The organism is Pedobacter sp. CFBP9032 (genome assembly GCF_034045265.1).
In the GTDB taxonomy this organism is placed as follows: domain Bacteria; phylum Bacteroidota; class Bacteroidia; order Sphingobacteriales; family Sphingobacteriaceae; genus Pedobacter.
Genome location: NZ_JAXCWE010000001.1, coordinates 288,358 through 346,028 on the forward strand (window position 1 = coordinate 288,358; position 57,671 = coordinate 346,028).

A 57,671-nucleotide genomic window follows, 5' to 3' on the forward strand; every position below is an offset into this window, starting at 1 on the left:
GATCACTTTCCTGTTAGAAGTGACTTAAAATTTATCTCTAAAACTACAGAAGCAAAATAATCTGCCTTCAATCCTTTACCAATTCATGGCAGATTAATTATTAACATAAATCAATAATTACAGCTGATTTAATTTCGATCTTCAGCTGCAAAAAATCGAAAAACTATGAGCACAATAGATGCACTAAACTGGCGCTACGCCGTTAAAAAAATGAACGGCGAACCGGTAGAACAAGAAAAGGTTGATAAAATTATAGCAGCTGCGCACCTGGCTCCAACATCTTCGGGTTTGCAACCTTTTAGGGTAATTGTAATCACTAACCAGGATTTAAAAGAAAAAATCGCACCTATTGCTTATAACCAATCGCAGGTGCTGGATTCTTCTCACTTATTGGTTTTTGCAGCTCAGGAAAATTATACAGGTGAAGGCATTGATAAAGTATTTGATAGAATGAATACCGAACGTGGTTTGCCATTAGATACAACTGATGCTTATAAAAACCAGTTAAAAACAACTTTATTATCAAAATCTGCAGAAGAAAACTTCCATCATGCTGCTAAACAAGCTTACCTGGCTTTCGGAGCAGCCATTGTTGAAGCCGCAGTATTAAAGGTAGATGCTACTCCAATGGAAGGTTTTGATGCGCCTGCACTGGATGAACTTTTAGGCTTAAAGGAAAAAGGTTTAAAAAGCGTAACCCTATTACCACTTGGCCACAGAGATGAAAATGGCGATTGGTTGGCTAACCTTAAAAAGGTTCGTACCCCGAAAGATGAATTTTTAATTGAGATAAAATAAGATATTCAACATCAATTTAGAGTGGTCAACTTTAATAGCAATCTGGCTAAAAAGTTGACCACTCTTTCTACACGATGCAACTGTATTTTATGTAAAAAAGTGTTAAACATGATGACAATTTAGGCGCTCTATTTTTAATTGGATATATTTACAACCTAAGTATTTAATTTCCAATTCATGAAAATTTTTAGACTATCCCTTTTAATACTCTCCTTTCTCTTCACTATAAACTTCTCTTCTTCGGCACAAACCGATACTGTTAGCATCAATACCCTGATCAGCAAAACCAGTAAAGCCCTGAATGATTATCCATCAGAGAAAATTTACCTTCACTTTGATAAACCTTATTACGCCATAGCAGATACCGTTTGGTTCAAGGCTTATGTTACAGAGAATCAAAACCTACTTTCTGGGATCAGTAAAATTATATACGTTGATGTAATTAATCAGAAAGATTCGCTGATTCAAACCATCAAATTGCCCATTACAGGTGGCGTGGCAAATGGAAATTTCCCGCTGGATCAGGTAAACTATAGACAAGGAAATTATCATGTGAGGGCCTATACCATGTGGATGCTTAATTTTGATAGTCCGGCGTATTTTAATAAAACTTTTTTTGTTGGTGAGGCGATTGATAAAGAAGTAAAAACACATATCACTTATAAAAATACATCAACCGATAAACTGGAAAAAATTGATGCCCGTGTGCAGTTCAAAGACCCTAATAATAAACCTTATGCCAATAGAAATGTGAGCTGGCAGGTGGTTACCAGTTACACCGTTATTGCAAAAGGAAGAGGTACAACAGATGCAAATGGTTATTTAACCATCGCGATGAGTGCCAATCAAAAAGCAGAGTATCAGTTAAAAAAAGGCGAGCTGATTACCAGCATCAACACCACAGATAAAGATGTGGCAAACAATAGCTTTACTTTGGCTAATGCCATTTTAAGTAAAGATTTTCAATTCTTCCCGGAGGGAGGAAACCTGATTACAGGTTTAACCAATAAAGTTGCAGTTAAAGCAATTAAGAGTGATGGTTTAGGGATTAATGCAAAAGGAACGATTACGGATAATACCGGCAAGCAAGTGGCTACATTTAATGCACAACATGTAGGAATGGGAAGCTTCGATTTATTGCCTGAAAGTGGAAAGACTTATAAGGCTAATGTAACTTATGATGATGGAACAACTGCTAATTATGATCTGCCTGCATTAAGTGAAAAAGGGATAAAAGTAACTGTTGATAACAGCGACGCAGAAAATATTCAGGTAAAAATTCTTGCTAACGATGGTTTTTTTGAAGAAAACAAAGGGAAAAAATTCTACCTGGTTGCTCAAAGTAAAGGAGTAATTTGTTATGGTGCACAAACTGCTTTATCCAATAAAGAATATAGTTCAACCATCTTAAAATCAAAATTCCCATCAGGCATTGCACAGTTTACCTTATTTACTGATGCGGGCAAACCACTAAGCGAACGTCTGGCTTTTATTCAACATAAAAATAATATGGCAGTAGCTTTAACTACCGCAACACCATCATACGGTGTAAAAAAGAAGGTAAAGGTGAACGTTGCTGCTAAAAAAGATGGTGCACCAGTGGAAGGAAATTTCTCTGTAACGGTGGTTGATGAAACCAAAGTTCCGGCGAATGAGGATGCCGCCAGCACCATTTTAACAGGTTTACTATTGAGTAGCGATCTTAAAGGTTATGTAGAAAAGGCCAATTATTACTTTAATACACCAGACGCAAAGAAGAATACAGACCTTGATAATTTGTTACTTACGCAAGGTTACCGCACCTTTAATTACAGTAATATCCTTGCTGGCAGCCTACCAAAAATCAGCTTCTTGCCAGAGCAGGGAATTGAAGTTTCGGGGATATTGAGAATGAATAATGGGATTCCGGTTAGGAAAGGTCAGTTGTTATTAACCATTCCTGATAAACGTTTCAATTTGGAAGGCACTACCGATCCGGTGGGAAATTTCAAGTTCCAGAATTTAGTTTTAAACGACTCATCTAAAGTAACCATTACGGCAAAATATAATGTTAACTTCAGGGCAATGGCCATTAGCTTAAACGGCTCTCCGGTACCAAGCTTAACCCGTAATTTCAGCGCAGCTGAAGAAGTTTTAAATATTGATAGCGCACTTACGACCTATTTAGATAATAGTAAAAAACAATATTCCTACCTCCATACCTTAAAGGACGTTACCATTAAGGGTGCTGTTATTCCTAAGGTTACCCATAAAGATTATCCTGCACTAACAGGCTTAAGTCAGATGGCGGATCACGAAGTTACCGGCGACCGTTTACAGGGTTGTGCTTTATTAATTAACTGTTTACAAGGTATGCTGGCGGGTGTAACCTTTCAGGATAATAATTTTTACGTAACCAGAGATTTTAACGCAGGAAAACGCATTCCGATGGGAATTTTCATCAATGGTATGAGCGTAGACGTGAATCAGATCAACACTTTAAATCCAAATAATATCGAATCGATTGAAGTGTTTTTAAGAGATGAACTGGGATTGGTAAACCGTGCAAATAATGTGAATGGTGTTATTGTTTTCAACCAGAAGAAAGCGCCAAAAGGAACTAAAATTTCTAAAGCGCAATTGCTGGATATGATTCCTAAAAATTACGAAGTAACTTTCTCTCCGCAAGGTTATAACAAAGAAAAACAATTTTATTCCCCTAAATATGATGTACCGGCAAATATGAATAGAAATGATTTGCGTACCACTATTTACTGGAATCCGAAAGTGATTACCGATGCGACCGGAAATTCATCCTTTGAATTTTATAATGCAGATGGTAAAGGGCAATATAAAGTAATTATCGAAGGGATTGATACCAATGGAAACTTAGGTAGATCGGTATTACGTTATACGGTTAAATAGATTAATCTCCGTGTATTTGATCCCCTTAAATCTGTGTGGGGATATTTTAACCATATAATCTAAAGGGTTTCCAGCTGATTACGGAGATTTAGGAGATTTTTATTAAAAAGATGATGATTTGGTTAAGGCACTTTCTGGAAAAAGTGCTTTGACTAAATCACTATGCTAATGTTAATAAGAAAATCATAACTCCAATATTGAACTTCGCTATTGCCGCCCTACTATCCGGCTTAGGGTTTAAAAGGATCTTATCGCGTCCTGGCCGGACGGGCCTTTTTTCTTTTGACAGCAAAAGAAACAAAACTGCCGGCTCGCAATTTTTTTATCCAAGTCAGTAGCTGGGCTTGGTCAGTGCCATCCCAAAAAATTGACCATGCCGGTCTAAGACCAGAACGAAGAAACAGTGGTTTGGCCTTGTTGGATAGTGATAGCGATCGACATTCTTCTTGTTATAAATCTAAGTCTGCATCCTAATTCTCCTCATGCTATGGCCACCCTGCTATCCGGCATAGGAAATGATGGAAGGAGAAAACGTTAAAGCTTCAACCACAATCTTTCATACCCCCACAACCCAAGGCAGCGCGTTCTCTCCCGATTCTTCATCGGGTGCTTGTGCTGCCGAAATAAAGCTTTAACGAATTTATCCGACATCAGGTCCAAGCCTTGGGTTATTCATAAGTTGTTTATGTTTTCATAGGCATTCATGAGCTCGCAGAAAAGCTCGGTTTTGCTTCTTTTTGTTAAGAAAAAGAAGAGAGCCCTTCGGCGGCTAGCCGAGGCAAGCCAGAGTAGTGGAAATAAGTTTTCGGCAGGTGATGACACCAGCCGATAGATGATTACTCCAACTAAAATGTCTTTACGCTTCGTGTTAAAAGAATTCTATGTTGTCCTGGCCGGACGGGCTTCTTTTCTTTTGACAGCAAAAGAAACAAAACTGCCGACTCGCAATTTTTTTATCCAAGTCAGTAGCTAGGCTTAGTCAGTGCCATCCCAAAAAATTGACCATGCCGGTCTAATAGCAGAACGAAGAAACGGTGGTTTGGCCTTGCTAGGTAGTGATAGCGATCGCCATTCTTTATAAATCTAAGTCTGCATCATACTTTATCATCGTGCTATGGCCACCATGCTATCCGGCCTAGGAAATGACGGAAGGAGAAAACGTTTAAAGCTTCAAACACAATCTTTCAACCCACCACAACCCAAGGCAGCGCGTCCTCTCCCGATTCTTCATCGGGTGCTTGTGCTGCCGAAATAAAGTTTTAACGAATTTATCCAACATCAGGTCCAAGCCTTGAGTTATTCATAAGTTATTTATGTTTTTATAGGTATTCATGAGCTCGCAGAAAAGCTCGGTTTTTGTTACTTTTTTGATCAAGCAAAAAAGTAAAAGCCCTTCGGCGGCTAGCCGAGGCAAGCCAGAGTAGTGGAAATAAGTTTTCGGCAGGTGATGACACCAGCCGATAGATGATTACTACAAAAAAATGTCTTTTACGCTTCGGGTTTAAAAGGATATTATCGTGTCCTGGCCGGACGGGCCTTTTTTCTTTTGACAGCAAAAGAAACAAAACTGCCGGCTCGCAATTTTTCTGTTAAAGTTAGTGAGTAGGCTTGGACATTGCCACCCCAAAAAATTGACCATGCCGGTCTAAGAGCAGAACGAAGAAACGGTGGTCTGGCCTTGCTGGGTAGTGATAGCGATCGCCATTCTTGTTATAAATCTAAGTCTGCATCATAATTCTCCCCATGCTATGGCCACCCTGCTATCCGGCCTAGGAAATGATGGAAGGAGAAAACGTTTAAAGCTTCGAACACAATCTTTCAACCCACCACAACCCAAGGCAGCGCGTCCTCTCCCGATTCTTCATCGGGTGCTTGTGCTGCCGAAACAAAGCTTTAACGAATTTATCCGACATCAGGTCCAAGCCTTGATTTTTGGCTACCTTTTTATCAAGAAAAAGGTAGAAGCCCTTCGGCGGCCAGCCGAGGCAAGGCTGCGCAGCGGAAAAAAGCTTTCGGCAGATGATGACACCAGCCGATAGGTGAAAAACTTATAAATCTAATGAAGCACCTCGCTACGACCACCCTACTATCCGTCTTAAAGATTTCCGCAGGCGCGACTAATAAATTCTGCGGTGATGATTTGAATCTGCGTTTTTAATCTGAGGGAAATTTAATCCTGTCTCATTACCAAATAGGATACGGTAATTTCTTCCCATCCAATCCGGCAATGATATTTTCAGCAATCAGATTAGCCATTGCATCCCTTGTTTCTTCTGTTGCAGAGCCTATATGAGGTAAAACCGCTACACTATCCATATTTAACAGTGGATTATCTTTTTTCATTGGCTCCGGATTGGTCACATCCAGGCCAGCCCCCCAAATAATTTTTTCTTCTAAAGCCTGAATCAGGTCTTTTTCGTTATGAATTCCACCTCTTGCAGTATTAATGAAAATCGCCTTCGGTTTCATCTTTTTGAAAGCCTCCATTGAGAATTTGCCTTTGGTTTCATCTGTTAATGCTGTGTGTACAGAAATCACGTCGCTCTGTTCCAGTAGTTCATCAAAAGAAACATATTTAGCATTAACTTCCCGCTCTGCATCTTCATTACGAGATCGGTTATGGTAAATCACCGGCATTTGAAAAGCCCCTGCACATTTTTTTGCCATTTCTAAACCAATTTTCCCTAGACCGAGAACACCTAAAGTTTTGCCATTCAGCTCTATTCCAAGTTCTGGTGTGGGTTCATAATTGTGCCAGTCGCCGTTAATAATTTTCTTATGCAGGTAAAAAGCTTTTCTCGAAACTGCCAGCATTAGTAAAAAAGCCGTATCAGCCGTGGCGCCACTAAGTACACCCGGCGTATTGCCAACAGGAATGTTTAACTTTTTGGCCTCCTCTACATCAACCTGATCAAAGCCTACGGAGTGGAGCGCAATTACCTTTAAATGTTTACAGGCATTTAGAAATTTAGCATCAATTTTATTGGGGCCAACACTCACCAGGGCATCTTGATCCTGGCAGGCTTCCACCAACTCGTCAGCAGAAATTTGTCTGTCTTCTTCCCACCGGGTGATTTCAAATCCATGTTCTTCGAGCTGCGTAAAACCAACCTGTGCAATATTACCACTTACAAATACTTTCATACTTTAAAAACAAGGAACCTTTTCAGGAGTTTTAATATTCTAAAATCATTGTTACTTTACCGTGGCATTCATCCTTTGGAAAGTATTCGCACTAAAATAGCCTAATGCACCATTTGAAATGTTAGATGTTGGATTTGAAGGCGTTGTACCCTGATTTGGTCCTCTGCCATCCTGCTGACTTAGCGCAAACCAATAATTAAAGATGTTTGAATCAATTCCTTCCATCTCAATACTGAAATTGTCTCCACTTTTTAAACCATCATCGTCGTCATTGGCTTGGTAAAACAGTTGGACACGAAGGTTATTTCCATTGGTTAAACGATCATTTTCAACAAAAATCCGATCAGCAAAAACCCCGTTTATATACAGATTAAAATGATAAGCATTACTTTCTTTTGCAGGATCAACAAAAAAAGCGGCAGCCGTTTTACGTTCCTCTCCAAAAAAAGAATTACTAACTACACCAATCGAATCCAACTTAACGGAATTGGGCATTTTAGAACTGGCCTGGTAGTTTTTACCCTCAGCCGTTACGTCCATGGTATAGGTTACACCATAAACACCCCTCATTCTACTCACGTAGATACCAGGTGATTTTTCCGTAAAAGCATAATTATTTCCCCGGCTGTCTGTTACCCTAACGGTGGCTCCGGTTACTTTCGGATAAACCCCTACTTCATCATAACCAACCGTTTTAGTGATCAGGATTTGTTGCTCCATTAATCTATCAACGATTTTTCCTTCGATCACGAGTTGAGGTTCGGCATTTTTAGTATCGATTTCTATGATTTTGGTACAAGACGTAAGCCCGGCAGTAACAATCAACAGATATAAAAAAAGTTTTTTCATATTTTAAAATTTAAAATTCCAGGTAACAGAAGGAATGATGCCAAAAAGAGAAGTTTGTTCCGCAGCCGTTCTACCAGGGTTTGCCGGATCGTTTATAAATTCTATTGAATACGGGTTCTTTCTGGCCAAAGCATTATAGACCCCAAAGTTCCAGCTCGACTGGAATCTGCCTTTCCGTTTTCCCTCAAGCGTTGCGCTCAAATCCAGTCGCATGTTATAAGGCATTCTGCCCGCATTCCTTTCGGTATAATAGTAAATAGTTTGGCCACCAACAATATATTTACCTGCCGGAAAAGTAACCGCATTTCCGGTGCTGTAAATGAAACTGGAAGAGAATGTCCACCGTTTATTGAGATTATAAATACCCACAACAGATAAATCGTGTGTACGATCCTGCCTTGCCGGAAAGTAGTTTCCATTATTTAGCTGCGCAAATTTCCGCTCAGTTTTAGATAGGGTATAGCCTACCCAACCATTCAGTTTTCCAAATTTCTTTTTAAAAAATAATTCCAAACCATAAGCCCGACCGATACCGTAAAGCAATTCTGATTCTACATTGGAATTGGCAAGCAATTGCGCTGCATTTTTATAGTCAATCTGGTTTTGCAACCATTTATAGTAGACTTCTCCTGAGAGTTCATAATTATTTTCATCGAGGTTTTTAAAATAACCCACCGCTACCTGATCTGCAATTTCAGGTTTGATGTTATTACTGCTCAACACATATTGATCGGTAGGTGAACTTGATGTGGCATTGGTTAAAATGTGTATATTTTGCGTATTCCGGTTATAAGATGCTTTTACAGAGTTTTGCTCATTAAATAAATAACTAACGGAGAAGCGAGGCTCCAGATTGAAATAGTTTTTATGGAACTTCCCGCTGCCTACGGTTTCTGTGCTGAGGATGTTGCCACTTGCATCGTATTGGCTAAAGTTACCCGGACCTAAAAGTGAAAAAGCAGCTAACCGAAGGCCATACAGGAAGTTCAGCTTTTCACTCGCCGCCCATTCGTCTGACACATAAGCAGCGCTTTCCAAACCATACCGTTTTTCTTGCGTAAGTGGATTTACCTGAGATGCCTGACTGGTCGTGATATCAATTGGAGAAATGCGATGATGCGTGGCATTTAGTCCAAACCTTAGCGTATGCTTATTGCTGAAATATTGAAAATCTTCTTTAAAATTGAAATCCCGAACCAGTGACGTTGCCTTAAAGTTAGTTACATCGTTCAGCAACCGCACCGTATAATTGTAGTTGTTATAAATGAGGGAAGTATTGGAGAACAAGCGATCATTAAAAATGTGATTTAAGCGAATAGTTGTAGTTACATTACCCCAGTTGTTTTCGAAAAGATCCTTAATCCCAATATTATCTTTACCGAAATAACCGGAAAGATAAATGGTATTTTTATCATTGATCTTGTAGTTCGCTTTGGCATTGATATCGTAGAAATTTAATGTACTTCCGTTAATGGAAGAATCTGGAGAGGCCCTTAAAAACAGATCAATATAAGTTCTCCTAAAACTCACCATAAAAGATCCTTTATCTTTAACAATCGGTCCTTCTGCTTTTAGCCGGGACGCAATCAGGCCGATTCCACCTTGAAATTTAAATTCTTTGTTATTGCCGTCGTCCATTTTCACATCCAAAACAGAAGATAAACGCCCGCCATATTGTGCAGGCATTCCGCCTTTATAAAGACTTACATCTTTGATGGCATCTGCATTAAAAGTAGAAAAGAAACCTAACAGGTGTGATGAATTATAAACCACCGCTTCATCCAGAATAATCAAATTCTGATCGGCAGCGCCACCACGAACGTAAAAACCTGTGTTTCCCTCGCCACCAGATTTTACACCGGGCAGTAATTGAATAGTTTTTAAAACATCTTTCTCACCAAGTAAAACGGGGATAGAATTGAGAGATTCCATATCAATTCTTTCCAATCCCATCTGCGCACTTTTAACGTTTTCATTTTTACGGTTATTGGCACTTACCGTTACTTCGGCAAGGTCATTTGCCGTTTTCAGTTCTTCGTTCAGCTTAATGTCTTTATTTAAATCGATGTTTTTGGTAACAGGAACATAACCCGTGTAACTTATGGTAACCGTGTAAGTTCCCTGAACTTGGGTCAAAGCAAAATAACCATATCCATTGGTTAAGGTGCCAGCACTTGCCGAACCCGTAATTTTAACGGTTGCACCAATGAGCGTTTCGCCAGAGCCCGCATCGCGAATGGTACCGCTTAACGTGAATTTATTTTGCGCAAAAACGGATGAACTGAGTAAAAGCAATGAAAGAACAGAAAGGTAAAATTTTATCAGCATATAAGCGCAACTTTTGAGATGAAGCCCCAAATGTACGAAATACAAAATGATGTAGACGTGACGAATCTGTTAACTAAAGTGTGTCTTGAAACTTGATAAAAAACTACTTAAAACAACGTGTGATTACTTTTTCACAAGGTATGGCGCTACAGCTTTCCTCCAAATGGCATAACCTGCAGCATTCATGTGCAACATATCTTCTACAAAGAGTTCAGGACGTAACTTTCCATCTCTTGTTAGCATCAAGCTATACACATCAACATACTTCGTATTGGCCTCTTTAGAAAGAAAGGTTTTGATCAGGGCATTCGAAGCGATTGCTTTTTCTTTAAAAGCATTTCTGCTTGGACTCGGTTTAATTGAAATATAAACGATAGGAACATTTGGCAATTTAGCCCGAATGGCTTTGTAAAGATTAACCGTTCTATTCAACACTGAATCTGGCGTGGTTTGGGCATCTGGCAAATCATTCTCCCCAACGTAAAGTACAATTTGACGGGGTTGATAAGGAAAAACGATATCATTTAGATAGAAAGTAATATCGTTGGTTACGGCACCGCCGATTCCGCGGTTTAAGGCGTTGTATTTTGCAAAAACCTGTGTTAAATCATCCCATTTACGAATGGAAGAACTGCCTACAAACAAAACCGGATGTACAGGCGGCTTGTACATTTGGTCATATTTTTTAATGGTTTGCACATCATCCCAAAAAGCAGGTTTATTTTGTGCAAAAGTAGCTATGAATAAAAATGGAGAAAGAATTAGCGTGAAGAGTATTTTTTTCATGGTTTCAAAATTTCGAATTGCGCAAGATAGCAATCGTATATATGATTTCCAGAAATCTGATGTAACAGATTTAGTGAACCTGGTTTTGTGCCTGCGCTCGTTTCTAACGCGTGCATAATCGTTATACGATTGTATAACGTCAGCAGGTTTTTATATAGTTTTTAGAGTTGCTGATAAGATATTAGTGGCTCAATACAAACCATAGCTTGTTTACATGTAATAGTCTCCATGCCATAGATACGGCCTTCTATTTACACACTTCATTATAAATAATCATGCGCAAAAAAAGGATTAGCGAAGTACAAACACAGCGCAAAAAAGCTGCTTTAACGATTGCTAAAGCAGCTTCAAAATTTTAAAAGAAGATTATTTCACATCAAACCATAACCTCGTGGTAAGCAAATCTGTTCCCTGACTGGCTACTGCATTTCTGTAGCTCTGCCCGTTTAAAGATTGTTCCGTTCCCGGATAAATAAACCGGACAGGAATTTGTCCGTTTAATACAGTATTTGCCGATGCCGTAAGTTCTGGATAATCCAATCTGCGTCTTTCTGCCCAGGCTTCTAACCCCTGACCAAAAAGTGCCAGCCATTTTTGTTCGCCTATTGATTTTTTATAATTAGATGCATCATATTGAACAGCTCCCTGAGCCGTATAGTTAGCAACTAATGCATCAGCAACGCCAAATTGTTTTAAGGAAGCCACGATGCCCTGATTGTATAAATCAGCAGCATTTTCTGTTGTTAAACCACGAGCCGCTGCTTCTGCCCGATCAAACAATAATTCAGCATAGCTAAAAATTACAGCTGGTGATTGAGGAGTCAGGAAGTAAGCGCCTGGTCTGGATGTTCTGGCAAAGCCCAAATTACTGGCTTCCGAATTGGTTAACCCATTTGGTAAACCCACATATTCTGCTGGTGTAGCGGTTTGGGTTTTACTTGCATAAATTGGTAAACGAGGATCGTTCAAACTGAATAACTTATCTACAATAGTTTTACTAATCCGGTAGTCATCCCGGGTATCAAACTGTGCACTCACCGGGTTTTGCTGTGGTGAAACCTGGTAAATCAGCTGAGCAATCTCTGCGTTTGAACTGATATAGCTGCCACCTTCACTTTTTAGCTCATCCAAAACCTGTTGTGCTTTTGCTGGTTCCCGATCCGCAATGCGAAGCGCAACTCTTAAGCGCAGTGAATTCGCTAATTTTTTCCACTTGTTAATGTCACCACTGTAGATAATGTCGCCACTAATAGCTGTTCCGGCAGGGTTTAAAACGCTATTGGCAGTTTTTAAATCTTCCAGTATACCATAATAAACGTCTTTTTGTTTATCGTAAGCAGGCGTAATAAACTCATTAATTTTTCCGGCCTGGCTATAGGGAACATCACCATAAGCATCCGTTAGCAATAAAAAAGACCATGATCTTAACGTTAGCGCCACGCCCCTGTAATTTGGATTGTTCGTATTATTACCAATTTCAATTATTCTATTTAACCCGGTAATCGTAGTGGAGTATAGCGTAGACCAAAGGGAGGTAAAGCTGCTATTGGAATAGATAAAGCGATCTTCCTCGGTATACTGCACCTTAGCCCATTGCTGCACAAAAAGCAAACTGGAGTTCATGTTATTCGTGGTTCCCCAATAAGCATCGGCGGTGTTTTTAATTGCCGCAGTGAGCAAATAATCTGGCTGTGCATTCTCTGTAGCATTTGGATTAATATTGACATCATCCAGCTCTTTACGGCAAGAAGCGGTAAATAGCGAGAGTAAAATAAGCGTATATATGATATTATTTTTCATGGATTGAAGATTAAAATTTAATGTTCAGGTTGATTCCGTACGTACGTGTAGTAGGGTTTGATAAACTTTCCAAGCCTTGCCCGTTTCCGGTATTAAAGGCAACTTCCGGATCAATGTCTTCGGTATTGCGGTGTAAAATAGCCAGGTTTCTACCCACCAATGCCACCGAAACACCTTGTAAATTAAGCGAACGAATCCATTTAGTTGGTAAATTATAGGTAAGTTTAATCTCACGAAGTTTTACATAAGAAGCATCGAAAATATTGGCCTCATCTATGGTACGGAAAGACTTATAATACGTTTGTGCAGACAGAACCTTTTCATTTCGTTTGCCATCTGCAGTTACACCATCGAAAACCATTCCATCATCATAAACTGTCGCTCCAGTTGGTGCATTTGCGCCATTGGCCAACCTAACCGTTCCGTTTTCCTTTTTGTTATCTGGATAATAATAAGGAATCCCGCCAAATTCGGCGCCCCTTCCAGGTAAAGTAGAAGCCAAAACACCTGTGTAAGTTCCGGTAGCATAAGTGCCATTGTAGATAGAACCACCAAAGCTGGCATCAACCAAAACACCAAGACTAAAGCCTTTATAATTAAAGGTATTATAAATTCCACCAATCCAATCTGGCGTATATTTTCCAAGTACTCTTTTGGTTGGATCGGTTTGTGGTGCGCCCGTTGCATTTACCACGATGTTTCCATTGCCATCTCTCAAAAATGCATTACCAAATAAGGTTCCATAAGGCTGCCCAACAGCTGCAATTACCTGAGCCGAATTCGTAGCGACTACGTAATTTTGCAGCAAACCTTCCTGATCTAATTCAATTACCTTGCTTCTGTTTGCTGCATAGTTTACATCAATATCCCAGCTGAATTGTTTTTTGATCGGCGTAATCCCTAATTGCACTTCAATTCCCTTATTATTAATTTTGCCTGCATTCAGCAATTTAGATCTGAAGCCTGTACTCTGACTCACATCAACACTCAGAATCTGATCGTAACTATTGGTATTGTAAACACTTAAATCAAAACGCAATCGCTTGTTAAACAATACGGCCTCTGCACCTAACTCTGATGAGGTAGTGGTTTCTGGTTTTAAATTTGGATTTAAATCTGTAGCAGATGGTGTAAGCTGAGGACTAGATCCAAATGGTGCGCCAGAAGTATAGGTGTTCAGCAAACGATATGGATCTGCATCTTTACCCACTTTAGACCAACCTCCGCGAATTTTCGCATAATCCAATACTTCACTTTTAATGTCAAATGCTTCTGTAAGCACCAAACTTCCATTAAATGAGGGATAGAAATATGACCGGTTTGCCGCTGGTAAGGTAGATGACCAATCATTACGCGCCGTGATGTTGGCGAACAAATAATTTCTAAAGCCAATTTGCGCAGATGCGTAACCACTATAAGATTTTAACTCGCTGTAATTATTCGAAGAAGTTAAAGGATCTCTTGAATTACTTAGCGTGTATAAACCAGCAACAGCAAGGCGTGGGGCACTCTGATCATTCTGCTCAATATATCTGGACCGAATGTTCCCTCCTAATAAAGCTTCTAAACTGAAGTCATCATTTAGCTGCTTGTTATAGCTTAAAGTCGCATCGGTATTGTTTTCATTTACGGTGAAAGCACTTTCAGTATAAGAGCCAAATGGTGTCCCATTTGTGCCATAGGCGATTTTAATCTTCCGGCGATCATTATAATAATCTGTTCCAGAACGGAAATTGAAGTTCAGGCCATCAATAATTTTATAGTTTAAGCCCACACTTCCGATAATCCTGTTTCTGTTTTGAGCCACTGTATTTTCATAAGCTACCCAATATGGATTGCTGTAATAGCTATTATTCCAATTAAAAGTATTTCCATTTTCATCCAAATAATCTTTCAGCCTGTTAATATCTACCTGTCTACCGAACCAGGCAAACTGTAACATGGTACTGGTTGACCTTGAACCACCAGTTCCCGGTAGGTTATCAGAAGCCAGTTTGCTATAATTTGCATTTGCAGTGATGGTTAATTTCGGTGTTAACCGCAACGTGGTATTTAAAGCAAAAGAGTTTTTACCCTGACCAGAGTTGGGCACAATGCCTACTTGTTTCAGGTTATTGTAGGATAAGCGGTAATCAAATTTATCGCTGGCATCTTCGATAGATAAACCGTTAGCCAAAGAATAACCTGTTTCAAAGAAATCTCTCACATTATCGGGATTTGCAACAAACGGAACGGCTACGCCTTTAGAAAAGAATTGAGGAATTAAACGCCCATCCATTCTAGGACCCCAACTTTCATCAACGCCGTCATTTATCCCGGCACCTTTTCCATCTACATAGCTGAATTTACCTTCAGAACCTTGTCCGAATACATCTTGGTATTTCGGTAAGGTTAACAAACTTTCAATTACAGCATTGGAGTTGAAAGAAATCCCTAAGCCCTTTTTAGATTTACCAGTTTTGGTTTTGATAATGATTACCCCCGCAGCAGCTCTCGAGCCATATAAAGCCGCAGCATTCGGACCTTTCAATACACTGATTGATTCAATATCATTAGGATTAATATCAGATATGGCATTGGCATAATCTCTCGCACCGGCAGAGTTAAGTTGTGAGTTATCTACCGGAATTCCATCCACTACAAATAATGGCTGGTTATTCCCTGAAATAGAAGTTTCGCCACGAATAACTACGCGTGAAGATCCCATATCGCCCTGGCTATTCGTTACCCTAACCCCGGCCACTTTACCAGCAAGTGCGTTTACCAGGTTAGATTCCCGAGCTTCAGTTAAGCTTTCGCCTTTTAATTCCTGAACCGCGTAACCCAGAGATTTCTTCTGTCTGGAGATTCCCAAGGCTGTTACCACCACTTCATCCAGTGCATTCTCACCATCGCTCAGCGTTACCACCAGCGTTTTTGTTGCTTCGGCTACTTCTACTTCGCGGCTAGCAAAACCAATATAAGAGAAAACCAAGGTGCTTTTTCCTGCCACTGAAATGCTGAAAGCACCATTATTATCAGTAGTTACGGCTTGCTTTGTTCCCTTTACAAATACCGAAACTCCCGGCAACGTTTCACCTGTGGCGGCTTTTACCGTTCCGGAAATTGCAATAGTTTGTGCCTGAACGAAGTTGGAAAGCAAGAGCAAAAATAGTATTGCCTGAAGCTTTATTTTATTAAACATAATTAGGTGTGATTAATGGTCATTAAAAAATGTTGACTGTAAAAAATCACGGCAAAGCAATTCCAGTTCGCCATCAGGCGATTTTTTAGCAGACATAAATAATTATTTAATTAATTGAATAGATTTGGTATGTATTAGCCACTACAGCAATATATACCCTTGCACATTCGGAGGCTTAATAAGGTACCTGAATTTACTTTTTGAATTGACTGTTTTTTGTTAGTTTTTTCCATCAAATTTACTTTAACGCTAAATCAATACTCATCAGGATTGCGAAACTGGCTTATAAAAAAAGCACGCCCGTAAAATCAGGAGTGCTCTCATATATTATTACATAATAATTTGCATTCAACTGACTTAACTCACCCAAATTGCTTTGGGATGGAATTAGCACCATCGCTTTTTAAAGCTGGTTGCTAAGGTTTCGTAGGGCCATTCCCTCCACCTTTCTTGATAAGTATTTTAAAATAACTGCCGCAAAGATAATATAAAAATCATAATGACTACAAATTCTATAGATTTTATTGAAAATATTTTTTCTCCATTAATTTCATGCTTACCTTTGTGGCATTATCATTAGATCGAAAACACACTATGAATATAAAATCTTCTTTATTTCTGCTATTTGCATTTACGCTTTCGCAAACTTTACAAGCACAAACACACACAAAAAATTCTCCTGCAAAAAAATTAACGACTGCTTTTGTTCCAAATGGCAAATGGCGTGGTGCTTTTGAAATTAAACCTGGCGTAGAAGTTCCATTTAATTTTGAAATAACCAAAGGCACAGATCAACCGCATTTGGTTTTCCTAAATGCTGAAGAACGTTTTGAAGGTGGCATTGTAAAGCAGACATCAGATTCTATTTTAGTTTCTTTAGATCAGTTTGACAACGAACTGGCATTTAAAATTTCCGGCGATTCACTCGTTGGAACATTAAGAAAACAGGATAAATCCGGAACACCTTTGGCAGTAAGCGCAACGAGAGGAAAAGATTATCGATTCAAAGCTAATGGTAAAGCAGCTGCAGCAGATTTTTCTGGCAAATATGATGTAACGTTTAAATCTCCTGCCGGGAAAGAGGAAAATGCTGTCGGGCTTTTTAAACAACAGGGAAATAAAATCTCAGGAACATTTTTACGTGTTACCGGAGACTCCCGTTATCTGGAAGGAATTGTGGAAGGCAATGATTTTTATTTATCAAGTTTCATAGGCTCAGGCCCATCTTATTATAAAGGAAGTTTTGCTAAAGATGGCACACTTACCGGTGAGGTGGTAAGCGCAAGGGGAAATACCCCATTTATTGGCAAGCATAATGAAAATGCAACCTTGCCAGATGCCTATAAATTAACCTATCTGAAAGAGGGATACAAAACTCTCGACTTCTCTTTTCCGGATGTTGACGGAAAGAAAATCTCGCTGAGCGATGATAAATTTAAGAATAAGGTAGTGATATTAACCATCACTGGTACCTGGTGCCCAAACTGTGTGGATGAGGCTTCATTTATTGCTCCATGGTATAAAGAAAATCGGAATCGTGGTGTAGAAGTTATCGGAATCCATTACGAAAGACAACTGGATTCTGCCTATGTACGTAAAGCGCTAAGCAGGTTTAGAGAAAAATTTGATATTCAATATGATCAGGTCATCGCTGGTACGCCAGATAAAAAACTAGTGGCTGAGTCATTACCCGCTTTAAGTAATTTTCTTTCCTTCCCAACAACGATCATCATCAATAAAAAGGGTGAAGTAGCGCAAATCCATACCGGATACAGCGGCCCGGCAACCGGAAAGTACTATACTGATTTCGTGAAAGAGTTTAATACTGAAATTGATGCCTTGCTTAAGGAATAAGAATCAGCTGGATAAATTAATAAGGAACTTCCATACAAGGGCAGTATCGTCAATTTGGAAGCTGATCCCGAACTTGTAAGAACATGTGCTTATCGTGTTTCGACAAGCTTAACATGACAGCCGTAATAAATTATACTTTCGGTTGGTGGCTCACCAACCGAAATCTCACGGGTACTAAACCAACCTGCCATTTCTGGGGTAATATTGCAGCCTAAAAACAGGTTCAAAAATACTATGGAGACAACAATCGTTAGTTTAACGATTATTGTTTATTTTGGTCTTCGCATCCCTAACCAAATATTTGTATACCAATGAAAGTCCTTTTTAATCTCGCTATTTTATTCGCCTGTTTTTCCTGCGCCTTCTCTACTTCTGCACAAACTAAAACAAAAGTTCCGAAAGAAAAGGATATGGCAGCCTATTTAATGGTGTACTTTAAAGATGATACACATGGACTTTACATGGCTTTGAGTAAAGATGGTTATAGCTTCACTGATGTAAATAATGCAAAACCGATTATTGCCGGAGATACCATTGCTGAACAAAAAGGCATTCGTGATCCCTACATTTACCGCGCTCCCGATGGCACTTTCTATTTGGCTTTAACTGATCTACATATTTATGCGCAAAAAATGGGTTATCGTTCAACAGAATGGGAACGTGATGGAAAGCAATATGGCTGGGGGAACAATCGTGGATTAGTTTTGATGAAATCTAAAGACCTGATTAATTGGTCGCACCAGGTATTGCGGGTAGACCAGTCATTTCCCGAACTGTCGGATATTGGATGTGCCTGGGCGCCAGAACTAATTTATGATGAAAAAGAACAGAAAACAATGATTTATTTCACCATGCGTTTTGGCACTGGCAAGGATAAAGTCTACTATTCTTATATGGATAAAGACTTTACAAAAATGGAAACTCCCCCAAAACTATTGTTTACCTACCCGAAAGACGTAGCTTATATTGATGCAGACATTACCAAAGTTGGAGATCAATATCACTTATTTTATGTACCTCATGATGGAACAGCAGGAGTGAAACAAACGGTTTCAAGTTCTATTAATTCTGGTTATCAATACGACGATAAATGGTACGATCCTGAAGATAAAGGTTGTGAGGCCCCAACTGTTTACAAACTAATCGGCCAGAAAAAGTGGCACCTCATTTATGATATCTACCGCATCAATCCACATAACTTTGGTTTCAGCGAAACCACCGATTTTGTGAATTTTAAAAATCTGGGCCATTTTAACGAAGGCATAATGAAGGCAACCAATTTCAGCTCGCCAAAACATTGCGCTGTAATCCATCTGACTAAAAAAGAAGCCCAGAAATTAGCCAATTATTGGAAAGTAAAAATGAAATTTTAAAGGGCAGTTTCCGTAATCATTTATCTTCTCTTAATTTATTCTGAATTCCTGCAGCCAGCGTTTTTAGTTTCGTATAGCCAGCAGGCGAATTAATCTTCTTATCAAAATTAATACTTATTAATCCTGCTGTAGATTTTAACGTGAATTCATCTTTGTCATTCAACTTGATGTTTTGGTTTCCCTCGTGATCGAATGAGACCTTACTATTTAGTGCTGTATTCAGATAGGCCTGCAGCTGCGCTATTTTACTTTCACCGAAACTTGCTGAAAATTTATAGATCGTATCTGTATCAGTGGTTTTGATTGATAAATTATTTTCATTGCGTTGGCATCCAGAACCAAACATGGCGAAGAAAACCGAGATTAAGTATATTATTATTTTCATTTAAAAGGTTTTTAAACAATCGGCATACTAAACTAAAGACTCTAGATTAACGACTTCCGACTGCTGACTATAGCCTCCAAACTCGCAACTCAACTACCCTCCTGCCCTATTCTTCATTTCTTCGGTTGCAGTATTTCTGGATCTGGCAGATTTTACATTTTGATTTCCGAAGCTGTAACTGATATTAAACGAAACTCTTCTGTTGATGTAATTATTCTGAACCCTCAAATTCACATTTTGATAATTTAGTGTTCCCTTCCAATAATTGGTTGCAAAAATATCATCGATGTTCAATTTTAACTTTAAAGATTTGTTCAGGAAACTTTTCTGTACGCCTGTGTTTAAAGCATATTGATAAATGGTGGTTGTCTCCAATCCCCTTACTCTTGGAGAATTTAGCCAGAAATTAGTTTCAATTGTCCAGTCTGCGGGCAATGTAATTGAACTGGTGATATTAAAATTATAAGATAGCTTACTCAATTCAAAAGGAGCTCCCTCCAAATTGTTATCATTAAATTTATTGTAAAAAAGGTTAAAATTATTTTGCAAATTCCACCATTTGGTAACTGCCAAAGGAAAATATAGGCCCGCAGAATAATACTCACCGCTTCCAATATTCCCCTGCCCAACGGTTACAATCCTTGTGCTATCGTTCTGTGCGGTTTTACTATCCAGTATCAGATCTTTAACCTTCGAATAACCTAAAGAAAAGGATAACCCGCTTTTATAACTATAGCTCACCTCAAAATTATTGGTAAACTGCGGTTTCAGGTAAGGATTTCCTTGTTGTATAGTATAAGGATCCATGTAAAAATTGAAGGGATTTAACTGTTGGTAATTGGGCCTGTCAATTCTTCTTCCATAGGTATAGCGCAGGTTACTATTCTCAGAAATTTTCTGATTAACGAATACTGTTGGAAACAAGGAAAGGTATTTTTGATCTGCTTCCGTATTATTGGTGATCAAAGCCCCGGTTGCATTGGTGTATTCGGCACGTAGTCCTGCCTGGATTTGCCACTTACCCAGATCTTTGGACAGATTTGCATAGGCCGCATTTACATTTTCTTTATAAATAAAATGGTTGCTCTGGCCTGCAATATTTTGCCACTCGTTATTTAGTAATGCTGACGAGAGAAAATCATTATCAGTTTTGACAAAACTGGTCTTCAAACCTGTTTCCAGTTTCGCCGTTTTAGATATTGGCCAGGTAAAATCAATTTTGGAGGCAAAAATATTGATATCTGTTTTACTATCATTTCTGATAAAAGTTTGATTATTTAGAACACCGTTTTCATTATAAAAATCAGTGTTAAAATTCTCTACTCCACTGTAATTAAATCCAGAATAATCAGCATCAAAATTTAGGCTGGCACCTTCTTTTTTAAAGTCGTGTTTAACGTTGAAGTTTGCACTATAATTTTTGTTGGGTGTATTGGCATCAGAAATTAGCTGCAAGGAATTATTATTGGTTATTCCAGATCGGGTTTCATTAATATAGGTTTGAGAAAAGTTATCCAGTTTCCTCGTGCTGGTACTCCCATCTACCATAATTCCTATCGTTGTTCGCTCAGTGGCATAATAATCGGCGCCCAGTTTAGCTGCTAATCTCGATCCTGTATATATTTTTTGAAAATTTTGATTAAATGCACTTTGTAATCCATCAGCGTTAGTGGTTCTCTCTAAAAATAAGTTAGAGAAATTATTATTTTTTGAGGCATTGGCATTACTGTAAAAGTTCCATTTCTTATTGCGATTGTTAATATTAAAGTTCAGGTCAGAGCCATAGATATTCCTGGGTAAATGAGCCCTTATGGCATTGCGATAAGTAGAAGAAACACTTCCATTTGTACCAAAAGCTTTATTCTTCTTTAATTTAATATTGATAATTCCCGCAGTTCCGGCTGCATCATATTTTGATGAAGGGTTTGTTATAATTTCGATGGTAGCAATCTGACTACTGGTAAGGTTGCTCAGGTAAACCGCTAAATCTGCATTCGACAAAAAGTTATTCTTTCCATCTATCATCACCATTACGCCAGATTTGTTATTCAATAAGATTCTTTCATTTTGCTTGTCAACTTGTACGCCAGGTGCCTTTTCCAATAGCTCAAGTGCAGTGCTTCCGGTAGAAACGATACTATTTTCCACATTTAATACCGTTTTGTCGATCTGATGTTCAACATAAGGTTTTTTAACCGATACACTTACCTCATTAAGTTGCTTAGTGTTGCTTTCTATTTTGATTATCGGAAGTTCTAAATCACCATTCAGCACAAAACGCTCCGTTTTTTTAGTTTTGAACCCCACAATAGAGATTGAAAGCACGTAATTTCCATCCTTCACCTGTTCAATCCTGTAGCCACCATCAATATCCGTAGCCACCATTTTCACTTTGCTGGTATCCGATCCATTCAGCAATTGAACAACTGCGAAAGGTACCACAACTGCCTTTTCATCAACAATTTTTCCGGTAATAGTATGTAATTTTTGGGCAAAAGATGTCCCCCATACCAAAAGGCATGTCATTAACGTAAATAATATTTTCATGATTTTCTTTTCTTTTAAGCCCTGTATTTTATGGAAAGCAGCAATCTCTTATTTGGTGTACTGTCAGCATTTCAAAGCTGAATCAGGATCTATTGACCATCTGTATTTTCCTGCGGGTGGTCGATTTCATATTTACACTTCAAACCCTCTTCTGTCATGATCCATACGCTGAAGTTATTATTGTCGTTTTCACGTTCGCTACAGCTCCATCCCCAGGTGTTATTGATATAATCGTATGCAACGTCTTTCAAAATTAATCTCGTGCCCACAGGAACCTCAAGATCTAACCTTACTTCTTGATTTCTCCAGATAGAGCCTTTTTTCAACTGGAACCGCGGACTGAAAAAAATGGTAGAATCTTTTACCAAATAGGTATAATCTATGTTTTGCGCATTTTGCAAGGCACTTGGGAAAGTTTTCCCCTGAGATTCATTTTTCTGGATCAAACGACTGATACCCGTTTCACTTTTATTGATATTGATGCGGATATTATTTGGCGAAACGAAAGGCCCGTTCTGAAAATCATCAATAACCACCTGCCTTTTATTGTTGGCATCGATATGGTAAGCAAGGCTATCTTCCTTACTGAAATATTTACTTTTGTCAATATCAATCACGTAAGTTTTCAATGTTCTTAAATCCACTGTCTGGGTTAATTCTGCATGTTGTTTAAATTCTGAAGAAATTTTTGCCGCCTGGTAACCAGCAGTCGCCACGCCAGCCAACCAAATAATCAGTAGGGCAAACGAAAAGGTTTTATTAATGGCCTGTTTGTTGAAGGCCACCCGAATTGAAAACAATACCAGCGCTAAAATCGGCACAAACAATACAATGAATGCACTAAAAAGTATCACTCCTCTATTGCCATCATTAATGATGGAAAAAGGAAAAGAATCATAAATACTTGAATCCCAAAAGCCCTGGAAAGCTGCAGTGCCCAGAATAAGCATCAGCAGGCAAAAGGCCCCAAAAACAATGATCAAACCAGCGATTATTTTGAAAATTACTTTTCCTGTTCCGGAGAGAAATCTGGCAATCCATTCAAAAAATTCGCCTATAAATATTCCGAGGCGTGCAAATAATGGCTGTGCATGTCTGTTTACTTCTCCCAAACGTTCTTTTACTGCTTGTAATTCCTCATCCAAATTCTTTTGAAAGCCCTGTAAGTTTGCTGGCTCTCCCTTCATTTCCATTTTTTCTACGCGCGATTTAGCCTTCGGCATGATGATCCACAGAATCATGTAAACCAAAATCCCAAAACCGCCTAAAAAGGCCATTAGTAATACGGCAGCCCTGATCCATTTAGCTTCTGTATTTACAAAATGAGCAATTCCGGAACAAACACCAGCAACCACGCGGTCATCCATATCGCGGTAAAGTTTTTTCTCCGCATACTGGTATTGGTAACCCGGTTGATATGCAGGTTCCTCCTCGTTTTCTTCAATGGTATCGAAATCTTTCACGCTTCCCATTTGGGCAATAACATGTTGCACATCTGCAGCATCAACCACTTGTTTTTTCTGCGCTTCCATCTGCTCGGTAAACAACTCCGCAATCCGGTTCTCGATATCTGTTATTATTTCTAAATCATCTGCATGGTTGGCGAAATAGAGCTTCACTTCATTTAAATATGCTTTTAAAGTATCGTAAGCGCTTTCCTCGATGTGAATAATTGTATTTCCTATATTAATGATGATGGTCTTTTCCATTTTTTTTTGCGTTAAGAGGTTTTTGAATTGGTGCCACTTTGCGAGATGCCAACGGCATAAGCCAGTTCTTGCCAGGTTTGGTCTAGTTTGGATAAAATCTCCCGACCAACTTCAGTTAAAGTATAATATTTTCGAGGCGGACCTGAGGTAGATTCTACCCAGTTGTAGCTTAATAAACCATTGTTTTTAAGCCTGGTTAACAATGGATAAAGTGTGCCTTCCACTACCAATAATTTTGCCGAGCGTAATTCAGCAATAATATCGGAAGCATAAATCTCTCCCCGAGATATAATCGATAAAACACAGTACTCCAGAATTCCCTTCCGCATTTGCGTTTGCGTATTTTCTGCTATCATATTACAAAGATATATGTTTTATATTGTACTATGCAATACATAGTACTAAAATTATTAAAAATAAAATATCAAACAATTGATTATCAATCACTTAATTTTATATTAGAAATTTTAGCCGATAGTAATTATATTATTTTTGAGTTAAAACCTCTTCAACAATCAACTTGCGAGGTCGCAAAAGCGAATAGCTTGGCAGGCTTAACCACGAATCTAAATTCATTATCAGGCTGACAAAGATTCCCTTACCCGCAACTCCAACTAAACATCGTCAGCCAAATCGAAAAACTAAGCACTACAAGCACCATAGATTTAATATATTTTAATATTTTTGCAACTCTTTAACTTGTTTCATGAAAAAATCAATAGCCAGCATTGTTGCTGAGGCGAATCAAAGCGGCGAGGGTACGCTCAAAAGAACCTTAGGCCCCATCAATTTAATTTTAATTGGTGTTGGTTTAACACTTGGCGCAGGTTTATTTTCCATAACGGGTTTGGCAGCGGCAAATCACTCTGGCCCGGCGGTAACACTTTCTTTTGTAATCGCTGCATTGGGTTGTGGCTTTGCGGCACTTTGCTATGCAGAATTTGCCTCTATGATTCCAGTAGCCGGGAGTGCCTATACTTACTCTTATGCTACAATGGGTGAGCTTTTTGCCTGGATTATTGGCTGGGATCTGGTATTGGAATATTCCGTTGGTTGCGCTACTGTAGCCATTAGCTGGTCGCAATACTTAACAAGATTTTTAAGCAGTTTAGGCATTTTTCTGCCTCCGCAACTTACCCTCTCTCCTTTCGAAACGGCGAAACTTGCTGATGGCTCCACCGTAAATGGAATCGTCAATATTCCCGCAGCGTTAGTGGTGGTTTTAATGACTGCCATTTTGATTCGCGGCACCAAGGGATCGGCAATTGTAAATGGTATTATTGTATTTTTAAAGGTGGGTGTAGTGTTAGTTTTTATCGCTTTAGGCTGGCAATATATAGATCCAGCTAACTATCATCCCTATATTCCAGAAAACACTGGTACTTTTGGTCAGTTTGGCTGGAGTGGTGTACTACGTGGCGCCGGACTTGTATTTTTTGTATTTATTGGTTTTGACGCCGTTGCTGCTTCAGCTCAGGAAACGAAAAATCCGGGAAGAGATTTACCAATCGGAATCATAGGATCTTTAGTAGTTTGTACCGTACTTTTTGGTTTATTTGGTCATGTGATGACAGGTTTGGCGAATTACAAAGAGTTTGCCAACAGTGGCGCTCCCGTAGCAATAGCGATAGAAAAAACGCCTTACGGCTGGTTAAGTCAGGCGATTATTCTGGCCATTTTAATCGGTTATACTTCCGTGATTCTGATTGATTTAATGGCACAATCACGCATGTTTTATTCCATTAGTAAAGATGGTTTACTCCCGAAAATGTTTTCAGATGTGCATAGCAAATTTAAAACCCCTTGGAAATCGAACATTATTCTTTGCATCTTCATCGGGCTTTTTGCCGCATTTGTACCCATGAATGTGGTTGGTGAAATGACGAGTATCGGAACATTATTGGCCTTTTTAATGGTTTGTGTTGGGATCTTAATATTAAGAAAAACTAATCCTGAAGCAAAGCGACCATTTAGAGTTCCTTTTGTACCATTAATTCCAATTCTTGGAATTTTAACTTGTATCGCCATGATGGTATTTCTTCCCTGGGAAACCTGGTTGCGCTTAGCTGTTTGGTTAATTATTGGCTTGGGTATATATTTCTCGTATGGTAAAAAGCATAGTAAACTTAATATAGGTACTGAACAGGAACCGAAAGGCCTTTAATCTATTACTGGAAGGTGATTGATTATTATTAGATCGCTGTTCTTGAAACGTCAAGACAATAAGGATATCACACGTCATTCTGAACCTGATTCAGAACCTAATTCTGGATATTATTCAGAATGACGTAACGAATGCCCAGGCTTCTACCTAATGTATTTATTAGGTACTGAGCCTTGTTAAATCCCCTGCTGCAAAATATTTTGGTTACACACCTTTCCTCCCATGTGAGGAAAGGTGCGCTTGGACAAATAGGGGCTTATCATTTAGCATGAACAGTGGGTTAAAACGATTCACATCCCGAACTTGATTAGGCACTAATTTTATCTTCCTAATTTCCATTCATCAGTTGATTTCACGAACTGAAAGACTAAACAGTTATTCTATATAATTGACGCGTATGTATTCCTAAAATGAGTCTCAATTCCGAATTAATTTTACGGGAACGATTGCACAGTTTTGTAGCAAATTATAGTTAACAATTGAAATGGGTTGGCTAAATTGTAAATAAGTAACCAAATATTTAGTCATCCCAAATGGCTATTTTCAATTTTTAACCAAATAACCATGAAAAAAACATTACTTTTTTTCGCCATTTCCTTATTGTTTTCCACTATTCTGATGGCTCAAAACCAGAGAATTACAGGTAAAGTAATCGACGAAAAAGGTGAAACCCTAATTGGCGTATCAGTCAAAGTAAAAGGTGCAGCCATAGGCGGCTCCACAGATGTAAACGGCAACTTTTCGTTCGATGCGCCACCCAATTCAACCTTAGTTTTTTCTTTCGTAGGCTACAATAATAGAGAAGTAGCTCTCGCCGGACAAAAGACTTTAACCGTTACCCTTACAGAATCTGCCAGTCAGCTTAATGAGTTGGTTGTGGTTGGATACGGAACACAAAGAAAGTCGCAGGTGGCTACAGCAGTCGGTAGCGTGCAAGGTGATGCCATTGCGGAACGTGGAACGGTAAGCGCATTGCAAGCCGTTCAGGGGCAGGTTGCAGGGGTTGATATTTCTGCAGGATCTGGCCGTGCGGGCGCGAGCTTTAACGTACAAATCAGGGGGCAAAACTCTCTGGCTGGTGGTCAACCACTATTTGTTGTGGATGGTGTGATCGTATCAGACATTAATTTCCTTAATCCGCAAGACATCGCTAAAATGGACGTATTGAAAGATGCGGCCTCTACAGCGATTTATGGATCCAGAGGATCAAACGGTGTGGTTTTAGTGACTACAAAAAATGGCGCTACTAACAAAAGCAGCGGGGCAACAATTTCTTACGATGGCTACGTTGGCGTACGAAAAGTAGCGAGAATGCCTGATTTTATGGCTGGAGAAGAATGGTGGGAATACAGACAAAATACTTTCATCTCACCAGAACTCATTGCTGGAAGAACCTTCACCAATACCATCGGAAGTTTAGATAATCCTACCGTGCTACAAACAGTAGCCAATCATGATTATACCGACTGGAAAGATTTGGTCATACAGGATGGAATTCAAGCCAACCATTGGGTAACGGCATCTGGCCAGAGTAGTAATAATGACATTCAATACCTTATTGGTGCTGGTTATCAAAATGAAAAAGGCAATTTTCTACAAGATAATCTGAGCCGTTATAACTTTAAAATTAATGTTGATGGAAAGATAAACAAAAGTTTTTCTGCCGGGATGAGCATTAACTTTTCCTTCACCGAAACGGAACGGGGCAGTGATGATGCGGTAAGAAACGGATTCAATATGGCCCCAATTTTCAAACCTTATGATGCGAATGGAAACCTTGTTTTCAGACCTGGTCAGATTCCAGTTCCAGGGTCATCAGTGGTTTCCAGTTTTACCAGTGTGGTCAATCCGCTTTTAGAGATTACCAATTCGCAAAACAATACCAGAAGGCACTTCGGCGTAGGTAATGTTTACCTTCAATACGCCCCTGCCAGCTGGATCGATGTGAGATCTACCTTCTCGCCAAGCGTAAACTTTGTTAGAAATGGTAGGTATTGGGGTTCTTTAACTGGTGTTGGAGATGGCTTACTGCCTGATGCACAACGTGTAAATCAGCAATCGCAATCTTATATTTTCGATAACGTAGTTAACATCCGCAAGAAAATCAAGGAGCATAACTTCGCTTTCACGGGTTTATACAGTATGCAAAAAGATAGATTTGAAAGCGATACCACAAAAGTAAACGACTTACCTTTCAATTCTTCTTTCTATAACTTAGGCTCATCAAATAACAGGCAACTGTCTTCCAGTAATTTCAATCAGTTCTCTATCCTTTCCTTTTTAGCCAGGGTAAATTATTCCTTCAAAGACAAGTATTTTGTAACGCTTGCCAATCGCTGGGACGGTTCATCCAAACTGGCTGAAGGTAATAAATGGTCTTCATTCCCCTCTGCGGCAGTGGCCTGGCAGATTTCCAGAGAGTCTTTTATGCAAAATGCCACCTTCGTATCTGATTTAAAACTGCGTTTTAGCGCCGGAGTTGCGGGAAACAATAATAACATCAGGCCATATGAAACGCAGATGAATTTGAGTTCTCCAACTTATTACGATTTCGGCGGAACACCAGCTTTAGGCTATTCGCCAAGCAGATTACCTAACTCATCGCTTACCTGGGAGAGAACCCGTGAATTTGACTTAGGTGTAGATTTTGGCTTCTTAAAAAATAGAATTTCAGGATCCATCGATCTATATGATAAAAAATCGGAAGGTTTATTACTCAACAGAGACTTACCACTAGAAACCGGATATACCTCCATTAAAGATAATGTAGGTTCGGTAAGTAACAAAGGGATCGAGGTCTCATTAAGAACTGTGAACGTTTCTACTGAAGATTTCACCTGGTCAACCTCATTTACATTCGCCAGAAACAAAAATGCCATCATTGATCTACTGGATAAGAAACAAGACTTAGTAGGGAATTCCTGGTTTATCGGTCAGCCAATTAACGTGAACTATATTTATGTTTTTGATGGCATCTGGCAGGAAAGCGAACGCGCACAAGCATTAACCTATGGTCAGCTTCCTGGTCAGGCAAAAGTGAAAGATTTAAATAACGATGGAAGAATCAGCAGTACGAACGACAGGGAAATAATTGGCCAGAAAGATCCAAAATGGACTGGTGGTTTCTCAACACAGTTTACTTATAAAGCTTTCGACTTATCAGCTTCGATCTTTGCTAGACAAGGGATGCAGGTTTATAGTGCGTTCCACAGTGTATTCACCCGTTACAACGATCGTGGTACCAACAAAATTTATAACGATTATTACATGCCTGCAAATTCGGTAACGCAAGGCAGAAGTTCAAATACCTATCCACAACCAAACAACATTGGTCCATACTGGGATGGCGTTGCTGGAGTAGGATATTACAAAGATGTTTCATTTGTAAAGATTCAGAACATTTCTTTGGGTTATACTTTACCAAGCAAGCTGATCGAAAAACTAAAAATAAAAAGTTTAAGGGTGTACGCGAATGTGCTGAATCCGGTTGTATGGACAAATTATGATGGTTTTGATCCGGAAAGTGCGAGCGGAATTGATCCTTCTATTACGTTAGAACAAACCAATACAACTGTTGGAAACATTAACAATACTGGCCCGAGCACAATTACTTACCAACTTGGCGTTAACCTGAAATTTTAAATAAGGTATTATGAAAAAGCAAATTATACTATCACTACTACTTCTTGCCTGCGCCTTTACCGGGTGTAAGAAGTTTTTAGAAGAAGAGAATAAATCAAATATTGTATCTAATGAATATTATGCAACTGCAGAAGGATACGAAAAATTAATTAACTCCACTTATGGAACATTAAGGCGGGTTTATAGTTCACCGTATGTGTTCTGTGCCGGTACTGATATGTATGTGGAAGGAAGAGATGCGCAACCTGTGGGGATTAGTGAGTATCAGAATCTAAACCCTGATAATGCCGAAGTTACCAATTTTTACACCAATACTTATTCTTCGATTCAACTTTGCAATACTGCCCTTTATTTTAATAGCAATACGGCTGCTAGCGCCACATTACCCATTAGAAAAGGGGAAGTACAATTTATACGTGCTTATTATTACTTTTTACTGGTACAATCTTTCGGCGGCGTAAGTATAGTAACTGATCGTTTCGATTCGCCAGTGGAGCAATTCAAACGGAATACTGCGCAGGAAACTTACGACTTTATTATCAAGGAAATGACTGAAGCCCTTGCCTTGGTTCCGGAAACAACTACCGATTTCGGTCGTGTAACTAAAAAAGCTGTTCGCCACTTTCTTGCAAAAGTATATCTAACCAGAGGGTATGAATCTTTTGGATCCGCGCAGGATTTTGCTACTGCTGCTACATTTGCAGATGCAGCAATTGCCGGGAGAACGTTGACTACCTCTTTTGAAAACTTATTCTTTCCGGGTAATGAGAAAGATCAGGAAGTACTATTTTCAGTGCAGTTTGATGCCGCTTCGTTACCTACCGCAACCACTGGAGGCAATACCCAGGCTGCCTTCTTCGGCCCCTATCAGGGTGGTTCCGGTGGTGCACAAGGCTATCCTTACCGGGCATTCGTATTGGTACCGACCCTTTATACCTTTAATACTTTTACAGAGAATGATGCACGCTTTGATGCTACTTTTATGATTAACTTGTATCAACGTTATTATGATTATTATGATAGAAGTGCCGAAAGGGCAAACCTGAACATTAGATTTTATTATAAACCAAAATGGGATACTACCACTGATGCCGCATGGCGGGCTATAGATCCGGCACGTAGAGCAACCACCACCATTATCCCCTATTCTAATGCATGGCAGGCCTCAAGAAGTACGGTATTGGATAATGCTACCCCTTCTGTGAAGAAATTTGATGATCCAAAATCTCAGTTTGGAGGCGCAACAAGTACCCGCGATTTATTTCTGGCCAGATTAGGCGAAACCTATTTAATTGCAGCAGAAGCTTATTTTAAATCTGGAAATCTGGCATCAGCAACAGCACGAATAAATGAAGTAAGGAGAAGGGCAGCTAAACCCGGAAAAACCGCCGAAATGGCTATTACCGCCGCCAATGTGAACATCGATTTTATTCTAGATGAACGTGCGAGAGAAATGGTAGGCGAATATGAAAGGTGGTTCGACTTAAAAAGAACCGGAACGCTTGTAGAAAGAACCAGATTATATAACCGAGACATCAAAACCAACTGGTTTGATAAAGGCATCAATCCATTTGCCGGCGTTGGCGGAGCACTAAAATTGTTAAGACCAATTCCAAGCAGAGCAATAGATCTTAACGCGGGATCGTTTGCACAAAATCCTGGTTACTAAAGCATTATACAATAAAGCATTAACCTGAAAAATTTCGGGTTAATGCTCTTTATATTTAACAGCAACTAAGTTAAATCACTACTAAACAAATACATACAAAATAAGGGCATTGCATCATAATCTATACACCTTTACCAGCTTGAAACTAACAATAATGATACAATAAGCTTTAAACAAGGCGGTTAGTTAACAAAAAGCTTAAGTTATCCACAATTCATTATACAAAACTTTTTTGGCTTAGGATTTGTCTTAAAATATATACCTTTTAAAAACATATTCCTATGATTATTAAATTAGATACATCCCTATTTAGGTTAGCACGTCCGAAAGCAGAAGCCATTAGAAAAGTTGAAATTCCTTTAACCAGGGCACAATGGATTAACGCAGACCGAATTGTAATCGCTGCTATGTTCATTGCTGTAATTATTGGTGCAATTGTATTTTAGTTGTTGATGTTTTCTCAAAAATCTTCTGCAAGCATTTCGCGGTTTATCATGACTCCAGCCATAGCTCCGGATGCATTAGTTACGGATAATGACCTCATTAGTGTCGTACAATCCCCTGCCGCATAAACGCCTTTAGCAGTTGTTTCCTGCTGCTCATTTATCTTAATCGTATTAAATTCTGTCAGCTCAAATCCCAACTGGGTATAAAAAGCCTGATGTTGAGAAACTTCCGAACGGGCATAAAGTGCTTTTAAAGCAATTTTATCTCCTTTTGATAAGACTACATTTTCTAAAATGCCATGATGATGTTCGATTTCGATAATTTCGTCTTCAATTATTTTGATTGATTTAGCGGTTAATTTCTCCATTTGAGCAGCCGTTAATTGTGATTCTCCATTAGTGTAGAGTGTTAAATCACTATTCCATAAGCTTATCATTTTTGCCATTTCGAAGGCATGATCACCGTTCATCATTAACCCAACCTTTTCATTTTTTACTTCATAACCATGGCAATACGGACAGTGGATTACGGTAATGCCCCAGCATTCTGCAAAACCTTTGATAGCTGGCAAGGTATCCTTCAGTCCGGTAGATAACAAAATTTTCCTGGATGAGAAAGTTTCTTTAGTTTCTAATACAACTTCAAAGCCATCCATTATCTTCCTTGCCTGATCCACATTTCCATCCGTAAACTTAACGTTAGGATACGCTAATACTTCCGCTTTTGCCTTGGCAGAAATATCCGCTGGCTTTTCCCCATCGTGGGTAAGAAAATTATGCGAATGAGGTGTTTGCCTGTTGCAGGGTTTACCAGAATCTACTATGAGCACCTTTCTCGTGGCTCTACCGAGCGTCAAAGCCGCAGACAAGCCTGCGTAGCTTCCGCCAATTATGATTACATCAAAGTCCATATCTAATTTTTCTACAAAAATGGAAATATAATTTATTTAACGCAATAATGTTGCAATAAAATATTGTCATTTTATTTCTTATAAACAACTGCGGAGATGAAGCTCCCGTAATAAAATCGCTGTTCAAGCATTAAATAAGCTTTTCTTTCAAACCATGGCTGAATATTGATAAGCTGATTGGTTTCTACAATTCCAATTAACTTAAAGAAGATGTACATCGATTTCAGGATTATTGATTTCCACCACCTGCCATTTTTAGGATTAAGGGAAAAATCAACAAATAACCACAAACCGGATACCTTAAGCTTACTATCCAAAAAATGGAAAACTTTTTCAGCGCGGTTTTCTGCGAAATTATCAAATAGAAATGGGGTAAGTATGGCATCAAAAAGCTGATCCGTTTTAAAATCTTCAATTCCAAGATGAATAAAATCCACCTTGTTATTTCCAATAGGCCTGGTTTTAGAAAGGGTGATCATCTTTTGTGAGATTTCTACATAAACAATATGCAAACCAGAGGAATGAATTTTCGCAATTTCCGCTAAAATCCATCCCGTACCACCGCCAGCAATAAGTATAGTGCTATTATCGGGGATATATTTCAACTGATCAATTTGAGCCTGTACCTGCGATTTAAAAAACACCAGTCGGCTCAAAAAATCGTATTGGTTCGCTATTTTGTCGTAGTTGTTAACCAAGTGTTTAGTATTTTGATAGAATTGAATATGATGTATGCTCCAAAGATAATGTTCTGCTTAATGTACAAACTGCATGCCGACGATTCCGCATAATGCCTTAAATAAAATCAAACCATCAATCACCATTAAATAGTAGAGGATATTTTTTCTGCGATGCATGGAATACGCGACATAGATGGTCAATATAAAGGGCAACACATTGCATAAAACCTGCGGCAGCCCAAACCCTTTATAATCAGCAAAAACACCCAACGAAATTAAACCAATCAACAACAATGGAATCAAAATACTGAAAATAGTTTTTCGTAATCCGTAGCGAACTACAAAGGTACGCAAGTGTTTATTTGCATCAGTAGGATAATCTTTGATATCGAAGATTATGGCGTTTACGGTGCAAAACATCCAGTTTTTGATGAAGAGCCACGTCCACAATACGGAATCATGATAGCCAATTCCCGTTTCGATCTTTAGCATAATTAAGGGCAATACATTGGCACAACATGCCCAAACAAAGCCAATTACAAAAGCCTTCAACCAGCCTGTATTTCTTAAATTGAATTTTAAAAACGATCTGGGTAACAAGCCGTAATATAATGTACCGGCAACAATTATAATGATAATTGCCAACCAGTAAATGACAGGAAGATTTAAGATGTGTAAGTAATTTTGGTAGAGGAGCGTGAGCGATAAAAAGATGCAAAACAGGAAAAGTAAAAGCTGACTCCAGCCGATTATTTTCTTATGTTCAAAATACCACTGGGTTCTGGGATTAGTTGCAGATGGCTGAGTGGAGACTTTATTATAAGCGTACGTATAATAGATCGTTGGTGCCAAAAAAAGTAATAGGTAATAATTGAGAGAATTGAAAGGGAGCCGCAATTGATAAGTTGCCTCTATGGTTAGCGCAACAGCTAAAATACCGACAAAGTAATTCCCAAAGAAAATAAACCGGACAATTTTATTCAACATCAAGGCGTATTATTTGCAGTTGGCAATTTCGGATATATAACTGAATAATTGATTGGGAAGTTTGAGATTAAGGGAAATAAAGTGATTTGCTAAATGAATGTTCTTTTCGGATAAGATGTTCGTACTCCATTTGATCAAAATCTAGTTGTAGCTTCCCCCTACGATTTAACGCATATAGCGATCGCATTAAGATTACTTCAATCTAAATTAAGAAGATAAAATAAGCAGATTACGAATTTACCACCCCGTCTTTCAGGCACCCCTCCGGCGGAGGGAAATGGCGATCGCTGATAATTGCCTGGCAAAGGCAAACGACTGTTTCTTCTGATTGTAAAGTTTGTTTAGCATGATGGCCATAACGATCGCTAATAAAAATTTAAGAAGGCCAAACCACTGTTTCTTCGTTCTGCGCTTAGACCGGCATGGTCAATTTTTCGGGATGGCACTGACCGAGCCTACCCAATGACTTTGATAGAAAAATTGCGAGCCGGCAACTTTGCTTCTTTGGTTACCCAAAGAAGAGCGCCCGTCCGGCAAGGAGAAGATAAAGTCCTTTAGCACAAAACTTAATAAGCTTAACCGACTTCCCTTCAGAAAATAAATAACGATCGCATAATCCGGACGATATTAAAAATTAGAAGTGAGATTTTATAAAAGTGAAAAAAGCCTCTCAGTTTCCTGAAAGGCTTAGTGTGGGAAACGAGGGGTTCGATGCCTATATCACCTCTTCGCCTGAATTTAATGACCTTGCTGCATTAATTAGTTTTCTTATTAAAGTCTTGCTTTTCCATGATTTGATTTGCTTTTCTCTCTTCAGCGCCTCAAATTTTGTTTCGAAGTTTTCAGTCCAAACCACTTGCCAGTCACCTGTGTGCCCTGTAAAACCCGAATGATTTGTATTATGTTTTTTTAATCTCTCTTCTAAGTTGGAAGTAAATCCAACATAATATTTACTTCGAACTTCCGAATATAAAATATAGACATAGAACATGCTTTAAGATAAGAAAAAGTATGTAAAAAAAAAGCCTCTCAGTTTCCTGAAAGGCTTAGTGTGGGAAATGAGGGGTTCGAACCCCCGACCCCCTCGGTGTAAACGAGGTGCTCTGAACCAGCTGAGCTAATTTCCCTGATTTTACTATTCACTCTTTAAATCCGACCCTCCCGACTGATAATGTCGGGATGCGCTGAACCAGCTGAGCTAATTTCCCTTTTTGCAAAGGTCTTTGTTGTTAATAATCTTTCAAATCCTTGAAAGTTGTGTGGGAAATGAGGGGTTCGAACCCCCGACCCCCTCGGTGTAAACGAGGTGCTCTGAACCAGCTGAGCTAATTTCCCTGACCTTACTATTAACTCTTTAAATCCGACCCTCCCGACTGATAATGTCGAGATGCGCTGAACCAGCTGAGCTAATTTCCCTTTCCTTTTGGGAATGCAAATATAGCGCTATAATCTTGTTTCGCAAATCTTTTTTATCTTTTTTCAGCTTAATAATGTTTCTAATATCTTATGTGATTGTACTTCCCCGAATGACGCAGTATGTAAGGTATAGAAAACCAATATCTTATCTAGCAGAAATCTTCTTTGTACGTTGCTCATTTTTATTTCAGAAATTTTTTCTAGAGGTGTATTAAAAAGCAAAACGAAGCTTAATGCATCTTCCAGATTAAGATAATTAGAATGAACTGGCACCCTGGATACAAATTCACCTTCCTGTAAATCGAAATAAACCTGATCACTTCTTTTTTTCTCATTTGGCGAGAAACCCAGGAACCGTGTTAACTTTAACAGAAAAGACAAATGAAAATTCGGATTAACTTCTTCTACCTCGTCAAACCAGGCGATCGCATTGAAAATATAATCGAACAGGCTTTCATCAGCAGATTGCTGCCTGATACTCTTATAAAGCACTTCATTAAGAAAAATAACGATACTGGTTTTGATGATATCGTAGGGAATAGTTTTAAAAACAGGCGTTTGCCTCAGCTCAGAAATTCGCTGAATATTGGTATTTGCTTTATGATAAACGACCATATCTAACAAATGCAGCGACTGAAGCATATTCATTTTAATCTTCGCCTTTGGCTTTTTAACACCATTAATCAAATAGGATTGCATTCCAAATTTGTCGGTGAGCACTTGCACAATTACGCTGGTTTCGCTATAATTTGTCGTTTTTAAAACAATGCCTTTTACCTTATGCAACATCCTGGATTAACATTTTCATCAAAAGTATACTATTTGCGCAAATTTAATTGTACCAAAAGTTATTCGGATTTATAAATAAGATTAGTTTTGTCGATATCATTAAATTAAACATCACATGTGGGTAAAGCTATCGAGGTTTATTCTTCAGAACCGTATTGCCATTATTATTTTTTTCATATCAGGAACGGTTTTCATGGCTTATCAGGCCAAACAGGTAAAACTCTCCTATACGGGTAGTAAAATTTTACCGGTTACAGATAGCGCATTTGTGAAATACAATGCTTTTAAGAAAACTTTCGGGGAAGACGGTAGTGTGATGGTGGTGGGGATTCAATCGCCCGATATTTTTAAAAAAGAAGTTTACAATGATTGGGTTCAACTTTCTAACGACATCCAAAAGCTAAAGGGTATTAAGCAAGTATTATCTTCCGGCAGGATATTTCAGCTACAAAAAGACACGGTTGCACAAAAATTTGTACTGAAAGCAATTCCAGATGGCTTAATAAAAACGGATGCAGAAATGGATTCGATAAAAAGCACACTCTATAACACACCTTTTTTCGAAGGTTTAGTCTACAATAAGCAGAATGCCACTTTAATGGCCATTACTTTCGACACTAAAATATTAAATTCAGCTGCACGTAATCCAATTCTTAAACAGATCGAGGAAAAAGCAAAAGCTTTCCAGAAAAAAACACGTGTTCAGGTTCATATATCGGGCCTGCCTTATATTCGCACCGCAGTAAGCAAGTTGGTTAGTAATGAATTTGTATTGTTCCTTGGTTTATCAATCCTGGTTTCGGCAATTATCCTGTTATTCTTCTTTAAAAAGTTTTACGCGGTTTTCTTCCCAATTTTAGTGGTAATTATGGGCGTAATCTGGAGCATCGGCACGCTTGTTTTATTCGGGTTCGAGCTCACCATCTTAACAGGATTAATCCCACCGCTCATTGTAATTATTGGTATCCCAAATAGCATTTTATTACTGAATAAATACCAGAATGAGTTAAGAAAAGATGGCAATAAACAACGTGCCCTAAGTGTCACTATTGAAAGGATTGCTGTAACCACCCTGATTGCAAACATTACTGCAGCAATTGGTTTTGGGGTTTTATATTTTACGGGAAGTGAGTTATTGATGCAGTTTGGTAGTGTTGCTTCTATTAATGTAATGATTACCTGGTTGATGTGCCTTTGCTTGATTCCGATTATTTTCAGCTATTTACCCGCACCAAAACTAAAGGCACAAACGCATGTTGAAGAAGGTTTTCTCCACAAGCTTCTGGTAAAAACGGATCGCCTGGTACAACAAAAAAGCAGTTTGATTTATATTGGTACCATTGTAATTTCCATTGTCGCTATTATTGGAGTGATGAAAATTAATGTAAATGGTTATGTAGTGGATGATCTTCCTAAAAATTCGGGCATTTTAACGGATCTTAAATTTTTCGAGAAAAATTTTGAAGGCATTTTACCCCTGGAGGTTAGTGTTGATACCAGGAAGAAGAATGGCGTTTTTAACCTAACTAACCTGAAGAGAATTGAAAAGCTGGAGAAAATGATCTCTGCCTATCCAGAGTTCTCCCGCCCTATTTCGGTCAATATGGGTTTGAAATATGCCACTCAAGCTTTTTACAATAATGATTCAACTTTTTTCCGCCTGCCGGATAATATGGAGAAAAACTTTATCCTCGCTTATATTGCGAGTGGAGGAAAAGGCAATGCAAGTTTACTTACTAACTTTATAAGCAAGGGAAATCAAAGTACGAGAATTAGTTTTCAAATGGCCGATGTTGGCTCAAAAAGGCTAGACGCCATTATGGCGGAATTGAAACCACGCATTGATAGCATTTTGCCTCCTGCAAAGTTCGCCGTTGAACTTACCGGCTCGAGTGTAATCTTTTCTAAAGGAACTGATTATATGCTTAAACACTTGTTCGAAAGTATTGGTCTGGCTATCATTCTAATTTCACTCCTGCGCCTTGCTCAATTTAAAAGTCTGGGCATCATGTTTATTTCCCTCCTACCCAATATTGTTCCATTAATTATAACAGCGGGAATCATGGGCTACTTTGACATCTCGTTAAAACCATCAACAATTTTGATTTTTACCATTGCTTTCGGCCTGGCTTCAGATCAAACCATCTATTTCCTGACCCGTTACCAGCAGGAATTAAATCTCACCAACTTCTCCGTTCCAAAAGTGGTAACCGATACCATTACGGAAACAGGTGTAAGCATGACACACATCGCTTTAATTTTATTTTTTGGTTTTGGAATTTTCACTGCATCAACTTTCGGCGGAACGGTTATCCTGGGATTATTGCTTTCAATTACCTTATTTGTAGCGTTAATTTTTAATTTAACTTTATTACCAGCCCTGGTTTTATGGCTGGATAAAAAGAAAATTAGAAAATTTATTTCGGATGATGAATCGGCAAAAAATGCTAGCGCATTTGATCATTAGAGTAGCCATAATTTTTAAAGAGAATGTGGTCGTTTAATACGCTGGTTGGTATCCACCTGCCAAAATAATGATTAATAGGTTGGTTGGTAAGACACCAACCAACAGAAATATAGGATATATTTACCGAAACAACGTTTTGGAAATCGCCTTGGGTTTAAACCCAAGGCTAAAGCAATATCGTTTCATCTATCGGCTGGTATCCCGCCCACCATAATACTATTTAATACGTTTGTTTGTGAGACACCAACCAGTAGGAATATAGGATATTTTTAACGAAACATCGTTTTGGAAATTCGCCTTGGGTTTAAACCCAAGGCTAAAGCAATATCGTTTCATCTATCGGCTGGTATCCCACCAGCCAAAATACTGCTTAACACGTTGGTTGGTGAGCCACCAACCAATAGCCATACAGGATATTTTTAACGAAACATCATCTTGGAAATCGCCTTGGGTTTCAACCCGAGGCTAAAGAAATATTGTTTCAGCTATCGGCTGATGTCCCGCCCACCAAAATACTATTTAATACGTTCGTTGGTGAGACACCAACCAGTAGGAATATAGGATATATTTAACGAAACATCGTTTTGGAAATTCGCCTTGGGTTTAAACCCAAGGCTAAAGCAATATCGCTTCATCTATCGGCTGATGTCCCGCCCACCAAAATACTATTTAATACGTTCGTTTGTGAGCCACCAACCAATAGCCATATAGGATATATTTAACGAAACATCATTTTGGAAATTCGCCTTGGGTTTAAACCCAAGGCTAAAGAAATATCTTTTCATCTATCGGCTGATGTCCCCGCCCACCAAAATACTATTTACACGTTGGTTGGTGAACCACCAACCAATAGGAATATAGGATATATTTAACGAAACATCGTTTTGGAAATTCGCCTTGGGTTTAAACCCAAGGCTAAAGCAATTTTGTTTCATCTATCGGTTGGTATCCCACCTGTCAAAATAATGATTAATAGGTTGGTTGGTAAGACGCAAACCAATAGGAATATAGATATATTTAACGAAATATTATTTTCGAAATTCGCCTTGGGTTTAAACCCAAGGCTAAAGAAATATCGTTTCATCTATCGGCTGATGTCCCGCCCACCAAAATACTGTTTAATACATCGGTTGGTGAGACACCAACCAATAGCCATATAGGATATTTTTAACGAAACATCATTTTGGAAATCGCCTTGAGTTTAAAACCAAGGCTAAAGCAATATTGTTTGAAACACCATTCGAGAAGAAATTGAGACTATTCCGTAGCAGGCTTCTCTTCTTCTTCGTCTACCGGAACTTCTACAGAGGGGTCGGTGATAATCTCGGCATTCCCGTCTCTGTCTTTTTTAGCAAAAAGAATAGGATAGAGCATCCACAATGCACCAATCATTACAAGTATTCCTGCCAATATCTGTAAGTACCTTGCTCCTTCCACTTCAGAAGCATCAAGCACTAAATATAAAATGTAAGCGATTACGCCACCAATAAGTACCAAAACGGCCTTCTGTAATTTTAATAATTTTATCATCGGGGCTTATTTTTTAAAGTAATAATATGAATTAAAACACAAACAATTCCCAGAAGTTCTAAAATACCACAGAAATAAAAGTTTTACATCACCATTTCACGGTCTGTAGCACCTTGCAAAAGCAGTATAGAAAGCGCAATTACAGCGATCGCCATCAATGTTAAACCTGGGTGAATTAATTTCAAATCGAAAGTATTTACATCTAAACTACCGAATTTGAGCGAAAAATTTTAACTTTGCATCCTTAATTTTTTGAGGTACTTGATTGATGTATAGCGAATTTAAACAATTGGATCTTGCCAAAATTGGACAAGAAATACTGGATTTTTGGAAAAAGGAAAACATCTTTGAGAAAAGTATTTCTTCCCGTCCGAAATCCAATCCGTTTACTTTTTACGAGGGTCCACCGTCTGCGAATGGCATGCCGGGGATTCACCACGTAATGGCGCGTGCAATTAAAGATATTTTTTGCCGCTACAAAACAATTAAGGGTTACCAGGTAAAAAGAAAAGCGGGATGGGATACACATGGCCTCCCTGTTGAACTTGGAACCGAAAAAGAGTTAGGCATTACCAAAGAAGATATCGGTAAAACCATTTCTATTGAAGATTATAACGAAGCCTGTAAAAAAACAGTAATGCGTTACACTGATGTATGGAACGATTTGACTGAGCAAATGGGCTATTGGGTAGATATGGATGATCCATACATTACCTACAAGTCTAAATACATGGAATCGGTTTGGTGGCTTTTAAAACAAATTTACGATAAGGGATTAATCTATAAAGGTTATACCATCCAACCATATTCCCCAAAAGCCGGAACCGGACTCAGTTCTCATGAGGTGAATCAACCAGGTGCATACCGTGATGTTACGGATACCACTATTGTTGCGCAGTTTAAAGCTTTGCCTGATACTTTACCAGCATTCTTACAGTCATTTGGTGATATTTACCTGATGGCATGGACAACTACACCATGGACTTTACCTTCTAACACGGCTTTAACCGTAGGACCGAAAATTGATTATGTTTTAGTAAAAACTTTCAATCAGTATACATTTCTTCCTACAAACGTAATTCTGGCGAAAAACTTAGTTGGAAAACAATTCAGCAAAATTTTCTTTGAAAGTGCAGCGGCGGAAGATTTCACAAATTTCAAAGCAGGCGACAAGAAAATTCCTTACCAGATTCTTGCAGAATGCAAAGGAACTGAATTGGTTGGAATCAGATACGAACAACTATTAACTTACGCTTTACCATACCAAAATCCTGAGCATGCTTTCAGGGTAATTTCTGGAGATTTTGTGACCACAGAAGATGGTACTGGAATTGTACATACTGCCCCTACATTTGGTGCAGATGATGCGAAAGTATCAAAAGAAGCAGTACCGGAAATTCCGCCGATGCTGGTATTAGATGACAACGAAATCCCGGTACCACTGGTAGATTTGCAAGGTAGATTCACTAAACATGTGGGCCCTTTTGCGGGTAAGTATGTTAAAAATGAGTATTACAATGCTGGCGAAGCTCCCGAAAAATCGGTTGATGTAGAAATCGCTATTCTGTTAAAAGAAGAGAACAAAGCTTTTAAAGTAGAAAAATATGTTCACAGTTATCCACACAGTTGGAGAACAGATGAGCCACTTTTATATTATCCATTAGATAGCTGGTTTATTAAAGTTACAGACGTTAAAGACCGCATGTTTGATCTTAACGAAACCATCAACTGGAAACCAAAATCTACGGGTGAAGGTCGTTTTGGAAACTGGTTAAAAAATGCGAACGACTGGAACTTATCTCGCTCAAGATATTGGGGAATTCCTTTACCCATCTGGAGAACTGAAGATAAAAAAGAAGAAGTTTTAATTGGTTCGGTTGAAGAACTTTACCATTCTATAGAAAAGTCTATAGCAGCAGGTTTTCAAAAAGAAAATCCATTTGAAGGATTTGAAATCGGAAACATGTCTGAAGAAAACTATGACCTGGTAGATCTGCATAAAAACGTTGTAGATGAGATTGTGTTGGTTTCTCCGTCAGGCAAACCAATGCGTCGCGAAAGTGATTTGATTGATGTTTGGTTTGATTCAGGCTCCATGCCTTATGCACAATGGCATTATCCTTTTGAAAATAAGGACACAATCGATGCAAATGAAGATTTTCCAGCAGATTTTATTGCGGAAGGCGTAGATCAAACCCGAGGGTGGTTTTATACCTTACATGCTATTTCAACACTTGTTTTTGATAAGGTCGCTTATAAAAATGTAGTTTCGAACGGATTGGTGCTGGATAAAAACGGCCAGAAAATGTCTAAACGTTTGGGCAATGCAGCAGATCCTTTCAAAACAATTCAGGAATACGGTGCTGATGCCACGCGTTGGTACATGATCTCGAATGCTAATCCATGGGATAACCTAAAATTTGACGTGGAAGGAATTGCAGAGGTTCGTCGTAAATTTTTCGGCACACTTTACAATACCTATGCTTTCTTCGCCTTGTATGCCAATATCGATAAGTTTGAAATCGATAAAAACAACTTAAGTAAAATTGAAGACCGTACAGAGTTAGATCGCTGGATCTTATCTCTATTACAAAATTTAATTAATGAAGTTGATGAAAACTACAACGCTTACGAACCAACAAAAGCTACGCGCGCTATTCAGGCTTTTGTAGATGAACATTTGAGCAACTGGTACATCAGGTTAAGCCGCCGCCGTTTTTGGAAAGGTGAAATGACAGATGACAAACGTGCCGCTTACGAAACGCTTTATACCTGCTTAGAAACTTTAGCACAGCTGATGAGTCCTGTGGCGCCATTCTTCGCAGATTGGTTATATAGAAACTTAACAGTTACCGATAAAACAGCCGAACAATCTGTTCATTTAACACTGTGGACTGAAGCAAACCAGGATTTAATTGACAATGCTTTGAACGAAAGAATGCTTTATGCTCAAAATATTTCTTCAATGGTTTTATCATTAAGGAAAAAATCTGGTATCAATGTCCGTCAGCCTTTAGCAAAAATCCTGATCCCTTCGTTAAATGGAGATTTCGAACAAAAGATTTCGAAAGTTGCTGATTATATCCTTTCAGAAACAAATGTGAAGCACATTGAGTTCATCACCGATACGCATGGCATCGTGAAGAAAAAACTTAAACCAAACTTTAAATCTTTAGGTAAGAAAGTTGGTAAAGATATGAGCATCGTGAAAGAAGCTTTAGAGAAAATGGATCAGGACAGTATCCAAAGTTTAGAGATAAATGGCCATATTAATATTTCCGGAGGTAATGATGCGCAGTATGTTATCGATTTAAATGATGATGTAGAGGTTTTTGCAGAGGATATCCCCGGATGGCAAGTAACAAACTTAGGTCAACTAACAGTTGCATTAGATGTAACCATTTCTGAAGAACTGAAACAAGAAGGACTTTCGCGAGAATTGGTAAATAGAATCCAGAATTTACGGAAGGAATTAAACTTCGAAGTGACGGATAGAATTAAGGTGACTTTACAAAATGATAACCTTGTAGCTACAGCGGTTGCTAAAAACAAGGACTACATTTGCGCAGAAATTTTAGCAGATGAATTAGAATTAACGGATACTGTAATAAACGCAAACAAAATCACGATAGATGATGTTGAATTAAGCATTTCAGTATCTAAAATATAAATCCATATATTAGAAAACTAAATTAAAAACATGGAAAACAGTAACAAAACACGCTACTCAGACAGTGAACTTCAAGAATTTAAAGAGCTTATTCAAGATAAATTACGCAGTTCTAAAGAAGAACTAAATGCATTGACCTCGTCATTGAGTAATCCAAATGCAAATGGTACGGAGGATACTTCGGGTGCTTATAAAACTTTGGAGGATGGTTCTGCTACAATGGAGAAAGAGCAAATCAACCAATTGGCTGCACGTCAGAAAAAGTTCATCGATAACCTTGAAAATGCTTTAGTTCGTATTGAAAACAAAACTTATGGTATTTGTCGTGAAACAGGTAAATTGATCCAAAAGGAACGTTTACGTGCCGTTCCTCATGCAACGTTGAGCATGGAAGCCAAATTAAAACAAAGTTAATGAAGGGCTATACAAAACCTTTACTTGTTATATTTTTGGTTTTACTTGCCGACCAGGTATTAAAAACCTGGATCAAAACCAACATGTACCTTGGTCAGGAGTTCAATATTATTGGTAAATGGTTCATCATCCATTTTACTGAAAATAATGGAATGGCTTTCGGTATGGAGTTTGGCGGAGAATTTGGCAAGCTAGCCTTATCGCTATTCCGTATTGCTGCTGTTGCAGGTATTGGTTACGGTTTGCACTATTTGATTAAGCATAAATACCATCGGGGATTAATTTTAAACGTTGCCCTAATTTTTTCAGGCGCTTTGGGAAATATCATCGATTCGGTATTTTACGGCAAAATCTACGGTTACGAAACCTGGTTTCACGGACGCGTAGTAGATATGCTTTATTTCCCAATTGCTGAGGGTCACTTCCCAAGTTGGATCCCCATTTGGGGTGGTGATGAATTTGTCTTCTTCAGACCTGTTTTTAACCTGGCAGATGCTGCAATATCTGTGGGGGTAATCCTTATCCTCATTTTCCAAAAAAACTACTTTAAGGAAGATGTAAAAGATGAAGTGAGTATTAACAGTGAAATGGTAGAGGATTAAGCGCATTACGATTGTAGATTTACAATTAAGAATATGTTATAAAAACAGTACTTAGCTTTAAATAATTACAAGCCCGTTTCTTTACTGAAATGGGCTTTTGTATGGAAATGTTTGCCACTGCGGGCTATAAGGCAATCTCCTGCTTTAATCGGAAAGCATAGAAAGCTTACAATTCTAAATCCTGGAAAAAGTTAATAAAAATGATAAATTTTCTAAATCCATCTTACTTAAAATCTGGAAATTCAAAACAACAAAGCGTTTATCAGATTTTAACCAATCATAGGATACTAGAGAAACTGGCAGCATTTAAGCCTATTTTAGTTGGAACCATTCCAATCAACATTGATATAGAAAGCAGCGATTTAGACATTATTTGCTATGCTCGGGATAAGGAAGAATTAAAGTCTGTTTTGTTGGATAATTTTCAGCAGGAGAGTGGCTTTACAGTTTCAGAAAACCAAACTTTTAATGCAGTAAAGGCAAATTTCCTTATAGAAGGTTTTGAAGTTGAAATCTTTGGTCAAAATATCCCTGCTACTAAACAAAATGCCTATCGCCACATGGTGATAGAACATCAGTTATTGTTCGAAAAGGGTGAGGACTTTCGGTTACAAATCATTGATTTAAAGAAGCAGGGTTATAAAACAGAACCAGCTTTTGCAAAGTTGCTGGGTTTAAGTGGAGATGCGTATGAAGCACTTTTAGACTTGTGGCAAGACCGATCTGCACACAATTATAGGTGATCTCATTTAAGAGATTCTTCCGCCCATACCTCCTCCCAAAGCACGACCGTTCATGGCCACCCTTAAAGACGACTAATACTGGAAGGTGTATTAAAGTCCGGTTGCGTCAACAAAAAAGCCTCCGATTTTCAATCGGAGGCTCCTCGTATATCAAAGTCCCCTTTAGGGGATTTAGGGATTAAACACCCAATAATAATCTAGCTGGATCTTCTAATAATTGTTTAACACGAACTAAGAAACCCACAGATTCGCGGCCATCAATAATTCTATGGTCATAAGATAAAGCAACGTACATCATCGGACGAATTACAACCTCACCTTTTTCAGCAATCGGGCGCTCAATAATATTGTGCATACCTAAAATAGCCGATTGAGGAGCATTGATAATCGGTGTAGACATCATAGAACCAAACACACCACCGTTAGTGATCGTGAAAGTTCCTCCAGTCATTTCTTCGATAGTTAATTTACCATCACGCGCCTTTAAAGCCAAAGCCAAAACAGATTTTTCAATTTCTGCTAAACTCATGCTTTCTGCATTACGAATTACCGGAACCACTAAACCTTTCGGCGCAGAAACGGCAATAGATATATCGGCAAAGTTATTGTAAACAACCTCTTCACCATCAATACGGGCATTAACAGCTGGGAAATCTTTTAAAGCTTCAGTTACCGCTTTAGTAAAGAAACTCATGAAACCTAAACCAACACCATATTTTTCTTTAAAAGAATCTTTGTATTTACCACGTAAATCCATAATTGGCTTCATATTAACCTCATTAAAAGTGGTTAACATCGCCGTTTCATTTTTAACTGTTACTAAACGTTTGGCAACAGTTTTACGCAATGGAGACATTTTTTCACGACGCTCAGAACGTGCACCAGCCGGAGCTGCGGCAACAGGAGCAGGTGCAGCTTTAGGACTTTCAGTTTTAGTCTTTCCACTTTCAGCCTTAACCGCATCATCTTTCGTAATGCGTCCATCAATACCAGTTCCTTTTACAGCATTAGCCTCAACTCCTTTTTCAGCAAGAATTTTTCCTGCAGCAGGAGAAGGTGTGCCAGTTGCATAAGAGTCTTTCGTTGAAGACTCCGTATCTTTAGATTTTGGGGCCTCAGCTACAGCAGCTGGTGCCTGTGCATCCGATTGTGAACTTGGGGCTTCAGCCTTAGGACTAGCAGCTGCGCCACCATCTTCAATATTACAAACTACTGCACCAATGGCTAATGTATCGCCTTCAGCGGCTATGGTTCTTAAAGTTCCAGCTTGCTCTGCGGTTAATTCAAAAGTAGCTTTGTCTGATTCTAACTCAGCAATCACTTCGTCCATTTCAACAACATCGCCATCTTTTTTTAACCATTGTGATAAAACAACTTCCGTTATCGACTCACCAACTGGTGGAACTTTGATCTCTAAACTCATATTTTTAAAATTGTAATTTTTTTGTACTTATAATGTTTTTAAAGATGAAAAGTTGGAATGTTTTACGCTTACAACCTTCAACCTTATACCCTTTAACCTTAGTCTGCTTCTGCTAATTTCTTACTTGCTTTCTTAGTCGCATCTTTAACTTCCTCTTCTTTAATGGAAACTTCTAATGCTTTAGCTAAGATATAAGCTTGTTGGTTGGCATGTTGTTTTGCAAAACCTGTTGCCGTACTGCTGCTTTCTTTTCTCGAAATTACATCAATACCTTTTAAGCCAGTTTTGTACAACTTGCGGAATAAATAAGGCCATGCTCCCATATTTTCTGGCTCTTCCTGTACCCAAAAAATTTCATTAGCGTTTTTATATTTGGCTTTAATTGCTTCCATCTGATCAACCGGAGTTGGATACAATTGCTCTACCCTTACAACAGCAACATGTTTCACCTGGTCTGACTGTTGTTTCTCTAATAGTTCATAATAAATTTTGCCACTACAGAAAACAATCCGTGTAACCTCATCAACCTTAACGTTTACATCATCAATTACTTCTTTAAAGCCACCTTCTGTAAACTCTTCTAATTTAGAAACACAAGCCGGATGACGTAACAAGCTTTTTGGAGTAAATACGACTAAAGGCTTACGGAAATCGCGTTTGAACTGACGGCGCAATACGTGGAAGAAGTTAGCAGGCGTTGAACAATTTACAACCTGCATGTTATAATCTGCACAAAGCTCCATAAAACGTTCAATACGTGCTGAAGAGTGCTCTGGTCCCTGACCTTCATAACCGTGAGGCAACAACATAACCAAACCGTTTTCACGTTGCCATTTCGTTTCTGCACTTGCGATATACTGATCCACAACAATTTGTGCACCGTTAAAGAAATCGCCAAATTGAGCTTCCCAAATGGTTAAAGCATTAGGATTAGCCATGGCATAACCATACTCAAAGCCTAAAACGCCATACTCAGATAAATGCGAATTGTAAATATCAAATGGTGCTTGTTGCTCAGAAATGTTTGCTAATGGCACGTATTCTTCCTCACTATCTTCCAGTGTTAAAACAGCATGACGGTGAGAGAAAGTACCACGTTCTACATCCTGACCGCTTAAACGAATTCTTTTGCCTTCTGATAACAAAGTACCATAAGCCAGTTGCTCGCCCATTGCCCAATCGAAAATGTTGGTATCATTGACCATTTTAGTACGCTCAACAAATAACTTTTCGATTTTCTTGAAGAACTTTTTATCTGATGGTAAAGTGGTAATGCGTTTACCTATTTCCAGTAAAGTAGATTTTTTAACAGCCGTTACCGGAGAGGTTTCAAAATCTTTTGGAGTAGCCATTCGCAAATCTGCCCAGGCACCACCAAATTTAACTTCATCCTTACTCGCTACAAAATCTTTCGCTTCGTTTAAGCGCTCCTGTAAAATACTACGGAAATCTTTTTCCATTTCTTTTGCCAGTCCTGCTTCCAATTTACCTTCTTTGGTTAATTGCTCGATATAGATTTCCCTTGGATTAGGGTGTTTTTCAATTGTTTTGTACAATAATGGCTGAGTGAATTTTGGTTCATCAGATTCATTATGGCCGAAACGACGGTAACATAAAATATCGATGAAAACATCATTTTTATATTTCTGGCGATATTCCATAGCCAGATTAATTGCATAAACCAACGCTTCCGGATCATCACCATTAACGTGAAATACCGGAGATAAAGTTACCTTCGCAATGTCCGTACAATAAGTACTCGTACGTGCATCTTTATAATTGGTGGTAAAACCGATCTGGTTATTAATTACCAGGTGGATGGTTCCACCGGTTTTATAACCCTCAAGTCCTGCCATCTGAATCACTTCATAAACAATTCCCTGACCCGCAACAGAAGCATCGCCATGAATTAAAATAGGAGCTAAACGACTGTTATCGCCACCATATTTAAAATCAATTTTTGAACGGCTCATTCCTTCAACCACGCCATCAACTGTTTCCAGGTGGGATGGATTAGGACAAAGGCTTAAGTGAACATTTTTCCCTGCAACAGTGGTTACATCAGTAGAATAACCTAAGTGGTATTTTACATCGCCACCAAATGGGGTATCAGGATTATAGCTTTTACCTTCAAACTCAGCAAAAATATCTTTATAAGTTTTTTGCATGATGTTAGCCAGTACGTTTAAACGGCCACGATGTGCCATACCGATCACAAATTCTTCAATCCCAAGATCAGCACCTTTTTCGATCACTGAATCTAATGCCGGAATTAATGCCTCCGCGCCTTCTAAAGAAAAACGTTTCTGACCTAAGAATTTCGTTCCCAGAAAATTTTCAAAACTTACCGCTTCATTTAATTTTCTAAGAATCCGCTTTTTCTCATCGATAGAGAAGTTAGGCGTATTTCGGGAACTTTCCATTTTGCCCTGAATCCAGTTTAAAACCTCTGGAGTACGCAAAAACTTAAATTCTGCACCAATAGAACTGGTGTAAGTTTGTTTTAAGAAAGCAACAATATCCTTCAACTTTGCTGCACCAATTCCAATCTCTACGCCAGAATTAAAAACAGTTTCTAAATCGGCATCAGATAGGCCGAAGTTAGAAAGGTCTAAAGTTGGCAAGTGCTTGCGTCTTTCCCGAACCGGATTGGTATGTGTAAACAAGTGACCGCGGCTTCTATAACCATCAATCAAATTTAAAACACTAACCTCTTTTAAAAATTCTTCCGGAGTTTCTACAGTCGATGCATTCCCCTCAGAACCTCTTCCGAAATCAAAACCTTCAAAAAACTTTTGCCAACCGAATTCAACAGATTCAGGATCTTGCTGATACGACTGATATAAAGAATCTACATATTCGGCATTTTCGCCGTTGAGATAAGATAAACTATCCATTATTTACTGTTTACTATAAGCATTACAAAATTAGAATTTTACCTTATATAAATGGTAAAAAACTGGATTAATTGAAGAAAAAAATATATTTAGAAACATTCTGACATTCAACACAAATCTTTGCCACCTAAAGAGCGAAAACATTTGCTTAAACGTTAAAGCAAAACACAGGCCAGTAATTAAGGATTGAATGATAGATTTGATGAATTGGAGCATTATTGAATGAGGAAGTGTTTGAATGAGTAAATGATAGTATCTAAGAAACCCATTCACTTATATCAATGCAATCACTCTATTACGAAGCCCAGATTAAGGCATAATTTCCTTTCGGATCCAGATTTTTGATATTCTTATCCATATCAAACACGTTTTTAGATTTTTGATCATTTCCAACGCCTGCAATATTCGCCCAATTCCCCCAAGTGCTTGCCGGGTTATAATCAATCAGTTTTTCTTCGAAATAGGCCGCACCAAAAATCCAGCTTACTTCTAAATTATTTACCAGGTATAATGCAGCCGTCTGACGGGCAATATTTGATATAAATCCCGTTTGATTTAATTCTGTCATCACCGCATCCACCACAGCAAATCCGGTCTGCCCGGCCTTCCATTTACTGAAATTTTCCTGTTCGTTTTCTATATCCACTAAACCCTGGCTACCAAAGCCATCGGGATGGAAAAAAGTGTTTCCATATTTTTTAAACATAAAACGGAAGTAATCGCGCCAGAGCAAACCTAGTAAAATGTGGTTAAACATGGCCTTTGTATTGGGCATGCCTTCCATTTTCTTAATTTCCCAATACACTTTCCGAGGCGAAAGACAGCCCATCGCCAACCAGGCAGAAAGTTTAGAAACCAGAATCAGATTTTTAGTAGTAGCGGCCTGCTGCATTGCAATAATTACCTTCTGCAAATGCACTAAACCTTCCGCTTCGCCACCTAAAAATTCAAAGTCTGATCTTTCATCTTTTTGCTGAGGAACGAGATTTAATTCTTCCAGTGAGGGTAAGGTTCCCCAATCAATCACCTCAGCAACATTAATACGATCTGGAGCCGGAAAACATGGTTTTATAATGGAATCCCGCTCTATTTTCTTCTTGAATTGATTAAAAGCATCTGGAATATCCTTAATAGGAAAAGGTAAATCCTCTTTATTATATAAGGTATGCCCGATAAAGTGTTTCAGATTTACCCGTAATTTCCAGAGTGCATTTTCTACCAAAGCAGATACATGTGTTTCTTCCCTGGCTACCTCGCGGTGATGATAGACTTCAGTAATTTCATATTCCTGAATAAGCTGAGGAATAATCTCTTCCGGGCTTCCGGTTGCAATTAACAGGTTACCTCCAATTTGTTTGAAAGCGTTCCTCAACCCCACTACACTTTCCAATAAAAACTGAGCCCTGATGCTCCCCGTTTTTAACGTACCATACTTTGTTTCCGCAAATTGACGGGGATCTAAAATATAAATCGGTAAAATTGAATCTGACTTAGCAATCGCCTCCACCAACATTTCATTGTCGTGCAAACGGAGATCATTTCTAAACCATACTAAAATTTTTTTGGACATCTTTATCGGAAAAGGGATTTAAGAGACTGTCTACAAATTTATCTTATTTTTATTTGGCATCAAAAACCTGCAAAATTCTTTACACACCGTAAACAATATAAATTAAGCCTTATGGAATATTGAGAAATCATTCATCTTGAACTTAAATATCTAATCCAACACATCCAAAAAATTAAAGAATGAAACGAATTCTCATCACAATATTATTGCCGTTAAGCGTTTTCGCGCAGCAGCAAATTAAAACCAAAGCAAATTTAGAAAGTGTAACGGTGTATAATAATGGAGCGCAACTCACACACTCGGGTAAAGTCAATCTTCCCGCCGGAACATCTGAAATTGTAATTAATAATATCTCCGGCCGGGTGAACGAAAGCTCTATTCAGGTGAGCGTTTCTTCGGAAGTAACCATTTTATCGGTTCAGTTTAACCGGGATTTCCTGAATACCGAAGCCGCAAATCCTGAAATTAAAAAACTAACGGATAGCGTTAAATTAATGACAGCCAATTTGGTTAAAACCAGGAATTCGAAAACCATTGAGGAACAAACATTGGTTTTGTTAGATGAAAATAGAAAATCGGGCGGCACCGCTTCAGGCACAAATGTTACTGATTTAATTAAGCTAGCTGAATATTACCGAACAAAAAATGCTGAAGTGAGAGATGCCATAGCGGCATTAAGCATTATAGAAGATAAACAAAATCAAAAATTAAATGCCTTACAACTACAAATTACAGAATTAAGAAATCACCCTAATCAGCAGCTTGGTCAATTGGTTTTACAATTGATGGCTAAATCTGATATTAATGCCGATTACAACCTATCATATGTTACCCCCAATGCGAATTGGATAGCTAGCTACGACATTAAATCTACCAGTACAAATAAGCCACTTAACATTATCTATAAAGCTGCAATAACTCAAAATACAGGATTAGACTGGAAAAAAGTGAAACTTTCCTTATCCACTGGGAACCCAAATTATAATATTACAGCACCTACCTTAAACCCATGGTTTGTATCTACCTACCTTCAGGTACAAAAAGCGCTGATGGGTCGGGTAGCAGGCATGGATGTTGCCAATAATAACCTTAATGAAGTGGTTGTAGTAAGGGGAACGAACAGCCTCAAAAGAAAAGAAATGCCTGCACCTTCCACCATTGATAATTATACCGCTGTTAACGAAACTCAACTGGGTGTAACTTTTGATATCAATATCCCATATGATGTAAATAGCGACAACAAACCACACACCGTTTCATTTAAAGAATATGAAGTACCAGCGAAATACAAATATTATGCTGCACCAAAATTAAGCACGGATGCCTATTTACTGGCTGATGTTCTTGATTGGGAAAAATTAAATCTCCAGGCTGGAAATGCAAATATCATCTTCGAAGGAACATACACTGGCAAATCTTACATCAACCCGGCCAACATTATGGATACCCTGAGTTTAAGCATGGGTAAGGATAAAAAAATTATCATTACGAAAGAAAAGCAAGAAGATTTTAGCAGTACTAAACTAATAGGGTCTAACAAAAAACAATTGTTTATCTACCTGATCAAAATCAGGAATACCAAAAAAGAACCGATTGATTTATCACTAAAAGATCAATATCCTCTATCAACCGAAAGCGATATCGAAATTGAATTATTAGAAAGTTCAGGGGCCGAAGTTAATAAGGAAACGGGGATACTTAACTGGCAATTAAAAATTGCACCTAATGAAACCAAAATAATTAAGTTGAGTTATTCTATTAAGGCACCCAAAAATAAGGTTATTTCTGGTTTGTAATACATTGCCAATGATCATCCGATGAATATCTGCAAGGTGGCAATATTCATCGGATAACCAATTGGGAGATAGTTCGCTCGTTTAGTCTTTAGTCTTTAGTCTTTAGTCTTTAGTCTTTAGTCTTTAACAAAAACCCTTTTGCTTCTTTAGTGTTTAAAAAAGATGGCAAAAAAGATTCTGATTACAGGAGCTACGGGACTTGTTGGAACTGAACTTAAAAAACGGTTACTAAACGAGGGACATGAAATAAATACGCTATCCCGTAAAAAAAGCAGCGACCCAGGTAACTTTGTTTGGGATGTTTATAAAGGAGAAATTGATGCTAATTGTTTAAATGGTGTTGATGCAATCATCCATTTGGCTGGAGAACCAGTAGCCGAAAAAAAATGGACTGATGAACGTAAAAAGCAAATTATCGACAGTCGCGTACAATCTACAGAATTACTTTTTAAAGCTCTAAAGCTTAAGCCTGAACACCAGGTTAAATCTTTCATTTCTGCCTCTGCAGTAGGTTTCTATGGCGATTGTGGCGAAGAAATTTTGACTGAAGAAAGTCCGAATGGTTACGGTTTTCTGGCAGAATGCTGCAAACTTTGGGAAGACGCCGTTGATCAAGGAAAAAAATTAAGCTTGCGTGTGGTTAAGCTTCGTACAGGGATAGTTTTCAGCAATGATGGCGGTGCATTGCCTCAATTGGATAAATCGGTAAGGTTATTTGTTGGCGCACCCATCGGCTCCGGAAAGCAATGGACACCATGGCTTCATATTGATGATATGGTTGGAATGTACATTTATGCCTTGGAAAATTCTGGCTTGGAGAGCAGCTACAACGCCTGTGCACCATTCCCGGTAACCAACGAAGGCTTAACAAAGGCTATAGCCAAACACTTGAATCGCCCTGTTTGGCCTATTAAAGTACCGAGAAAAGCAATAGAACTTGTAATGGGCGAAAGAGCAGAAGCAGTTTTAATGAGTAATAATACGTCAGCTCAGAAAATTTTAGATACGGGTTTCAAATTTAAATTCACACATTTGGATGATGCTTTGGCAGATCTATATCAGAAGTAAACCAGCTATAATATCCTTATAAATCAAAAATGAAAAAAACTATTAGTATTTTCTGGTTCCGCCGTGATTTACGCCTGGAAGATAATGCCGCATTATATCACGCATTAAAAGGTGAAAATCCTGTTTTACCACTTTTCATTTTTGATCAGAATATTCTGGATAAGTTAGCGGTTGATGATGCCCGGATTACCTTTATTTATCAAACTATTGAGGATTTAAAAACAGTACTTCAAAAACAGGGGTCTGATGTACTGGTTAAATACGGAAAGCCAGAATCGGTATGGCCGGAAATATTAAAAGATTATGAAGTTGCAGCGGTTTATACCAACCATGATTACGAGCCGTACGCGCGTGAACGTGATGATAACATGGCTGAGTTTTTAAGAAGTGAAAAGATTGAATTTAAAACTTTTAAAGACCAGGTTATTTTTGAAAAAGGAGAAATTTTAAAGGCAGACAAAACCCCTTACACAGTCTTCACTCCTTTTTTTAAGCAATGGCAAGCCAAATTGAATGATTTTTATCTTAAGGCTTATCCAACTAAAAAGTATTTTAAGAACTTTTTAAAAATCAAACACCTGCCTTTGCCTTCATTAAAGGAAATGGGATTCGAAGTGAGTAAACTTGAATTCCCTAAAATTAGCTATAAAGATAAGCTTGATAGCTATGCAAAGGAACGCGATTTCCCTGCGCTACCCGGAACTACCCGTATTGGTTTACATCTGCGTTTTGGAACCATCAGCATCCGCAAGGTTACAAAAGATGCAATTGACGCGAAATCAAATGTCTGGCTCTCAGAATTGGCCTGGAGAGAATTTTATATGATGATTCTATGGCATTTCCCTTATGCTGCTTTTGATTCTTTCAAGAAACAATACGACAAGACTAAGTGGCGTAACGATGAAAAGGAATTTAAAGCCTGGTGTGAAGGGAATACAGGATATCCTCTTGTTGATGCAGGCATGCGACAGCTGAATGAAATTGGCTGGATGCACAATCGTGTACGCATGGTAACGGCAAGTTTTTTATCAAAACACCTTTTAATCGACTGGCGTTGGGGTGAAGCTTATTTTGCCAGTAAATTGCTTGATTATGAAATGGCCAGCAATGTTGGCGGATGGCAGTGGGCCGCTGGTTCGGGAAACGATGCCGCACCTTACTTCAGGGTTTTTAATCCCGAATTACAAACCAAGCGATTCGATCCTAAATTTGAATATATTAAAAAGTGGGTGCCGGAGTTTGATACCAAAAAATATGCCCAACCAATAGTTGAGCATAAATTTGCAAGAGAAAGGATTTTAAAAGTTTTTAAGGAAGCGTTGGCTAATTCGTAACGCTAACAATTTCAATATCGAAATCAAGAACTGCATTCGCAGGAATTCTACCGTCAGGTGTACCTGATGAATTTAAACTACCAGATTTACCATAGCCTAAATCTGAAGGGATTAAAATTCTCACCTTTGTTCCAGCCTTAAAATTTTTCAGAATGTCCCAGCCAGGTATTACTTGTGATAGTGTAGTTGAATAAGTTCCATCTGTATTCGAATCAAAAGATGTTCCATCTAGAAACCTGCCAGTATATTTTATTACCAAAGTACTTGTGCTTGTAATTACATCTGTACCAGTACCTACATTACTCACAACATAACGTACCCGAGATGGATCTTTTACAGCCAATAATCCTTTAGACGTCAAGAAATTTTCGATTTTAAATTCATCAAAAAGCCATTGTTTCCTGAAAGGATATGTTTTAACAACGATATCAATATTCTCATTTGAAGGAATAGCATTAAACCCATTTTTACCAAAGGCTAAATTAGATGGCATAAGAATTCTTGCAGAGCCTCCCGGATTTAAAGCCAGGATGGATGTCCTAATCGCAGGAAAGCTATAAGTTGACAAAACTGCTGTGCTATAACCCACATAAGTACCTAAATTACCATTCACTGGAGACTGCGAATAAGTTGTACCATTATTTAAAGATTTAATGGTAATATCATATAATACTGAATCTGAGTTTTTAAATAAAGTACCTGTCCCTTGATTTAAAACTTGATAGTAAAATCCTGTTTTTTCAGGATCCTGAATCATAGCATTTGTAAGATTATTTTTTGTAATATAGGACTGTATAGCCGCCGCATCGATCGTTTCGATCGAATCATATTCTTTTTCGCAGGCGCTAAAAAGTACTGTAGCCAATAAACACAGGCAAAGGCTAATTTTGGTAAATTTGTTCATTAATTATTGTACTTCTGTAAGTGTGATATTAAAATCTAAGATAGAATTAGCCGGAATACTTGCCCCTTGAGCTACATTTCCATAACCATATAATGAAGGAATAATCAACCTGATTTTTCCTCCTTTTTGAATTTTTTGAATACCTATTTGCCATCCGGTGATTACCCGGCCTAAGGAAAAAGTTATAGGCGTACCTTTTGAACTGTCAAAGACAACTCCATTTAGTAGTTTACCTTCGTAGTCAGCTGTAATTTGAGTATTAGCAGTATAGTTAATACTTCCTGCCCCTGGTTGAATGATCTGATAAAAAAGACCAGATGGATCTTTAACTACATTCGGTATGTTGTTAGTTCTGATAAACGTTCTAATTGCAGCGGTATCTGCCATAAACTGAGGTGCAGGATCATAAGCTTCGAACGCTTCATCCTTTTTGCAGGCAGCAAAGCATCCAGCTATAAAAAACAACAGTATAAAATATTTAAATTTAAGCATCATTGGCAAAAATAAGCTTTTAATACGGATGCTCCAATTTTTAACCAATTTTAACAAAAAGCTAAAAGACTAAAGCTGAAAGCCAAAAAGTGAAAGTAGATTAGACAAAAATTGGATAATACTAAATACGTTATGGTTTGGCATACTTTATAACTGTTTTGTATTGGACTTGTCCATCTCACCACTTGATCGTTTATGTCCGAGCTTTTAGCTTTGCCCTCTAAGCTTATTGCGTATTAGAAAGTTGAATATTAAAATCAAGCACAGAATTACCTGGAATCGGTCCGGTAGCACTGCTTCCATAACCAAGTCCTGGAGGGATAATTAATCTGATTTCACCACCTTTTTGAATTTTTGGAATTCCGATTCTCCAACCCTGGATTAATTGTGCAAGAA

Annotated in this window: 40 protein-coding genes, 2 tRNA genes and 1 riboswitch (2 of these 43 only partly in view); of the genes, 18 read left to right on the top strand and 24 right to left on the bottom strand. The window is 38.4% G+C overall.

Translation table 11 applies throughout. From position 1 onward, the window contains the following. The 4 genes from SOM16_RS01280 to SOM16_RS01295 all read left to right on the top strand — a co-directional run. A protein-coding gene (locus SOM16_RS01280; RefSeq protein WP_320462173.1) for an endonuclease/exonuclease/phosphatase family protein crosses the window boundary here: on the top strand, positions 1–60 show its end. It extends 1,065 nt beyond the left edge of the window; the window shows 60 of its 1,125 coding nt (coding positions 1,066–1,125); its start codon lies off the left edge, out of view; its stop codon occupies positions 58–60. 105 nt (positions 61–165) lie between these two features. Continuing rightward, positions 166–798: an NAD(P)H-dependent oxidoreductase gene (locus SOM16_RS01285; protein WP_320462174.1), complete on the top strand. Its 633-nt coding sequence runs from the start codon at positions 166–168 to the stop codon at positions 796–798. Between the two features lie 177 nt (positions 799–975). Then, a complete protein-coding gene (locus tag SOM16_RS01290) occupies positions 976–3,702 on the top strand; it encodes a carboxypeptidase regulatory-like domain-containing protein (RefSeq protein WP_320462175.1) in 2,727 nt (908 codons plus the stop codon). Between the two features lie 1,748 nt (positions 3,703–5,450). Then, positions 5,451–5,741 (top strand): hypothetical protein, encoded by a 291-nt coding sequence (locus SOM16_RS01295; RefSeq protein WP_320462176.1) that lies wholly within the window; start codon positions 5,451–5,453, stop codon positions 5,739–5,741. Positions 5,742–5,886: 145 nt separating this feature from the next. On the opposite strand, the gene SOM16_RS01300 is transcribed toward SOM16_RS01295, so the two are convergent. The 6 genes from SOM16_RS01300 to SOM16_RS01325 all read right to left on the bottom strand — a co-directional run bounded on the left by SOM16_RS01300 (position 5,887) and on the right by SOM16_RS01325 (position 15,793). Continuing rightward, complete coding sequence (locus tag SOM16_RS01300; protein WP_320462177.1) at positions 5,887–6,846, bottom strand: D-glycerate dehydrogenase; 960 nt, start codon at positions 6,844–6,846, stop codon at positions 5,887–5,889. A gap of 51 nt (positions 6,847–6,897) precedes the next feature. Beyond that, positions 6,898–7,695, bottom strand: a complete 798-nt coding sequence (locus SOM16_RS01305; RefSeq protein ID WP_320462178.1) for a DUF4249 domain-containing protein — start codon at positions 7,693–7,695, stop codon at positions 6,898–6,900. Between the two features lie 3 nt (positions 7,696–7,698). Further along, positions 7,699–10,023, bottom strand: a complete 2,325-nt coding sequence (locus SOM16_RS01310) for a TonB-dependent receptor (protein WP_320462179.1) — start codon at positions 10,021–10,023, stop codon at positions 7,699–7,701. A 123-nt stretch (positions 10,024–10,146) separates the two neighbouring features. After that, positions 10,147–10,809: a GDSL-type esterase/lipase family protein gene (locus SOM16_RS01315; protein WP_320462180.1), complete on the bottom strand. Its 663-nt coding sequence runs from the start codon at positions 10,807–10,809 to the stop codon at positions 10,147–10,149. A gap of 366 nt (positions 10,810–11,175) precedes the next feature. Further along, a complete protein-coding gene (locus SOM16_RS01320; RefSeq protein WP_320462181.1) occupies positions 11,176–12,609 on the bottom strand; it encodes a SusD/RagB family nutrient-binding outer membrane lipoprotein in 1,434 nt (477 codons plus the stop codon). A gap of 10 nt (positions 12,610–12,619) precedes the next feature. After that, positions 12,620–15,793, bottom strand: coding sequence for a SusC/RagA family TonB-linked outer membrane protein (locus tag SOM16_RS01325; RefSeq protein WP_320462182.1), 3,174 nt, complete (start codon positions 15,791–15,793; stop codon positions 12,620–12,622). Positions 15,794–16,147: 354 nt separating this feature from the next. Continuing rightward, positions 16,148–16,253, bottom strand: a riboswitch (SAM riboswitch). A gap of 134 nt (positions 16,254–16,387) precedes the next feature. Here SOM16_RS01325 and SOM16_RS01330 point away from each other — a divergent pair. Both SOM16_RS01330 and SOM16_RS01335 read left to right on the top strand, forming a co-directional pair. Beyond that, entirely contained in the window at positions 16,388–17,647 is a 1,260-nt protein-coding gene (locus tag SOM16_RS01330) for a TlpA disulfide reductase family protein (protein ID WP_320462183.1), read from the top strand. 311 nt (positions 17,648–17,958) lie between these two features. After that, on the top strand, positions 17,959–19,020 hold the full coding sequence (locus SOM16_RS01335) for a beta-xylosidase (protein WP_320462184.1): 1,062 nt from the start codon (positions 17,959–17,961) through the stop codon (positions 19,018–19,020). Between the two features lie 16 nt (positions 19,021–19,036). Here the strand turns inward: SOM16_RS01335 and SOM16_RS01340 are convergent, their stop codons facing one another. The 4 genes from SOM16_RS01340 to SOM16_RS01355 all read right to left on the bottom strand — a co-directional run bounded on the left by SOM16_RS01340 (position 19,037) and on the right by SOM16_RS01355 (position 24,017). Continuing rightward, on the bottom strand, positions 19,037–19,405 hold the full coding sequence (locus SOM16_RS01340; RefSeq protein WP_320462185.1) for a hypothetical protein: 369 nt from the start codon (positions 19,403–19,405) through the stop codon (positions 19,037–19,039). 93 nt (positions 19,406–19,498) lie between these two features. Next, on the bottom strand, positions 19,499–21,952 hold the full coding sequence (locus SOM16_RS01345) for an outer membrane beta-barrel family protein (RefSeq protein ID WP_320462186.1): 2,454 nt from the start codon (positions 21,950–21,952) through the stop codon (positions 19,499–19,501). 89 nt (positions 21,953–22,041) lie between these two features. Continuing rightward, the gene (locus SOM16_RS01350; protein WP_320462187.1) at positions 22,042–23,661 is read right to left on the bottom strand and encodes a PspC domain-containing protein; all 1,620 of its coding nucleotides are present in this window, start codon (positions 23,659–23,661) and stop codon (positions 22,042–22,044) included. A gap of 11 nt (positions 23,662–23,672) precedes the next feature. After that, positions 23,673–24,017: a PadR family transcriptional regulator gene (locus tag SOM16_RS01355; protein ID WP_320462188.1), complete on the bottom strand. Its 345-nt coding sequence runs from the start codon at positions 24,015–24,017 to the stop codon at positions 23,673–23,675. A 350-nt stretch (positions 24,018–24,367) separates the two neighbouring features. On the opposite strand from SOM16_RS01355, the gene SOM16_RS01360 reads away from it, so the two are divergent. The 4 genes from SOM16_RS01360 (at position 24,368) to SOM16_RS01375 (ending at position 31,582) form a co-directional block, all read left to right on the top strand. Next, the gene (locus SOM16_RS01360) at positions 24,368–25,825 is read left to right on the top strand and encodes an amino acid permease (protein WP_320462189.1); all 1,458 of its coding nucleotides are present in this window, start codon (positions 24,368–24,370) and stop codon (positions 25,823–25,825) included. Positions 25,826–26,389: 564 nt separating this feature from the next. Next, positions 26,390–29,467 (top strand): TonB-dependent receptor, encoded by a 3,078-nt coding sequence (locus SOM16_RS01365; RefSeq protein WP_320462190.1) that lies wholly within the window; start codon positions 26,390–26,392, stop codon positions 29,465–29,467. Between the two features lie 10 nt (positions 29,468–29,477). Next, complete coding sequence (locus tag SOM16_RS01370) at positions 29,478–31,136, top strand: RagB/SusD family nutrient uptake outer membrane protein (protein ID WP_320462191.1); 1,659 nt, start codon at positions 29,478–29,480, stop codon at positions 31,134–31,136. A gap of 281 nt (positions 31,137–31,417) precedes the next feature. After that, the gene (locus SOM16_RS01375) at positions 31,418–31,582 is read left to right on the top strand and encodes a hypothetical protein (protein ID WP_320462192.1); all 165 of its coding nucleotides are present in this window, start codon (positions 31,418–31,420) and stop codon (positions 31,580–31,582) included. 14 nt (positions 31,583–31,596) lie between these two features. Here SOM16_RS01375 and SOM16_RS01380 read toward each other — a convergent pair whose 3' ends face one another. From SOM16_RS01380 to recO, 7 genes are all read right to left on the bottom strand, one after another. Beyond that, positions 31,597–32,493, bottom strand: coding sequence for an NAD(P)/FAD-dependent oxidoreductase (locus SOM16_RS01380; protein ID WP_320462193.1), 897 nt, complete (start codon positions 32,491–32,493; stop codon positions 31,597–31,599). A gap of 71 nt (positions 32,494–32,564) precedes the next feature. Then, positions 32,565–33,191, bottom strand: a complete 627-nt coding sequence (locus SOM16_RS01385) for a class I SAM-dependent methyltransferase (RefSeq protein WP_320462194.1) — start codon at positions 33,189–33,191, stop codon at positions 32,565–32,567. Between the two features lie 57 nt (positions 33,192–33,248). Beyond that, positions 33,249–34,160, bottom strand: coding sequence for a hypothetical protein (locus tag SOM16_RS01390; RefSeq protein WP_320462195.1), 912 nt, complete (start codon positions 34,158–34,160; stop codon positions 33,249–33,251). A gap of 715 nt (positions 34,161–34,875) precedes the next feature. Further along, the gene (locus SOM16_RS01395; RefSeq protein ID WP_320462196.1) at positions 34,876–35,151 is read right to left on the bottom strand and encodes a GIY-YIG nuclease family protein; all 276 of its coding nucleotides are present in this window, start codon (positions 35,149–35,151) and stop codon (positions 34,876–34,878) included. Between the two features lie 61 nt (positions 35,152–35,212). After that, a tRNA-Val gene (locus SOM16_RS01400) sits at positions 35,213–35,287 on the bottom strand. Between the two features lie 133 nt (positions 35,288–35,420). Then, a tRNA-Val gene (locus SOM16_RS01405) sits at positions 35,421–35,495 on the bottom strand. A 144-nt stretch (positions 35,496–35,639) separates the two neighbouring features. Next, the gene (recO, locus tag SOM16_RS01410) at positions 35,640–36,365 is read right to left on the bottom strand and encodes a DNA repair protein RecO (protein ID WP_320462197.1); all 726 of its coding nucleotides are present in this window, start codon (positions 36,363–36,365) and stop codon (positions 35,640–35,642) included. A gap of 115 nt (positions 36,366–36,480) precedes the next feature. Between recO and SOM16_RS01415 the strand changes: the two genes are divergently transcribed. Beyond that, positions 36,481–38,832, top strand: coding sequence for an efflux RND transporter permease subunit (locus SOM16_RS01415; RefSeq protein ID WP_320462198.1), 2,352 nt, complete (start codon positions 36,481–36,483; stop codon positions 38,830–38,832). Positions 38,833–40,089: 1,257 nt separating this feature from the next. Here the strand turns inward: SOM16_RS01415 and SOM16_RS01420 are convergent. Continuing rightward, positions 40,090–40,362, bottom strand: a complete 273-nt coding sequence (locus SOM16_RS01420; RefSeq protein WP_320462199.1) for an isoleucyl-tRNA synthetase — start codon at positions 40,360–40,362, stop codon at positions 40,090–40,092. 268 nt (positions 40,363–40,630) lie between these two features. On the opposite strand from SOM16_RS01420, the gene ileS reads away from it, so the two are divergent. The 4 genes from ileS (at position 40,631) to SOM16_RS01440 (ending at position 45,791) form a co-directional block, all read left to right on the top strand. Next, positions 40,631–44,032, top strand: a complete 3,402-nt coding sequence (gene ileS, locus SOM16_RS01425; protein ID WP_320462200.1) for an isoleucine--tRNA ligase — start codon at positions 40,631–40,633, stop codon at positions 44,030–44,032. A 30-nt stretch (positions 44,033–44,062) separates the two neighbouring features. Continuing rightward, positions 44,063–44,446 (top strand): TraR/DksA family transcriptional regulator, encoded by a 384-nt coding sequence (locus SOM16_RS01430; protein WP_029286865.1) that lies wholly within the window; start codon positions 44,063–44,065, stop codon positions 44,444–44,446. Beyond that, positions 44,446–45,048 (top strand): lipoprotein signal peptidase, encoded by a 603-nt coding sequence (locus tag SOM16_RS01435; protein ID WP_154281572.1) that lies wholly within the window; start codon positions 44,446–44,448, stop codon positions 45,046–45,048. The genes SOM16_RS01430 and SOM16_RS01435 overlap by 1 nt, the downstream gene beginning before the upstream one ends. A gap of 200 nt (positions 45,049–45,248) precedes the next feature. Beyond that, on the top strand, positions 45,249–45,791 hold the full coding sequence (locus tag SOM16_RS01440) for a DUF4269 domain-containing protein (protein WP_320462201.1): 543 nt from the start codon (positions 45,249–45,251) through the stop codon (positions 45,789–45,791). A 178-nt stretch (positions 45,792–45,969) separates the two neighbouring features. Here SOM16_RS01440 and odhB read toward each other — a convergent pair whose 3' ends face one another. The 3 genes from odhB to SOM16_RS01455 form a co-directional block, all read right to left on the bottom strand. After that, positions 45,970–47,214 (bottom strand): 2-oxoglutarate dehydrogenase complex dihydrolipoyllysine-residue succinyltransferase, encoded by a 1,245-nt coding sequence (gene odhB, locus SOM16_RS01445; RefSeq protein ID WP_320462202.1) that lies wholly within the window; start codon positions 47,212–47,214, stop codon positions 45,970–45,972. A 98-nt stretch (positions 47,215–47,312) separates the two neighbouring features. After that, on the bottom strand, positions 47,313–50,111 hold the full coding sequence (locus tag SOM16_RS01450) for a 2-oxoglutarate dehydrogenase E1 component (RefSeq protein WP_320462203.1): 2,799 nt from the start codon (positions 50,109–50,111) through the stop codon (positions 47,313–47,315). 295 nt (positions 50,112–50,406) lie between these two features. Next, a complete protein-coding gene (locus SOM16_RS01455; RefSeq protein ID WP_320462204.1) occupies positions 50,407–51,681 on the bottom strand; it encodes a DASH family cryptochrome in 1,275 nt (424 codons plus the stop codon). A 179-nt stretch (positions 51,682–51,860) separates the two neighbouring features. On the opposite strand from SOM16_RS01455, the gene SOM16_RS01460 reads away from it, so the two are divergent. From SOM16_RS01460 to SOM16_RS01470, 3 genes are all read left to right on the top strand, one after another. Continuing rightward, positions 51,861–53,477 carry a DUF4139 domain-containing protein gene (locus tag SOM16_RS01460; protein WP_320462205.1) on the top strand — a complete coding sequence of 539 codons (1,617 nt, stop codon included), beginning with the start codon at positions 51,861–51,863 and terminating at the stop codon, positions 53,475–53,477. A gap of 162 nt (positions 53,478–53,639) precedes the next feature. Further along, the gene (locus SOM16_RS01465; RefSeq protein WP_320462206.1) at positions 53,640–54,545 is read left to right on the top strand and encodes a TIGR01777 family oxidoreductase; all 906 of its coding nucleotides are present in this window, start codon (positions 53,640–53,642) and stop codon (positions 54,543–54,545) included. Between the two features lie 29 nt (positions 54,546–54,574). Further along, complete coding sequence (locus SOM16_RS01470; protein ID WP_320462207.1) at positions 54,575–55,879, top strand: deoxyribodipyrimidine photo-lyase; 1,305 nt, start codon at positions 54,575–54,577, stop codon at positions 55,877–55,879. On the opposite strand, the gene SOM16_RS01475 is transcribed toward SOM16_RS01470, so the two are convergent. From SOM16_RS01475 to SOM16_RS01485, 3 genes are all read right to left on the bottom strand, one after another. Beyond that, positions 55,869–56,783 (bottom strand): FKBP-type peptidyl-prolyl cis-trans isomerase, encoded by a 915-nt coding sequence (locus SOM16_RS01475; protein ID WP_320462208.1) that lies wholly within the window; start codon positions 56,781–56,783, stop codon positions 55,869–55,871. The genes SOM16_RS01470 and SOM16_RS01475 overlap by 11 nt on opposite strands. 3 nt (positions 56,784–56,786) lie before the next feature. Beyond that, positions 56,787–57,278 carry an FKBP-type peptidyl-prolyl cis-trans isomerase gene (locus SOM16_RS01480; protein WP_320462209.1) on the bottom strand — a complete coding sequence of 164 codons (492 nt, stop codon included), beginning with the start codon at positions 57,276–57,278 and terminating at the stop codon, positions 56,787–56,789. A gap of 223 nt (positions 57,279–57,501) precedes the next feature. Continuing rightward, on the bottom strand, positions 57,502–57,671 hold the 3' portion of the coding sequence (locus SOM16_RS01485) for an FKBP-type peptidyl-prolyl cis-trans isomerase (protein ID WP_320462210.1). The gene runs 280 nt beyond the window's last position; the window shows 170 of its 450 coding nt (coding positions 281–450); its start codon lies off the right edge, out of view — the gene reads right to left on this strand; its stop codon occupies positions 57,502–57,504.

Coding starts and splice junctions, on each gene's coding strand:
- ileS (WP_320462200.1), top strand. CDS start 40,631: ATGTATAGCGAATTTAAACAATTGGATCTTGCCAAAATTGGACAAGAA.
- SOM16_RS01470 (WP_320462207.1), top strand. CDS start 54,575: ATGAAAAAAACTATTAGTATTTTCTGGTTCCGCCGTGATTTACGCCTG.
- odhB (WP_320462202.1), bottom strand. CDS start 47,214: ATGAGTTTAGAGATCAAAGTTCCACCAGTTGGTGAGTCGATAACGGAA.
- SOM16_RS01320 (WP_320462181.1), bottom strand. CDS start 12,609: ATGAAAAATAATATCATATATACGCTTATTTTACTCTCGCTATTTACC.
- SOM16_RS01475 (WP_320462208.1), bottom strand. CDS start 56,783: ATGAACAAATTTACCAAAATTAGCCTTTGCCTGTGTTTATTGGCTACA.
- SOM16_RS01440 (WP_320462201.1), top strand. CDS start 45,249: ATGATAAATTTTCTAAATCCATCTTACTTAAAATCTGGAAATTCAAAA.
- SOM16_RS01340 (WP_320462185.1), bottom strand. CDS start 19,405: ATGAAAATAATAATATACTTAATCTCGGTTTTCTTCGCCATGTTTGGT.
- SOM16_RS01420 (WP_320462199.1), bottom strand. CDS start 40,362: ATGATAAAATTATTAAAATTACAGAAGGCCGTTTTGGTACTTATTGGT.
- SOM16_RS01295 (WP_320462176.1), top strand. CDS start 5,451: ATGGCCACCCTGCTATCCGGCCTAGGAAATGATGGAAGGAGAAAACGT.
- SOM16_RS01380 (WP_320462193.1), bottom strand. CDS start 32,493: ATGGACTTTGATGTAATCATAATTGGCGGAAGCTACGCAGGCTTGTCT.
- SOM16_RS01345 (WP_320462186.1), bottom strand. CDS start 21,952: ATGAAAATATTATTTACGTTAATGACATGCCTTTTGGTATGGGGGACA.
- SOM16_RS01285 (WP_320462174.1), top strand. CDS start 166: ATGAGCACAATAGATGCACTAAACTGGCGCTACGCCGTTAAAAAAATG.
- SOM16_RS01355 (WP_320462188.1), bottom strand. CDS start 24,017: ATGATAGCAGAAAATACGCAAACGCAAATGCGGAAGGGAATTCTGGAG.
- SOM16_RS01435 (WP_154281572.1), top strand. CDS start 44,446: ATGAAGGGCTATACAAAACCTTTACTTGTTATATTTTTGGTTTTACTT.
- SOM16_RS01390 (WP_320462195.1), bottom strand. CDS start 34,160: ATGTTGAATAAAATTGTCCGGTTTATTTTCTTTGGGAATTACTTTGTC.
- SOM16_RS01455 (WP_320462204.1), bottom strand. CDS start 51,681: ATGTCCAAAAAAATTTTAGTATGGTTTAGAAATGATCTCCGTTTGCAC.
- SOM16_RS01370 (WP_320462191.1), top strand. CDS start 29,478: ATGAAAAAGCAAATTATACTATCACTACTACTTCTTGCCTGCGCCTTT.
- SOM16_RS01300 (WP_320462177.1), bottom strand. CDS start 6,846: ATGAAAGTATTTGTAAGTGGTAATATTGCACAGGTTGGTTTTACGCAG.
- SOM16_RS01430 (WP_029286865.1), top strand. CDS start 44,063: ATGGAAAACAGTAACAAAACACGCTACTCAGACAGTGAACTTCAAGAA.
- SOM16_RS01290 (WP_320462175.1), top strand. CDS start 976: ATGAAAATTTTTAGACTATCCCTTTTAATACTCTCCTTTCTCTTCACT.
- SOM16_RS01305 (WP_320462178.1), bottom strand. CDS start 7,695: ATGAAAAAACTTTTTTTATATCTGTTGATTGTTACTGCCGGGCTTACG.
- SOM16_RS01360 (WP_320462189.1), top strand. CDS start 24,368: ATGAAAAAATCAATAGCCAGCATTGTTGCTGAGGCGAATCAAAGCGGC.
- SOM16_RS01415 (WP_320462198.1), top strand. CDS start 36,481: ATGTGGGTAAAGCTATCGAGGTTTATTCTTCAGAACCGTATTGCCATT.
- SOM16_RS01375 (WP_320462192.1), top strand. CDS start 31,418: ATGATTATTAAATTAGATACATCCCTATTTAGGTTAGCACGTCCGAAA.
- SOM16_RS01310 (WP_320462179.1), bottom strand. CDS start 10,023: ATGCTGATAAAATTTTACCTTTCTGTTCTTTCATTGCTTTTACTCAGT.
- SOM16_RS01315 (WP_320462180.1), bottom strand. CDS start 10,809: ATGAAAAAAATACTCTTCACGCTAATTCTTTCTCCATTTTTATTCATA.
- SOM16_RS01480 (WP_320462209.1), bottom strand. CDS start 57,278: ATGATGCTTAAATTTAAATATTTTATACTGTTGTTTTTTATAGCTGGA.
- SOM16_RS01460 (WP_320462205.1), top strand. CDS start 51,861: ATGAAACGAATTCTCATCACAATATTATTGCCGTTAAGCGTTTTCGCG.
- SOM16_RS01465 (WP_320462206.1), top strand. CDS start 53,640: ATGGCAAAAAAGATTCTGATTACAGGAGCTACGGGACTTGTTGGAACT.
- SOM16_RS01350 (WP_320462187.1), bottom strand. CDS start 23,661: ATGGAAAAGACCATCATCATTAATATAGGAAATACAATTATTCACATC.
- recO (WP_320462197.1), bottom strand. CDS start 36,365: ATGTTGCATAAGGTAAAAGGCATTGTTTTAAAAACGACAAATTATAGC.
- SOM16_RS01395 (WP_320462196.1), bottom strand. CDS start 35,151: ATGTTCTATGTCTATATTTTATATTCGGAAGTTCGAAGTAAATATTAT.
- SOM16_RS01450 (WP_320462203.1), bottom strand. CDS start 50,111: ATGGATAGTTTATCTTATCTCAACGGCGAAAATGCCGAATATGTAGAT.
- SOM16_RS01335 (WP_320462184.1), top strand. CDS start 17,959: ATGAAAGTCCTTTTTAATCTCGCTATTTTATTCGCCTGTTTTTCCTGC.
- SOM16_RS01365 (WP_320462190.1), top strand. CDS start 26,390: ATGAAAAAAACATTACTTTTTTTCGCCATTTCCTTATTGTTTTCCACT.
- SOM16_RS01330 (WP_320462183.1), top strand. CDS start 16,388: ATGAATATAAAATCTTCTTTATTTCTGCTATTTGCATTTACGCTTTCG.
- SOM16_RS01325 (WP_320462182.1), bottom strand. CDS start 15,793: ATGTTTAATAAAATAAAGCTTCAGGCAATACTATTTTTGCTCTTGCTT.